The sequence below is a fragment of the Schauerella aestuarii genome (assembly GCF_009866805.1).
GTDB lineage: Bacteria > Pseudomonadota > Gammaproteobacteria > Burkholderiales > Burkholderiaceae_B > Schauerella > Schauerella aestuarii.
In genome coordinates, this window is record NZ_SIZW01000041.1 from 626,940 (window position 1) to 684,610 (window position 57,671).

At 64.1% G+C, this 57,671-nt stretch carries 51 protein-coding genes (2 of these 51 cut by a window edge); 34 read left to right on the top strand and 17 right to left on the bottom strand.

From position 1 onward, the window contains the following. From EYW45_RS13790 to EYW45_RS13825, 8 genes are all read left to right on the top strand, one after another. On the top strand, positions 1-742 hold the final stretch of the coding sequence (locus EYW45_RS13790; protein WP_235939034.1) for a type VI secretion system Vgr family protein. The gene continues 1,616 nt to the left of window position 1, outside the view; only the last 742 of its 2,358 coding nucleotides appear in the window; its start codon lies beyond the left edge, outside the window; it ends in the stop codon at positions 740-742. 2 nt (positions 743-744) lie between these two features. Next, the gene (locus EYW45_RS13795) at positions 745-1,194 is read left to right on the top strand and encodes a hypothetical protein (protein WP_161135963.1); all 450 of its coding nucleotides are present in this window, start codon (positions 745-747) and stop codon (positions 1,192-1,194) included. Between the two features lie 54 nt (positions 1,195-1,248). After that, a complete protein-coding gene (locus EYW45_RS13800) occupies positions 1,249-3,900 on the top strand; it encodes a DUF2169 family type VI secretion system accessory protein (protein WP_161135964.1) in 2,652 nt (883 codons plus the stop codon). Then, positions 3,897-4,958, top strand: coding sequence for a pentapeptide repeat-containing protein (locus EYW45_RS13805; protein ID WP_161135965.1), 1,062 nt, complete (start codon positions 3,897-3,899; stop codon positions 4,956-4,958). Before EYW45_RS13800 ends, EYW45_RS13805 begins: the two co-directional genes overlap by 4 nt. A gap of 8 nt (positions 4,959-4,966) precedes the next feature. Continuing rightward, complete coding sequence (locus tag EYW45_RS13810; protein ID WP_161135966.1) at positions 4,967-5,359, top strand: DUF4150 domain-containing protein; 393 nt, start codon at positions 4,967-4,969, stop codon at positions 5,357-5,359. A 110-nt stretch (positions 5,360-5,469) separates the two neighbouring features. After that, positions 5,470-6,873: a M20 family metallopeptidase gene (locus EYW45_RS13815; protein WP_161135967.1), complete on the top strand. Its 1,404-nt coding sequence runs from the start codon at positions 5,470-5,472 to the stop codon at positions 6,871-6,873. A gap of 11 nt (positions 6,874-6,884) precedes the next feature. After that, on the top strand, positions 6,885-7,847 hold the full coding sequence (locus tag EYW45_RS13820) for a Bug family tripartite tricarboxylate transporter substrate binding protein (RefSeq protein WP_235939035.1): 963 nt from the start codon (positions 6,885-6,887) through the stop codon (positions 7,845-7,847). 21 nt (positions 7,848-7,868) lie between these two features. Continuing rightward, entirely contained in the window at positions 7,869-8,783 is a 915-nt protein-coding gene (locus EYW45_RS13825) for a LysR family transcriptional regulator (protein ID WP_161135969.1), read from the top strand. A 133-nt stretch (positions 8,784-8,916) separates the two neighbouring features. On the opposite strand, the gene EYW45_RS13830 is transcribed toward EYW45_RS13825, so the two are convergent. Continuing rightward, positions 8,917-9,441 carry a chromate transporter gene (locus EYW45_RS13830; RefSeq protein ID WP_202444704.1) on the bottom strand — a complete coding sequence of 175 codons (525 nt, stop codon included), beginning with the start codon at positions 9,439-9,441 and terminating at the stop codon, positions 8,917-8,919. After that, positions 9,441-10,028, bottom strand: a complete 588-nt coding sequence (locus tag EYW45_RS13835; RefSeq protein ID WP_161135971.1) for a chromate transporter — start codon at positions 10,026-10,028, stop codon at positions 9,441-9,443. Before EYW45_RS13835 ends, EYW45_RS13830 begins: the two co-directional genes overlap by 1 nt. A gap of 147 nt (positions 10,029-10,175) precedes the next feature. On the opposite strand from EYW45_RS13835, the gene EYW45_RS13840 reads away from it, so the two are divergent. The 4 genes from EYW45_RS13840 (at position 10,176) to EYW45_RS13855 (ending at position 12,259) form a co-directional block, all read left to right on the top strand. Further along, positions 10,176-10,985 (top strand): haloacid dehalogenase type II, encoded by an 810-nt coding sequence (locus tag EYW45_RS13840; protein WP_161135972.1) that lies wholly within the window; start codon positions 10,176-10,178, stop codon positions 10,983-10,985. A 6-nt stretch (positions 10,986-10,991) separates the two neighbouring features. Next, entirely contained in the window at positions 10,992-11,504 is a 513-nt protein-coding gene (locus tag EYW45_RS13845; RefSeq protein ID WP_161135973.1) for a DNA-deoxyinosine glycosylase, read from the top strand. Between the two features lie 84 nt (positions 11,505-11,588). Next, the gene (locus EYW45_RS13850) at positions 11,589-11,882 is read left to right on the top strand and encodes a hypothetical protein (protein ID WP_161135974.1); all 294 of its coding nucleotides are present in this window, start codon (positions 11,589-11,591) and stop codon (positions 11,880-11,882) included. Further along, complete coding sequence (locus EYW45_RS13855; protein WP_161135975.1) at positions 11,879-12,259, top strand: DUF2784 domain-containing protein; 381 nt, start codon at positions 11,879-11,881, stop codon at positions 12,257-12,259. The genes EYW45_RS13850 and EYW45_RS13855 overlap by 4 nt, the downstream gene beginning before the upstream one ends. 23 nt (positions 12,260-12,282) lie before the next feature. Here EYW45_RS13855 and EYW45_RS13860 read toward each other — a convergent pair whose 3' ends face one another. From EYW45_RS13860 to EYW45_RS13875, 4 genes are read right to left on the bottom strand one after another with little or no spacing between them, the layout of a single operon-like run. Then, positions 12,283-13,272 carry a threonine/serine dehydratase gene (locus tag EYW45_RS13860; protein ID WP_161135976.1) on the bottom strand — a complete coding sequence of 330 codons (990 nt, stop codon included), beginning with the start codon at positions 13,270-13,272 and terminating at the stop codon, positions 12,283-12,285. Positions 13,273-13,291: 19 nt separating this feature from the next. Further along, positions 13,292-14,578 (bottom strand): MFS transporter, encoded by a 1,287-nt coding sequence (locus tag EYW45_RS13865; protein WP_161135977.1) that lies wholly within the window; start codon positions 14,576-14,578, stop codon positions 13,292-13,294. A 55-nt stretch (positions 14,579-14,633) separates the two neighbouring features. Further along, complete coding sequence (gene argE / locus EYW45_RS13870) at positions 14,634-15,824, bottom strand: acetylornithine deacetylase (protein WP_161135978.1); 1,191 nt, start codon at positions 15,822-15,824, stop codon at positions 14,634-14,636. Further along, a complete protein-coding gene (locus EYW45_RS13875) occupies positions 15,821-16,216 on the bottom strand; it encodes a RidA family protein (protein ID WP_161135979.1) in 396 nt (131 codons plus the stop codon). Before EYW45_RS13875 ends, argE begins: the two co-directional genes overlap by 4 nt. A gap of 229 nt (positions 16,217-16,445) precedes the next feature. Between EYW45_RS13875 and EYW45_RS24870 the strand changes: the two genes are divergently transcribed. Further along, the gene (locus EYW45_RS24870; protein ID WP_161135980.1) at positions 16,446-17,420 is read left to right on the top strand and encodes an AraC family transcriptional regulator; all 975 of its coding nucleotides are present in this window, start codon (positions 16,446-16,448) and stop codon (positions 17,418-17,420) included. A 15-nt stretch (positions 17,421-17,435) separates the two neighbouring features. On the opposite strand, the gene EYW45_RS13885 is transcribed toward EYW45_RS24870, so the two are convergent. Beyond that, on the bottom strand, positions 17,436-18,035 hold the full coding sequence (locus tag EYW45_RS13885) for a winged helix DNA-binding protein (protein ID WP_161135981.1): 600 nt from the start codon (positions 18,033-18,035) through the stop codon (positions 17,436-17,438). A 149-nt stretch (positions 18,036-18,184) separates the two neighbouring features. Between EYW45_RS13885 and EYW45_RS13890 the strand changes: the two genes are divergently transcribed. From EYW45_RS13890 to EYW45_RS13900, 3 genes are all read left to right on the top strand, one after another. Beyond that, positions 18,185-19,177 carry a TRAP transporter substrate-binding protein gene (locus EYW45_RS13890; RefSeq protein ID WP_161136258.1) on the top strand — a complete coding sequence of 331 codons (993 nt, stop codon included), beginning with the start codon at positions 18,185-18,187 and terminating at the stop codon, positions 19,175-19,177. Positions 19,178-19,389: 212 nt separating this feature from the next. Beyond that, on the top strand, positions 19,390-21,060 hold the full coding sequence (locus EYW45_RS13895) for a Bcr/CflA family efflux MFS transporter (RefSeq protein WP_161135982.1): 1,671 nt from the start codon (positions 19,390-19,392) through the stop codon (positions 21,058-21,060). A gap of 230 nt (positions 21,061-21,290) precedes the next feature. After that, positions 21,291-23,786, top strand: a complete 2,496-nt coding sequence (locus EYW45_RS13900) for a DUF3772 domain-containing protein (RefSeq protein ID WP_161136259.1) — start codon at positions 21,291-21,293, stop codon at positions 23,784-23,786. 21 nt (positions 23,787-23,807) lie between these two features. Here EYW45_RS13900 and prpF read toward each other — a convergent pair whose 3' ends face one another. The 3 genes from prpF to EYW45_RS13915 form a co-directional block, all read right to left on the bottom strand. Next, on the bottom strand, positions 23,808-24,977 hold the full coding sequence (gene prpF, locus EYW45_RS13905; protein WP_161135983.1) for a 2-methylaconitate cis-trans isomerase PrpF: 1,170 nt from the start codon (positions 24,975-24,977) through the stop codon (positions 23,808-23,810). Between the two features lie 63 nt (positions 24,978-25,040). After that, positions 25,041-25,757 carry a glutathione S-transferase family protein gene (locus EYW45_RS13910; protein ID WP_161135984.1) on the bottom strand — a complete coding sequence of 239 codons (717 nt, stop codon included), beginning with the start codon at positions 25,755-25,757 and terminating at the stop codon, positions 25,041-25,043. A gap of 155 nt (positions 25,758-25,912) precedes the next feature. Beyond that, positions 25,913-26,488: a TetR/AcrR family transcriptional regulator gene (locus EYW45_RS13915; protein ID WP_161135985.1), complete on the bottom strand. Its 576-nt coding sequence runs from the start codon at positions 26,486-26,488 to the stop codon at positions 25,913-25,915. Between the two features lie 257 nt (positions 26,489-26,745). Here EYW45_RS13915 and EYW45_RS13920 point away from each other — a divergent pair, with 257 nt between their 5' ends. Genes EYW45_RS13920 through EYW45_RS13945 form a run of 6 tightly spaced genes read left to right on the top strand, consistent with a single transcriptional unit; the run spans position 26,746 to position 33,603 of the window. Next, positions 26,746-28,866: a TonB-dependent receptor gene (locus EYW45_RS13920; RefSeq protein WP_328703629.1), complete on the top strand. Its 2,121-nt coding sequence runs from the start codon at positions 26,746-26,748 to the stop codon at positions 28,864-28,866. Positions 28,867-28,871: 5 nt separating this feature from the next. After that, positions 28,872-29,843, top strand: coding sequence for an ABC transporter substrate-binding protein (locus EYW45_RS13925; RefSeq protein ID WP_161135986.1), 972 nt, complete (start codon positions 28,872-28,874; stop codon positions 29,841-29,843). Next, positions 29,840-30,859 (top strand): FecCD family ABC transporter permease, encoded by a 1,020-nt coding sequence (locus tag EYW45_RS13930; RefSeq protein WP_202444706.1) that lies wholly within the window; start codon positions 29,840-29,842, stop codon positions 30,857-30,859. The genes EYW45_RS13925 and EYW45_RS13930 overlap by 4 nt, the downstream gene beginning before the upstream one ends. Further along, entirely contained in the window at positions 30,852-31,883 is a 1,032-nt protein-coding gene (locus EYW45_RS13935) for a FecCD family ABC transporter permease (protein ID WP_161135987.1), read from the top strand. The genes EYW45_RS13930 and EYW45_RS13935 overlap by 8 nt, the downstream gene beginning before the upstream one ends. 19 nt (positions 31,884-31,902) lie before the next feature. After that, complete coding sequence (locus EYW45_RS13940) at positions 31,903-32,754, top strand: ABC transporter ATP-binding protein (RefSeq protein ID WP_161135988.1); 852 nt, start codon at positions 31,903-31,905, stop codon at positions 32,752-32,754. 3 nt (positions 32,755-32,757) lie between these two features. Further along, entirely contained in the window at positions 32,758-33,603 is an 846-nt protein-coding gene (locus tag EYW45_RS13945) for an IucA/IucC family C-terminal-domain containing protein (protein WP_161136262.1), read from the top strand. 57 nt (positions 33,604-33,660) lie between these two features. Here the strand turns inward: EYW45_RS13945 and EYW45_RS13950 are convergent, their stop codons facing one another. From EYW45_RS13950 to atzF, 3 genes are read right to left on the bottom strand one after another with little or no spacing between them, the layout of a single operon-like run. Continuing rightward, positions 33,661-34,383, bottom strand: a complete 723-nt coding sequence (locus EYW45_RS13950; protein ID WP_161135989.1) for a GntR family transcriptional regulator — start codon at positions 34,381-34,383, stop codon at positions 33,661-33,663. 1 nt (position 34,384) lies between these two features. After that, entirely contained in the window at positions 34,385-38,080 is a 3,696-nt protein-coding gene (uca, locus tag EYW45_RS13955; RefSeq protein ID WP_161135990.1) for an urea carboxylase, read from the bottom strand. Between the two features lie 15 nt (positions 38,081-38,095). Continuing rightward, positions 38,096-40,021: an allophanate hydrolase gene (gene atzF, locus EYW45_RS13960; RefSeq protein WP_161135991.1), complete on the bottom strand. Its 1,926-nt coding sequence runs from the start codon at positions 40,019-40,021 to the stop codon at positions 38,096-38,098. 429 nt (positions 40,022-40,450) lie between these two features. On the opposite strand from atzF, the gene urtA reads away from it, so the two are divergent. From urtA to urtE, 5 genes are read left to right on the top strand one after another with little or no spacing between them, the layout of a single operon-like run. Beyond that, positions 40,451-41,704, top strand: a complete 1,254-nt coding sequence (gene urtA / locus EYW45_RS13965) for an urea ABC transporter substrate-binding protein (RefSeq protein ID WP_161135992.1) — start codon at positions 40,451-40,453, stop codon at positions 41,702-41,704. An 18-nt stretch (positions 41,705-41,722) separates the two neighbouring features. After that, positions 41,723-43,363: an urea ABC transporter permease subunit UrtB gene (gene urtB, locus EYW45_RS13970; RefSeq protein WP_407924919.1), complete on the top strand. Its 1,641-nt coding sequence runs from the start codon at positions 41,723-41,725 to the stop codon at positions 43,361-43,363. Beyond that, the gene (gene urtC / locus EYW45_RS13975) at positions 43,360-44,505 is read left to right on the top strand and encodes an urea ABC transporter permease subunit UrtC (protein ID WP_161135993.1); all 1,146 of its coding nucleotides are present in this window, start codon (positions 43,360-43,362) and stop codon (positions 44,503-44,505) included. Before urtB ends, urtC begins: the two co-directional genes overlap by 4 nt. Continuing rightward, positions 44,502-45,353: an urea ABC transporter ATP-binding protein UrtD gene (gene urtD / locus EYW45_RS13980; RefSeq protein ID WP_161135994.1), complete on the top strand. Its 852-nt coding sequence runs from the start codon at positions 44,502-44,504 to the stop codon at positions 45,351-45,353. Before urtC ends, urtD begins: the two co-directional genes overlap by 4 nt. A gap of 1 nt (position 45,354) precedes the next feature. Then, complete coding sequence (gene urtE / locus EYW45_RS13985) at positions 45,355-46,053, top strand: urea ABC transporter ATP-binding subunit UrtE (RefSeq protein ID WP_161135995.1); 699 nt, start codon at positions 45,355-45,357, stop codon at positions 46,051-46,053. Between the two features lie 84 nt (positions 46,054-46,137). Here the strand turns inward: urtE and EYW45_RS13990 are convergent, their stop codons facing one another. The 3 genes from EYW45_RS13990 to kynB form a co-directional block, all read right to left on the bottom strand. After that, positions 46,138-47,250, bottom strand: a complete 1,113-nt coding sequence (locus EYW45_RS13990; RefSeq protein ID WP_161135996.1) for a tartrate dehydrogenase — start codon at positions 47,248-47,250, stop codon at positions 46,138-46,140. A gap of 136 nt (positions 47,251-47,386) precedes the next feature. Further along, positions 47,387-47,809, bottom strand: coding sequence for an HIT family protein (locus EYW45_RS13995; RefSeq protein WP_161135997.1), 423 nt, complete (start codon positions 47,807-47,809; stop codon positions 47,387-47,389). A gap of 71 nt (positions 47,810-47,880) precedes the next feature. After that, a complete protein-coding gene (kynB, locus tag EYW45_RS14000) occupies positions 47,881-48,510 on the bottom strand; it encodes an arylformamidase (RefSeq protein WP_161135998.1) in 630 nt (209 codons plus the stop codon). Positions 48,511-48,650: 140 nt separating this feature from the next. On the opposite strand from kynB, the gene kynU reads away from it, so the two are divergent. The 5 genes from kynU to EYW45_RS14025 all read left to right on the top strand — a co-directional run bounded on the left by kynU (position 48,651) and on the right by EYW45_RS14025 (position 53,972). Further along, positions 48,651-49,910 carry a kynureninase gene (gene kynU / locus EYW45_RS14005; RefSeq protein ID WP_161135999.1) on the top strand — a complete coding sequence of 420 codons (1,260 nt, stop codon included), beginning with the start codon at positions 48,651-48,653 and terminating at the stop codon, positions 49,908-49,910. Between the two features lie 17 nt (positions 49,911-49,927). Continuing rightward, positions 49,928-50,776, top strand: a complete 849-nt coding sequence (kynA, locus tag EYW45_RS14010) for a tryptophan 2,3-dioxygenase (protein ID WP_161136000.1) — start codon at positions 49,928-49,930, stop codon at positions 50,774-50,776. A gap of 152 nt (positions 50,777-50,928) precedes the next feature. Beyond that, on the top strand, positions 50,929-51,138 hold the full coding sequence (locus tag EYW45_RS14015) for a hypothetical protein (protein ID WP_161136001.1): 210 nt from the start codon (positions 50,929-50,931) through the stop codon (positions 51,136-51,138). A 50-nt stretch (positions 51,139-51,188) separates the two neighbouring features. Next, positions 51,189-52,112, top strand: a complete 924-nt coding sequence (locus EYW45_RS14020) for a D-hexose-6-phosphate mutarotase (protein WP_161136002.1) — start codon at positions 51,189-51,191, stop codon at positions 52,110-52,112. Positions 52,113-52,118: 6 nt separating this feature from the next. Next, entirely contained in the window at positions 52,119-53,972 is a 1,854-nt protein-coding gene (locus tag EYW45_RS14025; RefSeq protein ID WP_161136003.1) for an ABC transporter ATP-binding protein, read from the top strand. Positions 53,973-53,999: 27 nt separating this feature from the next. Here EYW45_RS14025 and EYW45_RS14030 read toward each other — a convergent pair whose 3' ends face one another. Continuing rightward, positions 54,000-54,512 carry a DUF4142 domain-containing protein gene (locus tag EYW45_RS14030; protein WP_161136004.1) on the bottom strand — a complete coding sequence of 171 codons (513 nt, stop codon included), beginning with the start codon at positions 54,510-54,512 and terminating at the stop codon, positions 54,000-54,002. A 203-nt stretch (positions 54,513-54,715) separates the two neighbouring features. On the opposite strand from EYW45_RS14030, the gene EYW45_RS14035 reads away from it, so the two are divergent. Beyond that, positions 54,716-55,849: a metallophosphoesterase family protein gene (locus tag EYW45_RS14035; protein WP_328703630.1), complete on the top strand. Its 1,134-nt coding sequence runs from the start codon at positions 54,716-54,718 to the stop codon at positions 55,847-55,849. Next, positions 55,846-57,671, top strand: the 5' portion of a protein-coding gene (locus tag EYW45_RS14040; protein WP_161136006.1) for an AAA family ATPase. It continues 901 nt past the right edge of the window; only the first 1,826 of its 2,727 coding nucleotides appear in the window; its start codon is at positions 55,846-55,848; its stop codon lies off the right edge, out of view. Before EYW45_RS14035 ends, EYW45_RS14040 begins: the two co-directional genes overlap by 4 nt.

The following is a 57,671-nucleotide window of genomic DNA, read 5'->3' on the forward strand; positions in this document are numbered from 1 at the left end:
CACGGTGATCACCGGTGCCGAGAGTGCGACCTATCAGTCCGGCGAGACGCGCACGATCAGCCAGGGCGCGACCGAAGAGATCACGGGTGGCCAGACGCGCACCGTCACCGGTCCGGTGGGCGTGACGATTACCGGCGACGTCACGCGCGAGACTACCGGTAATCTCACCCGTACGCTGAAGGGCGACACGACCGACACCATCACGGGCGCCATCGATCGCACGCATACCGGCGCGACGCTGAATCATACGGTTGGCGCGACGACCAGCACCGTCGAGGGCGACATCACCAAGACCATCACCGGAGCGGTGTCGCGCACCATTACGGGTGATGTCAGCGATACCATTACGGGTGCGACGACGGATACGATCGATGGCGTTTATGCGCAAACGGTCACACAGGACCTGTCGATGCACTCCGACACCAAGATTATGATGTCCGCGCCTGAGATCGTGGTGTCCACGCCGAAGTTCACGCAGGTGGATCCGACGAAGAAAGAGACGTTTGCACAGACCGTCGTCGATACGTTGATCGACTGGACGCAGTTTTCTGCGGTCAAGCGTTCGACGTCGATTGCCAACGTTTCGGCAACGGCCATCAAGGGCGGTGTCACAGGCGTCAATTTCGATTACACGGGAATGCAGATGAAGAACGTCCCAAATGACTTTCGTACGACGATGCTGTCGCTGACCTTGGCGACTGCGATTCGAATTTCAGTGGCCACGGCCCACCTGAAAACCTGACCATGAAAACTGTACTTGCATGGGTGGTCATTTCGCTGGCCTGGGTGTACGTGGGACATTTCGTGCTCGGTCTTTCCGCCAATGTGGGCGGCAGTATCCTCGCAGTGGCGCTGTTGCTCTTCATGGCCTACAAATTCATGGCGCCGGTTCTCAAGGATGCGGGGCAAGCCGGTGCGTTGCAGCAGCATGGCGTGCAGGCGACCGCCAAGATTCTTTCCGTCGAACAGACCGGCATCTGGATGAACGAGAATCCGCAGGTGGAGCTGACGGTGAGCGTGCAGCCAATCGATGGCACGCCGTATACGGCGAAGATTCGCGATGTGATCAAGATTGTCGAGTTGCCGCGCTATCAGCCCGGACAACAGATCGGTGTGCGCGTGCATCCGCAGCAGCGCGACAAGGTCTCGCTCGATCGTGTCGTGTTTGGCGCGCCCGCGAGCGGACAACCCTAACCGACACCAGAGCGAAGCCTCGTGCTTCGCTCGCTGCACGAGCACGGCGCACCCATGAAAACGATCAAACCGTTCCGCCTGAGCGTCATGCCGCGGCCTTTCAGATGGCTGGGTGGCAATCGCCTGGGTATTGCCGTGATCGCGCTGGTCGATTTGTCGGGACCGCGCCCGATGCTGCGGCCTGATATCGAACTGTGGCAATGCGTGAACGAAGACCTGGCGGCGCAAGGTGTGCTGGATCTGGCGGTGCCCAAACCCGAGGCCGAGTTTCTGGTGGCCGGCCGGGCGTATACCCGCCATCAGGACGATAAAACCCAGTGTGCCGTGCGCGTGCGCGTGGGCGATCTCGAGAAGCAGTTGCTGGTGTTTGGCGACCGGTTCTGGCTGGACGGCAAAATGACCGCGCCCAGCGCGTTTGACGACATGCCACTGGATTGGGGTCGTAGCTATGGCGGGCCGGGCTGGGCCGAAAATCCGCAGGGCATCGGCCACGTGGACGAGATCGTCAATGGCGTGAAAACGCGGCGCGTGCCGAACATCGAGCATCCGCTGCAGCGTATCCATCGCGCCGGCCAGCCGGTGGCGCCGGCGGGCCTGGGACCGGTCGATTTCACCTGGCCGCGACGATTCGCTCTGGCGGGCACCTACAGCGATCGCTGGCTGCAGACCGATTTCCCCGGGTTCTTTCCGGACATGGATGCCCGCATCTTCAATGCGGCCGAGCCGGATCAGCGCTGGGCCGGCCGCGAGTCGTTGCCGCCCGGCGCGCCTTTCGAGGCGTGGAACCTGCATCCTGAGAAGGTGTGCTGGCGTGGGCATCTGCCTGACTGGCAGGCGCGCTGCTTCGTCAATCTCGATCGCGGCGATCGCACTGATCTGGTGAGCGTGCCATTGCGTGCCACCACCGCCTGGCTGATACCGCATCGCGAATCGGTCATCATGATCTACCACGGTGCGATCGATGTGATCGAAGACGACGGCGCCGATGTGCTGCATATCATGCCCGCGCTCGAAGCCCCCGGCGCCACGCACTCGCTGGATCATTACGTGACGACGTTCGAGCAACGTGCAAACGTCGAAACCGCTGCCGCCTATATTTTTCGCGACAGGGATCTCGTGCCCGCGGAGGCGATCGGCGCCTGGGTGGACGGCGCGCAGGCCGAAACCGGTCCGATGCAGCGCAACCTCGAAGCATGGCGCCTCAAGTGCGAGAGCGACGCGCGCGCGATGATCGAGCGTCAGGGGTTGGACAGCAACGATTATCTGCCGCAGCGCATGGGGCCGGACAAACCATTCGATCTCGATCAATTGCCCGCGATCATGGCGCAATCTGAGCAGATGAAAGTGGACGCCGAAGCCGAGCTCAATGAAGCGCGCGAGGGCATGCAGGCGCGGGCGCGTGAGATGAAGGCGCAAGGCGTGGACTTTGGCGCGATGGACGTCGATAAGTTGTCCGATATCGCCGCGTCGGGCGTTTCCGGCCCACCAACCTTCAATGCCGAGCGCGCGCAGCAGGCGTTGGTCGCCGCCATTGCGGCGAGCGGGCGCGCAGGCGATCCGGTGCACGATGCCGCTGTGGCCCGCGCGGGCGGTGCAGAACAACGCCGCTCGTTCGTGCAGGCCGAACAATCGCTGCGCAAGGTGTACCTGTACTCGGTACAGTTTCAGGCTGGGGTCGCGCGCCTGGCGCAGCCCGCCGCGCTGGCGGTGCGTGAGCGCGTGGCCGCCATTTACGCCGATACGCGCGATTTTGGCGGCATGGATCTCACGGGCGCGGATCTGAGCGGCATGACCCTGTCCGGCGCTCGCTTCGTGGGCGCGCAGTTGGAAGGCGCCGATCTGTCCGATGCGGATTTTCAGGGAGCCGACTTCACCGAGGCGGTGCTGGCGCGTGCCGTGATGCGCGGCACCCGATGGGATGGCGTCGATTTTTCTCGCGCCAATCTGTCGTTGTCTCAGGCGCAGGGCGCAAGCTTCGTCGGCGCGATTTTCGATGCCGCCCTCTGCGACGAGTCGGTGTGGACGCAGTGCATCTTTGACGGTGCACGCTTCAAGCAGAATATCTTGCGTGGGCTGCGTTGGTCGGCTTCTCGTTTTCATGGCGCGCAGTTCGACATGGTGTTCTGGTTCGAGCATGCCCTGACCCAACTTGATTTTGCCGCAGCACGCTGGAGCAAGAGCGGATTTTATCGATGCACATTGACCGGATGCGGATTCGAGGGCGCGCAGTTGACCGACTGCTCGTTCATGGCCAGTGAACTCGCGCACACCGATTTTTCGCGCGCCCGCATGACGACCACCGCGTTCGTGGTGAACACGGCACTGGATGGTTGCCGTTTCGATGGCGCCCACTTGACGCAGTGCACGCTGCGCGATCTTTCCATCAAGCGCGCCTCGTTCCACGACGCTGTTTTGGACACCTGCGATTTCTCGAACGCCGATATGACGGGTGCCTCGCTGCAACAGGCGCGTGCGCCGCAGTCGATGTTCGTGCGCACCACGCTGCGTGACACGGACTGTCTGGATGCCAGTTTGATCGGCACGTCGTTTCAAAAAGCGGACATCCGTGGCGCCAATTTTTCGCGCGCGAACCTGTTTCGTGCCGATCTGTCGCAGACCCAGGTGAATGCGGCCACATTGACGCAGGGTGCCTACATGACGGAGCTCAAGACGTTGCCGCAACGCACGCAAGAGGGGCAAGCATGACGCCTTCGATGTGGCAGCAACGGGTAAAGGAAGGTGAGATCTTCCAGGATGTTGAAGGGCGGGGGCTGGTCTTTGCCGGGCTCGATCTGTCGGGCGGCGTTTTCAGCCGCGTCGATTTTTCCGGCGCCGATTTTCGCGGTGCGCAGTTGGACGAGGCCGTGTTTGCCGAATGCAATCTGCAGGGCGCTTCGTTTGCGGGTGCGAGCATGGTGCGCGCGATGACGCATGACAGCAATCTTTCCGATGCAGACTACGGTGGCACGGATTTGCGCACGGCGTCGTTCGTGACCTGCAACGCGGTACGGACGAACTTCTCTGGCGCCTCCGTCGAGCACACGGTGTTCACGCAAAGCGAGCTGAATGGCAGTTGCCTGCGTTTCGCGCGCGCGGATCACCCTTATTTTGTGGATTGCCGCTTGGCCGATGCCGATTTCGCACAGACCGTGATGACGGGAGCGCTCTTTCAGGGGCTCGACCTGCGACGCGTCAATTTCGAGGGTGCGCGCTTCGATAATGGCATCTTCAACGATGCCAATCTGGCAGATCAGAATCTTGCGGGGCAGTCGTTCACGATGTCGCAGTTCTCCGGCGCCGATCTCAGCCGGTGCCGATTCACGCACGCTGTGCTCACGCAATGCAATTTTGCCGGCGCGGTCATGCACGGGGCGAATCTGGACGGGGCCTGCGCGCAGCAGGCGTTGTTCAACAAGGCGGATCTGTCGGGCGCCAGTGCGCGTGGCCTGACCGCCCTGCAGAGCATTTGGGTGGACGCGATCGCCGAGAATCTCGATCTCAGCGATGCCGTTCTGCAGCAGTCGATCTGGCATCGCGTGCGCGGCCGCGGCATGGTGCTGGCGCGCGCCGAGCTGACCTATGCCGATTTCTCTTATGCCGATTTGAGCCAGGCACTTTTCGATGGTGCCCATTTTTCGCGCACCAAGTTTCATCGTGCCGTAAGCGACCGCCCGGCTTGGGTCCACCAGCCTGGTGTATTGGAGAACGACCCCGCGTTGTTCGAAGCCGAACTTTGGGATGCCGCCAAGCGCGCTGCCCGCTAGGAGAGAACATGTTTGCAAATACACAAATGATGGGCCTGGACCTGGCCTTTCCGGATGTGTGCCTGACGCCGATGCCGGCGCCGGTGCCGATCCCTTATCCCGATATTGCACTTGGCCCCACGGCAATTCCCAACGCCATCAATATTCTTTACGTGGGACTTCCCGTTCACAATATGGCCACCATCACGCCATTGACCAACGGCGATAACCCGGGCGTGGCGACCGGTGTCGTGTCGCATACGGTGATGGGCTCGTCGCGCCACATTACCGGCGCATTCACCGTCTTGCTCAAGGGCACGCCGGCCACGCGTCTCACGAGCGTCACGGTACAGAACACGTTCAATACGGTTGGCATGCGTATCGTACCGAGCCAGCTCAAAGTGCTGATTCTCGCACCCTAGCTCCTGCACTAGCGGCCTTGCTTTTTCGGCAACGCAGCCGTGATAAAAATCTAATTGTGGCATTGTAAGGCGCGCACTACAGTAATCCCGATTTGGACAGGGAGCAGGCTGTGTCGCGAGTGGATGCCGTTTCGGCGGCAGTGAAAGAATGGGACAGCGGGCGTTTCGCTGCCCTGCTGGGCGCGGCCGTTTCCGTGCGCAGCACAAGCGAAGACCCAACGGCTGCACCGGCGCAGCACGCATATCTGAACGAGCACATCGCGCCGTTGCTGGCCGATCTGGGCTTCGACATCGTCGTGCATGCCAACCCAACCGGGATGGATCTGCCGCTCCTGACGGCCACTCGAATCGAAGACCCGGCCTTTCCCACCGTGCTCGTGTATGGCCATGGCGACGTCGTGCAGGGTCAGGACGCCCACTGGCGGGAAGGACTGTCGCCTTGGTCGCTGACGCAGGACGGCCCGCGTTGGTATGGTCGCGGCGCGGCCGACAACAAGGGTCAGCATCTCATCGTGCTCACGGCGCTTGAGCAGGTATGTGCGGCACGTGACGGCAAACTGGGTTTCAACATCAAGGTGCTGATCGAAACCGGTGAGGAAGCAGGATCGCCGGGATTGAACGATTTCTGCGCGGCGAACCGCGACCTGCTGGCTGCGGACGTGCTGATCGCCAGCGATGGTCCCCGTCTGCATGCCGAGACGCCGACGCTCTTCCTGGGCTCGCGCGGCGCGTTGAACTTCACGCTCGACGTGGACCTGCGCGCTGGCGCCTACCACTCGGGCAACTGGGGTGGGCTGCTCGCGAATCCCGCCACCGTACTCGTCAATGCGCTGGCCACGATGGTGGACGGCCGGGGCCGGATTCTGATCGATGGACTGCGGCCGCCGGCGATACCCGCGTCCGTGGACCGCGCGCTCGCCGATCTGGACGTGCGCAGCGGTGAGGGCGAACCGGCGATCGATGCCGATTGGGGCGAACCGGGCATGACGCCCGCACAACGCGTGTTCGGCTGGAACAGCCTGGAGATTCTGGCGCTGGGCGCCGGCCGTGTCGATCGCCCGGTCAACGCCATTGCGGGGCGCGCGCAGGCGGTGTGTCAGTTGCGCTTCGTGGTGGGTACCGATTGGGAAAATCTGCAAATGCATGTGCAGTCGCACCTGGATGCTGGCGGCTTCGGCGTGATCAAGGTGGCCACTGGAGCGAGCGCGGCCGCCACGCGGCTGGATCCGGACAACGCCTGGGTGCAGTGGGCCAGCGCTTCGATTGCCGCCACCACCGGTACCGCGCCGTCGATTCTGCCGAACCTGGGCGGCTCGCTGCCCAACGACGTGTTTGCCAGCACATTGGGATTGCCCACCTTGTGGGTGCCGCATTCCTATGCGGGGTGCGCGCAGCATGCGCCCAACGAGCATGCGCTCGAACCAATCATTCGCGAAGGTCTGGCCATGATGGCGGGGCTCTTCTGGGACATGGGCTGCCGCGAGACGCGGCCGTCGATTCAACGGGGAAAATAATGAAACGCACGATGTTGTTGTCTTGGGTGGCGATGAGCCTGCTGGCCGTGGCCGGTAGCGCGCACGCGGCCTATCCCGATCGGCCGATCAAGATGATCGTGCCTTTCCCGCCGGGCGGCGGCACCGACGTGGTGGCGCGTGTGGTGAGCAAGCGGTTGGCCGAAGTGCTGGGTCAGGCGGTCGTTGTGGAAAATCGCCCGGGCGCCTCGACGGTGATCGGTGCAGATGCCGTGGCGCGCGCCGAGCCGGATGGCTACACCTTGCTGATGACCGGCTCGACGACCTATTCGATCCTGCCGGCCTTGAAGAAAAACCTGAGCTACGACCCGCAAAAGAGCTTCGCGCCGGTCGCCGTGCTGGCGCTGGCGCCAGTGGTGCTGGTCACCCGCAGCGATCTGGGCATTGCGGATCTGCCGGCGCTGGCCAAGTACGCACGCGAGCGCGCCGATAAGGGCAAGGTGTCGTACGGCACGTTCGGCGCCGGCTCGGCGCCGCATCTGGCAGGATTGATGATGTCGCAGGCGTTGAAGGCCGACATGCTCGACGTGCCGTACAAAGGCAGCGCGCAAATGGTGACGGCCTTGATCGGCGGAGAGATCGATATGGGCGTCGACACGGCGGCTTCGGCTGCGCCGCAAGTGGCGGCGGGCAAGATCAAGGCGCTGGCGGTAACGGGTGCGAAGCGCGTGCCCTCGCTGCCGGGCGTGCCCACGTTTGCCGAAGGCGGTTATCCCAGCGTCGATTTCCTTGGGTGGTACGGCATGGCTGCGCCCGCGGGCACGCCGCAAGCCATCATCGATACGTTGGGACGGGCCGTCGAAAAGACGATGGCCGACGATGCCGTCAGACGCACCATCGAGGCGAATGCGCTCGAACCGGTCAACCTGGGTCCGGACGTGTTTCGTGAACGCATGGCTGGCGAGATCGAGCGGTTTTCCGCCATCGGACAACAGGCCAATGTGTCGATAGAATGACGCAGCTTTAAGGAGCCCGTCATGTCCGCACGTTATCTGCAGGATACGGCCTTGCGCTACTTCCTGGAGGTCGTACGCTGCGGGTCGATCAACGCTGCTTCGGTGAAATTGAATGTGGTGAGCTCGGCGATCAGCCGGCAGATCTCGGCGCTCGAGACCGAACTCGATACGGTGTTGTTCGAACGCCGCGCGCGCGGCATGGTGCCCAGCGCGGCGGGCGAGGTGCTCGCCGCCTATGCCTACAAGTCCACGCTGGACGCCGATCGCGCGGTCAACGAAATTCGCGCGCTCAATGGCTTGCGCAGCGGGCGCGTGCGCCTGTGCAGCACGACAGGGTTCGCCACTGAGTTTCTGCCGCTCGCCATCGCGGCGTTCCAGGTGTCGTATCCGGATATCCAGTTCGATCTGGCGGTTGGCGATTCGCGCGAAGTATCGCGGATGCTGCGCGAGGGCGAGGCGGATATCGGCTTGAGTTTCAGCCGGGCGCCCGAGCGCGACATCAAGGTCGAAAGCCGCCTGAAGGCGCCGGTGATGGTGGTGATGCGTCGAGGCCATCCTCTGGAGCGTTTCGACCGCATCGCGTTGGCGCAATTGCAAGCGTATCCCTTGGCGCTGCCCGACCCCTCGCTCACGCTGCGGCAGTTGTTCGACGTGGCCTGCGCCGAGCAGAACCTGTCGATGAAATCGGTCTTCACCAGCAACTACGCACCCGCGATCTACAACTTCGTGGCGCAATCCGATGCCGTTTCCTTATCGGGTGAGGTGTCGGTGCGTCACCGTGTGGCCGACGGCATTTTGACGGCTGTGCCATTGCGCGACCGTGCGATGGGCCGGCGGGATGTCGAGATTCAAACCTTCAACGGCCGCATGCTGCCGCGTGCCGTGCAGACATTTCTGGCGTTCATCATCGAGCGGCTCAAGCAGCACGTGGCGTGATCGTCGCGGTGCCGTGAGCGCTGCACGAGGCGCCATCGCCGCGTCGTCGCCGCATAGCCGCAAGGACTGCGCAGGGCAACGACGGCGCGAGGCATCGCCTCGATGCGCCGTGTCCAACCGGCCTGCCGAAACATCACTGCCCGATTCCGGTGAGCCCCGCCAGGCTGCCGCCCAACAATAACCACAGCGGATGGATGCGCGTTTTGACGGCGAGTATCGCGCAGATCAGCGTGATGGTGCCCAGCCACCACGTATGCACCGAGGCTTCCGTGATGATGAAGCCGCTGGCCAGGAACAAGCCGGCCGTCACCGGCGCCAACGCGACCTGCACCAGGCGCCGCCACGGCTTGTGGCGAAACCGGTCCCAGGCGCTCAACGCCAGAATGGTCACGATGGTGGACGGCCCGAACTTGGCGATCGACGTAACGATGGCACCTTGCCAGCCCGCCACATGCCAGCCCACGAGCGTCACGATCATCATGTTCGGCCCCGGCGCGGCTTGCCCCAGCGCGAACAACGCACTGAAGGTTTCGGCCGACATCCAGTGATGCACATCCACCACCTGCCGCTGCATTTCGGGCAGGATGGTGTTGCCCCCGCCGAAGGCCAGCAGCGAGAGTTGCGTGAAGATCAATGCCAGTGAGATCAGCACACTCATCACAACCCCGACTTCCAGGTGACCAGTACGCTGAGCGGCGTGAGCACGAGCATGGTGGGCAACAGCGGCCACCGCAGGATGGCAATGGCCACGAAGCCCGCCACGACGATGCCCATCAGCGGCAGCTTGCGGCGCAGCGGCAGGGTAATCTTGATGGCCATGGATATCAGGAGTCCCGCTGCCGCGGCCGCCAGGCCTGCGAAGAAATGCTGGATGTGCGGATCGTGCTGGAAGCGGTCGTACACCGCGCCCAGGCTGATGACGATCAGCGACGGCGCCAGAATCAGGCCCATCAACGCGGCCAGCGCGCCGCTCACCCCGCGAAAGCGCATGCCGATCGCCACCGACATATTGATGATGTTGCCGCCCGGCAAAAATTGGCACAGGCCCAGCAGATCGGTGAACTCGGCATTGCTGAGCCAACGGCGCTTCTCGACCAGCGCGCGATGCGCCAGGGGCAGTGCGCCGCCGAAGGCCGTCACGCCAAGCATGAAAAAGCCGGCGAAGAGTTGCTTGCGGGTAGGTGGGTCGGCCAGCGGCGCGTCAGTGTCGTCGAGGGGAGAAGGTGCTGGAGCGGCGTGTCGCATGCGATAAATCCGGCCGGAGTCTGAGGCGCCGCGGTGTCCGCAGCGCATGCAGATTACGCCTTAACCCGAAGGCTGTCTAACGGCCGGCTTGCAGGGCGTGCGCTGCGCTAAGATGATGCGCGGGTCAGCCCGATTCGCGGGGCCGGCATGCTCGAGCGGCTCAGCCTGTTACGTGCTGCGCGAGCGGGCGACGGGTCTGCGTCAACTGGGGCCTGCCCCATACACCAGGGAGAAGATGCGATGGATGAGGTGCGCGCGTTGGTATTCGACGTATTCGGCACGGTGGTCGATTGGCGCCGCGGCGTCACGCGCGACGCGACGGCCTTTCTGGCCCGCCACGGACGCGAGGACATCGATCCGGCCGCCTTCGCCGATGCCTGGCGGCAACGGTATCAGCCGGCGATGCAGGCGGTGCGCGACGGCGCGCGCCCGTTCGTGCGGCTGGACGTTCTGCACCGGGAAAATCTCGATGCCACGTTGCAGGATGTGGGCATCGACCCTCGCGCGATTCCCGAAAGCGACCTCATCGCGTTCAACCGCACGTGGCATCGCCTCGATCCCTGGCCTGATAGTGTGGAGGGGCTCACCCGCCTCAAGAAGCGCTATGTGATCGCGCCGCTATCCAACGGCAATATTTCTTTGATGCTCAATATGGCCAAACGCGGCGGGCTGCCGTGGGACGCCATTCTCGGCGCCGAAGTGGCGCAAGCCTACAAGCCGTCGCCCGAAGCCTATCTGCGCACGGCCGACGTCCTCGATCTTGCGCCTGAGCAACTGATGATGGTGGCTGCGCACAACAACGATCTCGCGGCTGCGCGCCGCCAGGGCTTGCGCACCGCGTTCGTATTGCGGCCCGCCGAACACGGCCTTCAGCAAACGCGCGACCTCGCCCCGGAGCAGGACTGGGACGTGATCGCCTCCGACATGAACGATCTCGCCCGCCGGCTCGGGCTCTGACGCGCGATGTACGTCGTCGGTTTTCCGCCCGTCGTCGACGATCGCGCACGCGTGCTGGTGTTGGGCTCGATGCCGGGCGTGCGCTCGCTGGACGCCGATCAGTACTACGCCCATCCACGCAACGCATTCTGGCCGATCATGGGTGAAATTTTCGGCTTTGACGCCCAAACGGCCTACGCCGTCCGGATCAAGGCGCTGCAGGCGGCCGGTGTGGCACTATGGGATGTGGTGGCGCGCTGCGATCGCCCCGGCAGCCTGGATGCGGCCATCGTGCGCGCAAGCATCGTCGCCAACGACATCGGCGGGTTGCTGACGCAATACCCGTCGATCGATCATGTGGTATTCAATGGGGGCGCAGCCGCCAGCCTTTATGCGCGTCATCTGCGGCCTGCGTTGTCGGCCGAATCCGGCGTACGCTACACCGCTTTGCCATCCACAAGTCCGGCGCACGCCGCCATGACACCGGCGGCCAAGGCGGTGGTATGGCAAGCCGCATTGACGGCGACTGGCTCGCCCTGATGATTTTCGCAGTATCTTTCGGGTCGCGCGCACGGTGCACGCCGCTTGCGGGATGCCGCTAATGTCTTTCTTACGAACAGAGTCATGAACAACGGTTTTTTCGAGTGGCTGGGCAGTGCGTTTGGCGAGGCGATACGCGCGGTCGTCGACACCTTGCGGTTTTTGTTGGGCGGCGTGGGCGAAGCGATCGGCGACTTTACGGGTGGCCTTGCGCGCGCGATGGGCATGAGCCCGTCCGTGTTCAACATTGCCTGGCTCATCCTGGGATTGATCCTGCTGTACGCCGCATTCAAGGCGTTCATCCAGCGCAGCATCATCGGCGGCATTTTCTGGCTCGTGTTGGCCGTGCTCGTTCTGGGTGGATTGATCGGCGGATGAGTGCCTGGGCCGCCGATGGCGTGATGGTGATTCACGCCGCGTTCGTGCTGTTCGTGGCGGTGGGCGCGGCGCTCGTGGCCTGGCGCCCGGGCTGGGCGTGGTTGCATGTGCCGGCAGTCGCGTGGGGCGCCTGGATCACCCTGAGCGGCGGCATCTGCCCGCTCACGCCGTTGGAAAATGCGCTGCGACTGGCGGCAGGGCAGGCGGGTTACGAAGAAGGGTTCATCGCCCACTATGCGCGCGTGCTGATCTATCCGCCCGGCCTGACGCGCCCGGTGCAGATCGGCATCGGCGTGGCCGCGATCGTGTTCAACGTGGGGCTTTACGCGTTGGCATGGCGCCGGCGGCAACGCCGCCGCGTGCCGGTCGCGCCCTGAAGGCGCACGCCCCGATACGTGCTTTACCCCAGGTGCCGAGCCAGCGTGGCCGGATCGGTATTGGTGCCGCAGAGCAATACGCCTACCCGTTTGCCCGCCAGCGTATCGCGTAGCGGCCCCACGAGCGCGGCTGTAGCCGCTGCGCAGGCGGGTTCCACCGCGAGCTTGAGCTGATCGAACAGCAGCCGCATCGACGCACGAATGGCATCGTCCGATACCTGCGTCAAGGCATCCACATGGCGGCGGCAGAGATCGTAGCTGTACTGCTCGGTATGAGGCGCCATCAGGCTATCGGCGATGCTCTGCATGGGTCCCATCTTGATGGGCCCATTCGCATCGAAGCTCTGTTGCATGGCGTTGGCGCCCACCGGCTCCACACCGTACACCTTGCAGGCCGGGTCGATCATCTTGACCGCAGTGGCGATGCCCGCCATGAGGCCGCCACCGCCGATCGGCACGATGACCGCATCGAGTTGGCCCGCTTGGGCAAGCCATTCATGACCCAGGGTGGCGGTGCCGAGCACTGTGCGGTAGCCATTGAACGGGTGCACGAAGAAGCGGCCCTCTTCACTTTCGATGCGACGCACTTCGGCAAACGCCGATGCGCCGTCGTCGGCCAGAACGACCTCGGCGCCGTATTGATGGCAGAGCGCCACTCGCGCCGGACTGGCCGTCTTGATCATGACGACCTTGGCGGATACGCCCAGGCGCATTGCCGCGTACGCTACCGCCACCGCATGGTTCCCGGCCGACACGCACGTCACGCCGGCCGATTTTTGCGCCGGATTCAGCGCCAGGATGTTCGAGAAGGCGCCACGCGCCTTGAAGGTGCCGCTGGCTTGCAGCAGTTCGAACTTGAAGTTGATCCGCGTGCCGGCGACCGGCAGGAAGTCGTCGCGGTCCACCACAGGCGTTTCGCGTATCCATTGGCGCAGCACCTCGTGCTGTGCGGCGATCGCGGCGCGGTCGGCAATGGCGGGTTCGGCAGGAGGGGATCGGTGGGTTGTGGTCATGGCGGAAATCCGTGTCGTGTCATCGCATGCCCAGGCGCTTGCGCACCCCGAAGATGGCCGCGATGCTGATGAGTGAGGCGAAGATCAGATAGAAGCTCGGCGCAAGTTTGCTGCCCGTCGCATCGATCAGGCCCGTGATGATGAAAGGCGCAAACCCGCCGAAGATCGTGACGGCGATGTTGTAGGCGAGTGACATGCCGGTGGTGCGATTCTGCACCGGGAAGATTTCGGTGAGCAACGCGGGCAGGGCGCCGAAATAGCCCGACAGCAACACGCCAATCACGATCTGCACGCCGATCATGGTGCCGAAGGTGGGATGCGCGGCCACAATGGCGAACATGGGATAGATCAGGACGAGAAAAAGCAGCGCGGCCAGCAGCATCACGCCCGTGCGGCCGTGGCGGTCCGACCAGTGGCCGACGATGGGTGCGCAAATGAACTGCACCACCCCCGTGAGCAGGGTGGCGGTGAAGGCGGCCGACTGCGGGATGCCGAGTTGCCTGACCGCGTACGTCGGCATGTAAAGCACGAGGTAAGTGGCCACCGTACCGAGCACTACGGTGCCGATGGCAAGAATGAGACGCGCGCGATGATGCGAGAAGGTGTCGGCAAGAGGCGTCTTCGACGGTTCCGCAGCGAGAAACTCCGGCGTTTCGTCGATACGCGTACGGATGTAGTAGGCGACCGGGCCGATCAACAAGCCGAAGAAGAATGGCACCCGCCAGCCCCACGACAGCATCTGCTCCGGCGTGAGCCAATTGGTGAGCCCGGCGCCGAAGCCCGCTGCCAGCAACGTGGTCAGCCCTTGGCTGGCAACCTGCCAACTGGCGTAGAAGCCCCGCCGCTTGGGTGCATGCTCGGCGAGGAACGCCGTGGCACTGCCGAATTCCCCGCCGGCCGAGAACCCCTGGATCATCCGCGCCAGGACGATCCCGATCGGCGCCCATACCCCGATCGCCGCATACGTGGGCATCACGGCGATGAGCAGGGTGCCCACCATCATCAGCAGGATCGATACGGTGAGCGCGGCACGCCGTCCCACACGATCGGCATAGATGCCGAGCACCAGGGCGCCCAGCGGTCGCATGAAGAACGACACACCGAACGTGCCGAGCGTGAGCAGCAGCGAGATCGAGTCGCTGCCGCTGGGGAAAAACAGTTTGGCGATGGTGACGGCGAAAAAGCCGTAGACCACGAGGTCGAACCACTCGAGCGCATTGCCGATCGAGGCGGCAATGATGATGCGCCAGGCGGCAGGGGGCGTCTCGTCGCGCGCGGATGCATGCGGGGTGGTGAAGGTAGACATGGTCGAAGATCCAGGATGGGCGAACACGACCGTGCGGCAGTACGCCGCAAGGGGACTATTGAGAGATGCTGCGAATCATTTTGCCGAGGAACGCCTCGCACTGCGCGATCTGCGCCGTGGTCACGAACTCGTTGGGCTTGTGTGCCTGTTCGATATCGCCCGGGCCGCAAATGACGGAGGCGATGCCGGCGCGCTGGAATTGTCCGGCCTCCGTGCCGTACGCCACCTTGCGACGCGCGTTATCGGCGCTCAATGCCCGCACGAGCTGTGTGATCGCGGCCTGCTCGGATGCGTCCAGCGCCGGCGCGATCGACATCTTCGTCAGATCGATCGCGGCCCCCGGATGCACGGCGCGCATGCGCGGCAGCAGCGTCTCGTTGGCGTAGGCGTGTATGCGATCGAAGAAACGTGCCGGGTCGGTGCCCGGCAGATTGCGGTGCTCGAAATCGAAGCGGCAATCCTCGGGAATCGTATTCAATGCAATGCCGCCCTGGATCGTGCCGGTTTGCGCGGTGCTGAACGGCACATCGAACGCCTCATCGAAAGGGCCACGTGCACGCATTTCTTCGGCGAGATCCTGGATGAAGCAAATGAGCCTGGCCGCATATTCGATGGCGTTGACACCTTTGGGTGTGAGCGAAGAGTGGGCGGCATGCCCTTTCACACAGCAGCGGAACGTATTGATGCCCTTGTGCGCCACGATGACGCGCATGGACGTGGGTTCACCCACGATGCAGCTGTCGGGGCGAATGCCGCGCGCCTGCAGGTCGGCCAGCATGACCGGTGCGCCGACGCAGCCCAGTTCCTCGTCGTACGACAGGGCGAAGTGGATGGGCTGCGTGAGGCGTGCCTGTTGCATTTGCGGCAAAAGCGCGAGGGCCGTGCCGACGAACCCCTTCATATCGCACGTGCCTCGGCCGAACAATTTGCCGTCGCGCACTTCCGGCGTAAACGGATCGGCATCCCACGGCTGCCCGTCGACCGGCACCACATCCGTGTGGCCGGACAGCACGATGCCGCCCTGGGTCGTGCCGTCCGCAGCAGGAACCGTTGCGAACAGATTCGCCTTCGTGCCGGTGGCATCGTGGCTGAGCAAGGCGTCGATGCCGGCGCGTTTGAGGTCGTCGCGCACCATCTCGATCAAACCGAGGTTCGAGTGCCGGCTGGTCGTGTCGATCGCGACCAGCCGTTTGATCCACGCAATGGCCGGCGTATCGGCGAGGGCAGGTGACGCAGCGGTGCTCATGGTGCGATGTCCTTGCACAGTGCAATGGCTTCGATTTCGACGAGGGCGCCGGGAATCATCAGGTCTGCGCGCACGGTGGACCGTGCGGGCAGGGGCCCGCCGTCGAAAAAGGCCTTATAGGCGTCGTTGAACGCGGGAAAATCCTCGACGCGCGTCAGCCAGACGGTGGTCTTGGCCACGTCGCTCAAACTCAGCCCCACCGTCCTGAGATGATCGCCGATATAGGTCAGGCACGTGCGCGTCTGCTCGCCGACGTCCTTGCCGACGATATCGAACGCAGGTCCCAATGCCATCTGACCTGAGACAAACATCAGGTCGCCGGCGCGTCGGCATACCGAAAAATGCGGCCGCAGGCCGGTGCGCGGATTGACCGAGGGGGGAACGCCTTGCATCGCACAGCTCCTGAGTGGGTTAGCGCAGAGCTTATGCCTGGCGGCTGCGGCACACTTATGCGCGCCGGTACGATTTGTTTGCGCATCCGGCAGCGCGCCCAGGGTGGTGGCGGAGCTTAGGGGTTAACCCGCGAGGCGTTGATGCCACGCGGGTTCGTCTTGACGAAATCGGCACCCGGCCTTTAACGTGGCCGTCGTTATCAGCGGCGACGCAAGAATGGAGGCGGCCGTGCAACGTATTCCGGGTCAGGGCCTGCATGCCTATGTGCCCCATTCGTTCGAGGTGGTGGACATCGCGCCTGTGGGCGCCGCGTGCTTCATTGCCACCCGGCCTACTGCGCCCGGCATTCAAGGCTTTCGCGATACGTTGATTCTGGCCGATGGTCTGTCGGCCAGCTGGGCCGACGTCACGCGCGATCACGCGCTGGAAGAACACTACGACTGCAGCGGCGCGCTCAAGATCCACCTGCGGGTGGCCGGCCGCTCGGGCGTCACGGATGGCGGCCAACCGGCGCACGATGTGGCAGCGCTGTCGTGCAGTGCGCTGGCGCAACCGCGTGGCGCGCGCAAGATCGAGATCTTCCGCGGGGGCGAACGCGAGCGTTCGGTCACCGTATCGTGTTCGCGTGATTACCTGATCGATGAACTGGGTATCGATGCGCAGCGATACGACGGTGCCCTGCGTCATTTTCTCGATGGAGAGCCCTTGGGGTTCACGCTGTTTCGAACCACGTTGGGCGATGCGTTGTTGCAGGCCGCACAAACGTACTTCGAGCCGTGCAGCAATGTCTTCAGCCGCAGACTGCGATTGCAGTCCTGCACGCACGATATCGTGCGCGTTTTCTTCGAGCGGATGGGTGGTCAGGTGTCGGCGCCGTCTACGGTCTCGTTGCGTGACCGCGAAACGGTCGCGCGCGTGATCGCCCGTCTGGCACAAGGTGAGGGGAGCCGCCCGCGCAGTGTGAAGCAGCTTGCCGCACAAGCCGGGATGAGCGAGTCGAAATTCACCCGCACCTTCAAGGCAGTGCAGGGCTCGACGACCACGGCATATCTACAGCAGTTGCGTATGGAACGGGCGATGGTCTTGATTCGAAGCGGCCGATTGCCGATCACGCAGATTGCGCTTGAGGTGGGCTACGATCATCCCGCCAATTTCTCGACTGCCTTTCGGCGTCACTTCGGCGTCGCGCCGCGCGATGTGTAATGGCGCGCCGCGGCCTTACAGGGAAGTCGCGGCACGAGCCGCTTGATCGTACGCGCCTGACAGCGTACGCAGCAGTTTGGCCATCTGGCCGATCTCGGTATTCATTTCGCTGCCCAGATTGTTGAGCAAACAGGCCTCGCGCACTTCACGATATTGCGCGACGAGTTCTTCGCCTTTTCTGGACGGGCTGTAGAACACTTCCTTGCCTACCTTCTCGGTTTGCACGAGCTTTGACGCGACCAATTTTTTCAACGAATAGGCCACCACGTGCGCGTCTTCGTAGTTGAGTACGAAGCAGATATCGGCGAGTTTTTTATTGCGTGCGCGATGGTTCACATGGTGCAGCATCAACACATCGGTGATTGTAAGTTCGACGTTGCCGGCGGCCGCCATGCAGCGCACGCACCAGCGCGAAAACGCGTTCCATGCCACGATCAACGCGAACTCAAATTCCGACGATTCGCGGCTGCGGGGCGACACCAAATGCGACGACGACACGATCCCCAAACTGCGTGTGGGCCGCTTGCGCGCGACCGGTGCGCGCGCCGGTTTGGTGCGCGACGGCACGGCTCTGGTGCGGGCGGGTTTGAGAGGATCTGTGGTGTGTCTCGTCATAGTAGTAACCCGCATTACGTTGATAATTTATTGACAATTTATATCAACGGTTTCTAGACTTCAACGCACTTGACGAGGTTCTTCAGCCTCGAGTCAGCGGCCCTTTTCAGTCTTTCAACGCTTCCATCCGATCCTTGGAGTGCTTCATGATGTCGACCCGTCGCTTGCTCACCGCCGCCATTGCGCTGCTGCCCCTTGCAGCCGCATCCGGCATCGCCCACGCGCAGACCAAGTGGGACATGCCGACCGCTTATCCGGCAACCAATTTCCACACTGAAAACATCATGCAATTTGCATCCGACGTCGACAAGGCATCGGGGGGCAAGTTGAAGATTCAAGTGCACGCCAACGCGTCGCTGTTCAAGGCACCCGAGATCAAACGCGCCGTGCAAGGCGGCCAGGCTCAGGCGGGTGAAATCCTGTTGGCCAATTACCAGAACGAATGGCAGATCTTCGGTACCGACAGCATTCCGTTCCTGGCCGATAGTTATCCCAAGGCCTACAAGCTCTACCAGGCGCAAAAGCCGGCACTGCAGAAGCGCTTCAACGATCAGAACATGGTGCTGCTGTACAGCGTCGTGTGGCCCACGCAGGGCTTGTATGTGAAGAACAAGATCAACTCGCTGGCCGATCTGAAGGGCGCGAAGTGGCGCGCTTACAGCCCCGCCACGGGCCGCATTGCCGAACTGCTGCAAGCGCAACCGGTGACGATTCAGGCGGCGGAATTGTCGGCCGCCATGGCGACCGGCGTGATCGATTCGTTCATGACCTCGGGTGCCACCGGCTACGACACCAAGACCTACGAACATATCAAGAACTACTACAACTTCCAGGCCTGGCTGCCGAAGAATGCCGTGTTCGTGAACAAGAAGGCGTTCGATGCGCTGGACAAGCCGACGCAGGATGCGGTGATGAAAGCCGCTGCCGACGCCGAGACGCGCGGGTGGAAAATCTCCGAGCAGAAGGACGGCGAGTACCTGGCACTGCTGCAGAAAAACGGCATGGAGATCATCCAGCCGCAAGACAGCCTGAAGGCGGATATGCGCAAAGTCGTCGGCGACCCGATGCTCAAGGAATGGCTCGAGAAAGCCGGCCCCGAAGGCGCTGCGATCGTGGACGCTTACCGCAAGTCGATGCCTTGAATCTCGTCTTGCTGAATCGCGCGATGGATCAAGCGCTCATATAGCGCTGACACAACCGTAATGTGGGGGGTGTCTATAATTCCCCTCACCGGCCCGCTGTCGCGGGCCTTTTTCATTGGGGCGGCGCGCACGTGCCGCTTTGGGCTCGCCGCATGCCGCGCGGGCCCGGCCGGCAATCTCCGCCGGCACTGCCCCAAACGGTTTCAAGAGCTATGTCTGCATCACCTTCGTCTTTCTCCCGTCTCGCCCACGTGCCGCCTTATCGCACGATGATCGCCATTCTCGGCGTGCTGGCGTGTATCGGCCCGCTGTCCATCGACGCCTATCTGCCGGCTTTCGGCGCCATCGGGCAAGAGTTCGGCCTGCCGCAGGAGGCCGTGCAGCGCACGCTCGGCTATTACATGGTGGCGTATGCCGTCATGACCTTGCTGCACGGCACCTTGTCCGACTCGTTCGGCCGCCGACCAGTGGTGATCGTGTCGCTGCTGGTGTACATCGCCGGCTCGGTGCTCGCCACCTTTGCGCCCAGCTTCGATTGGCTCCTTGTGGGGCGCGTGCTGCAAGGCCTGTCGGCGGGCGCCGGCATGGTCGTGGGACAGGCGGTGGTGAACGACTGCTATGAGGGTCCGGTGGCGCGTCGCACGCTGTCCTACATCATCATGGTGTTCAGTGTGTCGCCCGCCATCGCGCCGATTCTGGGCGGTTATCTGTCGACGTCGCTGGGGTGGCGCTCGGTGTTCGTGCTGCTCGCCGCCCTGGCACTGGCCGCTTGCGTGCTGTGCTATCGCCGTCTGCCCGAAACACTCGCGCCGCCGCGTCGGCAACCCTTCTCGGTACGGGCGTTGGCCACCAATTACATGACGATCGCGCGCGACGGCGTGTTCATGGCGTTCGCGCTGGCCTTCGGCGTATTATTCGCCGGCTTCGCGTTTTTGATCGGCGCGGCACACGATTTCGTCACGCATGTGCTGGGCTTGCCCGATACCGCATTCGGCTGGCTGTTCATCCCGTTGGTGGTGGGCCTGACCACGGGGTCGTTCGCGGCCGCGCGGCTCTCTTCGCGCTGGTCGCCAGGCCGCATGATCGGCATGGCCTATCTGGTGATGGTGCTCAGTTGCGTGGCCAACATGACGTACGCCGCGGTGGCTGAACCGGTGCAGTTGCCCTGGGCGGTGCTGCCGTTGGCTTTCTTCAATTTCGGGCTTGCCATCGCGATTCCCAATATGACGCTGCAGGTGTTGACGCGCCAGCCTAAGCTCTCGGGCATGGCCGCCTCGGTGCTGGGGTTCGTGCAGATGGTGTTCTTCTCGGCCGTGAGCGGCTGGATGGCGCCTTGGGTGTACGGCAGTGCCTTCCGCCTGGCGCTGGCCCTGGGTCTTGGCGTGGCGGCCAGCGGACTGCTGTGGTTTTTCATCAGCCAGCTGGCATCGCGCCGCGACTGCGCGCCCAGGGAGGCGCTTGAGGCAGTGCCGCCGGTGCCGGTCACGCATGTTTTCATCTACGGCACGCTGCGCCGGGGCGAAATCAACGATCTCGCTTTGGTGGCCAAGGGGCGGTCGCTGCCTGAGCCGGTGTGGGTAGGGGCGAGCGATGTGGCCGGCGCGTTGATCGATTTCGGCGACTGGCCGGGACTGCTCGCCGATGTGCCCGATCGGCGCGTGCGTGGCGAGGTGTATCGCATCGATCCCCGGCTGTTGCCGGTGCTCGACGAGATCGAGGAATACGATGCTGCCCGCCGAACCGTGTTCGTGCGGCAGGAGGTGGATGTGCTTGTCGCCGGCCAGCCGGTGCGCTGCTGGTATTACCCGGTGGATCCGGAACTGGCGGCCGCTGCGCGGCCGGTGGCCGGGGACGACTGGATCGACCACCGCAAGGCGCGCTGATGTCGTTTTCCTGACAGCGGCCTGATACCCGCCGCCATGCTTTGTTGCAGTTAAGGAGAGGTCGCCTTGCTATGCTGGGCGACCTCGACTTTACCGTGGGCGTCGCCCGCGGCTTTCCCGCCATGTCAGTTTCTCTCCCCCTGCAGTCTGTGCGAGCCGGTGCCGTGCCCGCGCGCGCGTCCAAGTCTGTGGGTCGCAGGGGGCAGCGCCGGGTTTGGCAGATCGTGGTCATGTGCCTGCTGGCATTTTTCACGGCGCTGGCGGCCGCTCAGGACAAGGCGCCCGAAATCAATCTGGATCAGGCGCGCAAGGATCTGGACGCCATCCAGAAACAGTTGAAGGAACAACCCGACGACACCGCGCTGGTCGACATGCGCGAATCGCTCGTGGAGATGCAGGGGCAGGCGGGATCGAAGGCGGATGCCTTGACGCCGCAGCTCACGAGTGTGAACGCCCGATTGGGAGAGTTGGGCGAAGTTGCCGAAGGCGTGAAAGAAGCGCCGGACGTGGCGGCGCAGCGGTCCGATCTGAACAAGCAACGCACGGCGCTCGATTCGCAGATCAAGCTCGCGCGCTTGCTGGCGGTGGAGAGCGGGCAGGCGATCGAAACGATCTCGTCTCTGCGGCGCTCGCAGTTTTCGGCCGCGCTGGGTGAGCGTCGGCCCTCGGTGCTGACGCCTTCGTTCTGGTCCGAGTTTCAGGGCGATTGGCCACGCGATCGGGATCGCCTGAAAGCGCTGTGGGACGAAGCACTCGCCGCTGCCATCGCCACGCCGTTGTGGGTGTGGGCCGGCGTGCTGCTGCTCATCGGCGCCATCTTCGGCGTGCGTATCTGGGCGAGCAAGCGGCTGACGGGCATCACCGCGGCACGGGTGCCGTCGGGCCGTTTGCGGCGGTCGTTCTATGCGGTGGCAGTCGTGCTGCTGGGCGTGGCTGCGCCGGGGTTGATCGCCGAGTTGTTTTATCTGGGGATGAGTTGGGGCTCCGTGCTCACGGGTGACCTGGCCACCTTCGCCACCGGTCTGGTTGGCGTGATGTTCTTCGGCGGCTACGTGGCCGGGCTGGGCCGGGCATTGCTCTCGCCCAACCGCCCCTCATGGCGCCTGCCATCGATTCCCGATCTGATCGCGCTGCGCATGCGCTGGCTGCCGATCGCCCTGGGCATCGTGGTGGTGCTCGTGTGGTCGCTGGATCGCTTCGTCACCTTGCTCAACTTTCGCCTCACCACCACGATTGCATTGAACAGCGTGGTGGCGTTCGGCCTGGCCGTCGTGTTGGGCTACGCGCTGCGGCGCGGCGAACGGCTGCGCCGGCGGGTGATTCGCGAGGCTCAGGCCAAGCAGGCCTCTGCAGCGGAAGCACAGGATGACGACGCGGCGACCCAGGTCGAGCCGCCACCGCCCCGTCCGCTGTGGTTGGGCGTGCTTGCCGGCGTGCTGTGGTGCGTGATCGTGGGCGCGGTGGGCAGCGTGCTGGTGGGCTACGTCGCCTTCGGCAACTTCCTGCTCAAGCAGATGGTCTGGCTCATCATCATTCTCGCCAGCACCTATCTGCTCAGCGTGCTGATCGAGGATTTCTTCTCCACCTTGCGCAGCGCCACGCAGGTCGACGCATCGGGCAAGAATCAACCTTACGAGCCGCGCGCCCGCGATCAGGCGGCCGTGCTGCTATCGGGTGTTGGCCGGGTGTTGATCGCGTTGTTTGCGTTGTTGCTGGTGCTGGCGCCGTTCGGCGCCGGGCCCATGGAGTTGTTCCAGCGCATGGGGCAATTGCAAAGCGGGCTGGCGATCGGCGAAGTGCTGATCAAGCCGGGCACCGTGATGCAGGCGCTGATCGTGCTGGTGGTGGGACTGATCGCGGTCAAGATGCTCAAGCGCTGGCTGCGTGATCGTTATCTGCCGACCACCACGCTGGACCCTGGCATGCAACTGTCGGCCGCGGCGCTCTTTGGCTATGCGGGTTTTGTGATCGCTGTGGCGTTGGCCATGTCTGCCGTCGGCATCGGCCTCGAACGCGTGGCGTGGGTCGCCAGCGCACTGTCGGTGGGGATCGGTTTCGGCTTGCAGGCGGTGGTGCAGAACTTCGTCTCCGGCATCATTCTGCTGGCGGAGCGTCCGGTGAAGGTCGGCGACTGGGTCTCGTTGAGTGCGGGCGTGGAGGGCGATATCCGACGCATCAACGTACGCGCGACGGAAATTCAGATGTCGGATCGATCGACGTTGATCGTGCCCAATTCCGAGTTCATCACCAAGCATGTGCGCAACGTCACACACGCCAATCCGCAGGGTGTGGTCACGGTGAAAATGCCGTTGCCGTTGGGCACCGATGCGCAGCGCGTGCGTGAAATCATGTTGTCCGTATTTCAGGACAACCCGGATGTGCTTGAAACGCCGGCGCCCAATGTGTTCCTCGATGGGATCGACGGCACGCATCTGATGTTCAATGCGTCGGGATCGGTATCGTCGCCCCGGCAGTCGTACACGGTACGCAGTGCCTTGCTGTTCGAAATACTCAACCGCTTGTCGGCCGCCAAGATCGAGATGTCGCAGCAGCCTACGATGTTGCTGGGCAGCCTGGAGGGCCGGCGCGACGGCAGGCAGGCGGACGCGAGCGTGGTGCCGCCCATGTCGGCCGCGATGCCGCCGGCCGATGCGCCGACGGCAACCGCTGCCGGTCCTGAGGCATCCACGCCGCCACCACCCTTGCCAGGACCGGCAAAGAACTGATCGTCAAGCCTGAGAGCCGCGCTATTCGATGTCGGGAACGAACACTTGCCCGACCATCAGCCGGCGGGCGCTGCGGCTCATCAGCGCTTGCGTCACCTGCCACACACCGTCGCGCTGCTCGGCGCGCGCGCCAACCTGCAGGACGCCGGCAGGATGGCCGAAACGCAGGCCCTCGCGTGCGCCACCGAGCGCCTGCGCGACGATGGTGCCCGGCACGGCCGCAGCGGCCGCGATCGCCACCGCGCCGGTGCCCGTCATGGCGTGATGCAGCTTGCCCATCGAGAAAATGCGCGCCACCAGATCGATATCGGCGGCGGTAACGGCGGCCCCGCTCGTGGCGGCATATGCGGCGGGCGGCGCCACGAACGCAATCTTCGGTGTGCTTTGGCGTTTGGTGCTGGCGTATTCCACACTCTCGGCCAGGCCCATCGCGACCGCGCCGTGGGCGCGAATGGCCTCGCAGCGTGCGAGCAGATCGGGTTGGATATCGATGGCACGCGGCAATTCGATGCCAGTCAGGCCAAGCGCTGCCGCATGCACGAAGACGGTGGGATTACCGGCGTTGATCAAGGTGACATCGATCTCGCCCACACCGGGGATCGTCAGCCGGTCCGCGGCATTGCCGGTTGGCAGCATCGCGCCACCGCCTTCGGCATCGTCCGCACCGGGATCGAGGAACGCCAGCGCGATCTCGGCTGCTGGAAAGGGTACGCCGTCGAGCACGAAATCGCCCATTTCTTGCACGGCGCCATCGCGCATCGGCACTTTCGCGATGATGCGCTTGCCGATGTTGGCCTGCCAGATGCGCACCGTGGCCAAGCCATCGTGCGGTGCATCGATGAGGCCGCGATGGATGGCGAACGGTCCCACGGCGGCCGTCAAATTGCCGCAATTGCCGGTCCAGTCGACCAGCGGCGTGGCGATCGCGACCTGGCCGAACCAGTAATCGACGTCGCAATCCGCGCGCGCGCTTTTGCCTACGATGACGACCTTGCTGGTGCTTGAGGTGGCCCCGCCCATGCCGTCGATATGCTTCTCGTACGGATCGGGACTGCCCACGATACGCAGCAGCGTCGCGTCGCGGCGTGCCGGGTCGGTCGGCAGATCTTCAGGCAGGAAGAACACGCCCTTGCTGGTTCCGCCGCGCATGTAATAGGCGGGGATGGCGGCTTGCGGTGGTGAGTTCGGCATGGTGGTGTCGATGCAGGGAAGAGGCGCCGATGCGTGAGGCGATACCCACGCATCGGCAGACGGTCAGCTCGCCTGGTGCGCGTAGCGGCCGCGGCCGAACATGCGATCCAGGTCGTCGGCGGTGGCGGCGGCGCGCGAGGCATCGCCGGCTTGCTGAATCTCGATGGTGCGCAACGCGGTGCGCGTCGCTGCGGGGCGGTTGGCCACCGTGTCGCGCCAGCGCAGCAGGGCATCGCGGCCGTCGACCGGCAACTTGAGCGCTTCGAGGCGCGCGATCCACGGATACGTGGCCACGTCCGCAATCGAATACGCATCACCACCCAGGTAGGGCACATGGGTGAGCCGCTCGTTCAGCACATCGATCAGCCGCACGGCTTCGGTCGTGTAGCGCGAGCGCGCGTAGTCGGACGCGTTGGGTTCGAAGCGGGTGAAGTGCACATACTGGCCGAACATCGGCCCGAGCCCCGTGAGTTGCAGCGTGAGCCATTGCAGCACGTCGTAGCGTGCGCGGCCGGCAGCCGGCAGCAACTGGCCCGTTTTTTCAGCCAGGTAGGTCAGGATCGCGCCCGATTCGAACACCGTATAGGGCTCGCCGCCGGGGCCGTCCTGATCGACGATCACCGGGACCTTGCTGTTGGGATTGAGGGCGCGAAACGCCTCGCCGAACTGTTCTTTGCGCCAGACTTCGATGGGATGAAAACGATAGGGCGTGCCGATTTCCTCAAGCATCAAGATAATCTTGACGACGTTGGGGCTGCTCATGCCATACAGGTCGATCATGGAAGCGATCCTTCGGGGGTGGGGTGCCGGCGGGCATCATGCCATGCCGGCGTGCCGCATCGCAACCGCGGTCCTGCCGGCTCGATCGTCGGGGAGCGCGGCCAACCCGCGCCGTCGTCGACGATGCCCGACACGGGACACCCGCTGGTTCCGGCCTACCCTTGGCCGCCGGGTAGATGTGCCCGCGAGGCGGCGAGAATTTCGTCCGACAATTCGGGATCGTCCACCATCCGCGCCAGCATCATGGCGCCGACCATGGTCGAATACGCAGCGAGCGCACGGCGCCGCTTGGCGGCTTGCGAACGCCCCGGAATCCACGACTCGATCAGCCCGATCATGCTGGTGAAGCGCTCGGTAACGGTGCGTCGCACATCCACCCCCTGGCGTGCCACATCGCTCCCCAACGAGGTCAACAGGCAGCCATGTTGCGGCCGATCGCGGTGGGCGCTCGATAGATAGTGATCCAGCACCGCATCCAACGGGCGATCGGGGTGTTCGCTCGCCAGGTCGCGCCACAGGTCGCGCGATCCATCGAGGGCGCGGGCCGACGCTTGCGCCATGAGGTCTTCCTTGGACTCGAAGTGGCCATAGAAGCCGCCATGGGTGAGGCCGGCAGACTGCATCAGATCGGCAACACCCACACCATTGAAACCCCGCTCTCGGAACAATCCCGAAGCGACGGCGATGATGCGCTCCCGGTTCTCGGCGGCTTGCTCGCGACTGACTCTCATGCATGTCTCCTCGAGGATGGCGTACGTTCGCTCGCCGTTCGTTACGCGACGGCCTTTATTATAAATGATGGTCGAAATATAAAGGATGCGGCCCGGGCAGAGCGGCAAGCGCAGTGCCTGCGTACAACGAAATCACGGCGGCGTTACCTCATCGGCATTTACGCCGGCGACTCGGTCGACTACCATTGAAAAAGGTAAAGAGAACAATAGTTATTCCCATTAATGATATGGCGTGATGGTGCGTCGCTGAAGTGAAGGTGGAACGCGTTTTGACGAAGGGCAGTTTGATCGTGGCGATTGCGCCGTTGCTGGTGTCGCAATCGATGTATGCGCAGGGTGCCGAGCGCACAAGCACCACCTTGGAACCCGTCGTGGTGTCCGCTTCGAGATCGGACATCGAGGCCGACAAAGCGCCCCAAACGGTCGTCATCATCGAAAAGGAAGAGATTGAACGGCAGTTGACGATCTCCAGCAATTCGTCGGACGTGTTGGCCAACCTGTTGCCGTCGTATACCCCGAGCCGAGGCAAGATGAACGGCAGTGGCGAGACGCTGCGGGGGCGCACGCCGCTCATCATGATCGATGGCGTGCCGCAGTCGAATCCGCTCCGTCCCACGGGGCGTGAGGTGCATACGATCGATTTCGCCATGGTCGAGCGGATCGAAGTGGTGCAGGGCGCCAATGCCCTCAACGGATTGGGCGCGACAGGCGGCACGATCAACATCATTACGCGACGCCCCGAAAACGGCGCGTTCAATCAGCATATCGATGTGCAAGCCACGGTACCGACGCACAAACTCAATGCCGACACCCTGAGCTACAAAACCACCTATCGCGCGGATGGCCGCTCGGACAAGCTCGATTATCTGTTCTCGGTCGGCTACGACGATCAAGGCTTGTATCGCGACGGCCGCGGGCGCGCCATCGGCGCCGACGTGACGCAGGGCGATCTCATGGATTCGCGCACGTACGATGTGCTGGCCAAGGTAGGCTACTGGTTCGACGACAATCAACGCCTGCAGTTTTCGCTCAATCGCTACAAGATCAAATCCAAAGGCAATTACGTCGGTGTGCCGGGCGATCGCGCCACCGGCCTGCCCACCACCTCGATCGAGGGCGACATCAACGGGCTGCCGGCCTGGAACGATGTGTGGACCTCCAGCATGGCCTACACCCATCACGATCTGGCCGGGATGGAATTGAACGCGATGGTGTTCAATCAGGAATTCGAAGGACTTTTCGGCGCCGATAATTCGTCCACGTTCCAGGACCCGCGCATCGCCCCTGTGGGTACGCTCTACGATCAATCGCGCTCGGTCGCGTCGAAATACGGCAGCAAGGTCAGCCTGATGAAGGACGGCATGTTCGACGGCCGCTTCAAGCTCACGGGCGGGTTCGACACGTTGTTCGACAAGGGCAAACAGGATCTCTACGGTACGGGTCGCACCTACGTGCCCGAATCCGAGTACCGCAACCTGTCGCTGTTTGCGCAGGGCGAATACAAGGTGCTGGATAACGTGACGCTGCACGGCGGTGTGCGCCACGAGATGGCCGATCTGAAGATCGACAGCTACCAAACGCTGGCCCGGTACAACCGTGTGAACGTCGATGGCGGCAAGCTGAAGTTCAACGAAACCTTGTTCAACGCCGGCGTGGTCTACACGCCGATCGAAGCCGTGACGTTGTTCTCGAGTTATTCCGAAGGCTTCGGCATGCCCGACGTAGGGCGCGTGCTGCGCGCGATCAACACGCCCGGCACGACGGTCGACAGCTTGAGCAGCCTCGAGCCCATCCTCACGAAAAGCGTGGAGGTGGGCACGCGCATCAAGCAAGGCGCTTGGGATTACGACCTGAGTTATTTCCAGTCGAACTCGGATTTCGGCAGCCGTATCGTTCCCGTCAACGGCGCGTTCATGATGGCGCGCGAGAAGACGCGTATCCAGGGCTTTGAAACCAGCGTGGGTTATCGCTTCAACCAGGCGCATCGCGCCAAGTTGTCGTATGCCTATACGCGTGGCCGCTACGATAGCGATGGCGACGGCCGTGTAGACGCGGCGCTCGACGGCCTGAACGTGGCGCCCAACCGCCTGATCGGCACGTGGTCGGCCGACTGGAACGACAAGCTCTCGTCGTTCGTGCAAGTGCAGCACGCATTCAATCAATCGTTCGACGATCCTGCCAAGCGCTTCGATGGCTACACGCTGGTCGATGCCGCCATGAGCTACAAACTGCCGAAGGGCACGATGCGCCTGGCGATGGCCAATGTGTTCGACAAGCAATACATCACGTATTACTCGCAGAGCGCTCTCGTCGAACCCAACCGCTATTTCGCCGGCCGTGGCCGCACGGTGACCTTGGGCTACTCGCTCAAGTTTTGACCGCCATGCGCCACGTCGTTTCACCGCCTTCCCCCGCTCTGCACGCGCGCAGGCGCGTCCTGCAGGCGTTGGCCTGTAGCCTGGCGGGGCCCGGACTGATCTCCTGGGCGCGTGCCGCAGCATCGCGTGAGATCGTGCACGCCCTGGGACGCACGCAAGTGCCGCTGGGTGCCTCGCGCGTGATCACGCTCTTCCAGGGCGCTACCGATGCCGCAGTGAGCCTGGGTGTGACGCCCATCGGCGTGGTCGAATCGTGGACGCAGAAGCCGGTGTATGCGTACCTGCGGCCGGCGCTCGAAGGCGTGGCACAGGTCGGGTTGGAAACCCAGCCGAGCCTTGAGGACGTGATTTCGCTGGAGCCCGATCTGATCGTCGCGTCGCGCTTCAGAAACGAACGCATCTACAACCTGCTGTCGCGCATTGCGCCCACGATCGCGGTGGAAGACGTGTTCTCGTTTCGCGACACCCTTGCCTTGATGGGGCAGGCGCTGGGGAAAACAGCCGAGGCTGAACGTGTACTGGCCACGTGGGACACGCGCGTTGCGGCACTGCGCGATCGCTTGCGCGCGCACTTCGACGCCGCGTGGCCGATGACGGTTTCGGTACTGGATTTCCGCGAAGATCACGTGCGCGCGTACTTGCCGAACAGTTTCTCCGGCAGCGTGTTGGCCCAACTCGGCTTTACACGTACCGCCGCCCAAGCGGACGCCACGCAAACGCTGCAGAAAATCACATCGCGCGAAGCGATTCCGTTTCTCGACGCGCAGGTTTTCTTCGTGCTCATGCGCTCGGATCGGCCAGCCGTGCGGCAGAACTATCTGGCCTGGCGTGCGCATCCGCTGTGGACGCGGCTGGATGCGCCGCGCCATGGCCGCGTGTACGAGGTCGACAACGTGACGTGGAGTTTGTCGGGCGGCATCCTGGGGGCGCAATTGATGCTCGACGATATTGCCGCCAAGCTGGTGCCGCCGACATGATCGCCGCCGATCGACGAATGCCGCCCGATCGGCGCGGCTGGCGGCTTGCGGCGGGTGCCGCGGCATTGCTGGCATTGGCCGTCATCAGCCTGGTCACCGGCCCCGCGAGCATTTCGCTGCGAACGGCAGTCGATGCGATCGTCCATCACGATCCCGGCAACGTCGATCACATTATCGTGACCACGACGCGCCTGGCACGCACCGCGATCGCGATCGCCGTGGGCGCAAGCCTGGCGGTGGCCGGCGCGCTCATGCAGGCGTTGACGCGCAATCCGCTGGCTTCGCCCAGTCTGTTCGGCGTCAATGCGGGCGCCATGTTTTTCCTGGTGGCGTTGGCGGCCTTCGCGCCGCCCACGTCGTTCCAGGTCATGATGGCGGTGGCGTTTGCAGGATCGGCGACGGCCGGCGCCTTGGTCTACGCGTTGGGTACGACGCAACGCGCGCGCGTGTTTTCGCTGCGCATCGTGCTGGCGGGTGCCGCCGTGACGGCGCTTTTCGCTTCGTTTACCCAGGCGATCCTGGTCGTCAACCAGGATGGGCTGGACAGCATCCTGTTCTGGCTGGCCGGGTCGACGGCGGAACGCAGTTTGCACGCGGTGGCACCCATCATGCCGTACGCGGCCGGCGCGATCGTGGCGGCCATCGTGCTCGCCCGGCACGTGGATGTGCTCGCGGCCGGGGATGACATCGCCGTGAGCCTGGGGCAGCGCACGGTGTGGGTAAAAGCGCTGGTGGCGTTAGCGATCGTGTGCCTGGCAGGCGGCGCCGTGGCGATGGCCGGCAGCATCGGTTTCGTAGGCCTGATCGTGCCGCATATGGTGCGTCGTGTATTGAGCGCCGACCACCGCTGGCTGTTGCCGGGCTGTGCCGTATTCGGCGCACTGCTGTTGCTGGGTGCGGATATCCTGTCGCGCATCGTGATCGCACCCGGCGAGTTGCCGATCGGCGCCATCACCGCGATGATCGGCGCGCCCGTTTTCGTGGTCATGGTGCGGCGGGGGCTGCGTCATGCGTAATGCGCTCATCCTGAGAACGCGCCGCTTCTCACGGCAGATCAACATCAGGACGGGGGCGGTGGCGGTGCTGCTGGCGCTGGTGTGCCTGGCCGTTGCCGTCGCCTCGCTCGCCATCGGCAAGCATGTCATCGGGCCGATCGATGTGGCCAACGCCTTGATCGGCGAGGGGCCCCGGCGCGACACCTTCATCATCGAGATCCTGCGGATGCCGCGTCTCCTGATGGCGTGCATGGTGGGCATGGCCTTGGCCTTGTCGGGTCTGATCCTGCAATCGGTCGTGCGCAATCCGCTGGCCTCGCCCGATATTCTCGGCATCACCGGGGGCGCGTCCGCTGCGGCGGTGGCTTTTCTCTCCTTCCTCGCGCCGGTGATGAGCCTGCGCTGGCTGCCCGTGGCCGCCATCGTGGGCGCGAGCACCACCGCCGCGATGGTGTACCTGCTCGCCTGGAAGCAGGGCGTGTCGCCCTTGCGGCTGGTGCTGACGGGCGTCGGCATCTCGGCCTTGATGGCGTCGGTCACGACACTGTTGATGGTGCTGAGCCCGCTGGCCTCCACCCTCTCGGCCTACGTGTGGTTGACCGGCAGCGTCTTCGGCGCCTCATGGCCCGAGGTGCAGTCGATGTTCTTATGGCTGTGCGCGCTCTTGCCTGCGTTGGTGTGGGTGGCACGGCGGGTGAATGTGCTCGAGCTCGACGATCTGCTCGCGGTCGGTCTGGGTCTGCGCATGCAGACGACCCGGCTGGCACTGGTGGCGCTGAGCGTGGCGTTGGCCGGCAGTGCCGTGGCGCATGCGGGGGCGATCGCCTTCGTTGGGTTGATTGCGCCACACATCGCGCGTGCGCTCGTGGCGCATACCTTCGGCGGCCTGGCGGTCGTGACGGCGCTCGTGGGCGCCATTCTCGTGGCGGCTGCCGATCTTGCCGGGCGCACGTTGTTCCTGCCAATGGACTTGCCGGCCGGCATGTTCGTGTCGCTGTTGGGTGCCGTGTTCTTCGTCTACCTGTTGCTGCGGCAAGTCCGCTGACCCCCTACCGATCTTACGCATGCCGAACCGTTCACCGCTCCCGCCGAATGCCGAGACGTCATCTGCCATCCCCCCACTGCAGGGCTGCGGGCTCACGCTGGAATACGGTCGCCACGTCGTGATCGACGGGCTTGATGTCGCGATCCCCGCCGCACAGATCACCGTTCTCGTGGGCAGCAACGGCTGCGGCAAAAGCACGCTCCTGAAGGCGCTGGCGCGGCTGCTGAAACCGGCGCAGGGCAGTGTGCTGCTCCATGGCGCGGACATTCAGCGCACACCCACCGTGCAAGTGGCGCGCGAGTTGGCCGTACTGCCGCAAACGCCGGTGGCGCCGGAAGGCCTGACGGTGGATCAACTGGTGCGCATGGGCCGCTATCCCCATCAGACGTGGTTGCAGCAATGGTCCCGCGCCGATCAGGATGCGGTAACGGCGATCCTGCATGCCACCGATCTCTACGCATTGAAGGACCGGGGCGTCGATTCGTTATCTGGGGGGCAACGCCAGCGCGCATGGATTGCCATGACGCTCGCGCAGGATACCGATATCCTGCTGCTCGACGAACCCACGACCTATCTCGATCTGGCGCATCAGATCGAAGTGCTCGATCTGCTCGAGGCCTTGAATGCGGATCATTGCAAGACGATCGTCATGGTGCTGCACGACCTGAATCTGGCCGCGCGCTACGCGCATCACATGATTGCGGTGCACGATCGCGGGATTTTCGCCCAGGGACCGCCGGCGCGCATTCTCGATGAGCGTATGGTCAAGGCGGTGTTCGATCTCGATTGCCGCGTGATCCCCGATCCGCTGTACGGCACGCCGCTGTGCATTCCGATCGGCCGCCGCCGGCGCGGCCTGCCGGACGCCTGAACCATGGGGCCTTTCGATCGTGCGCAATGGCAGGTGCTGTCGCAAAATCTGCAGCTCGCGCGTGCTGCCGATCGCGATGTCGATTACGCCATCGATACCGCAGCCTTGCTCGATATCGACCGCTGCCGCCAGTTGTTCGATACCGTGGGCCCAATGATCGGCTCGCCGTCGCACGTGGTGACGGCGTCGCTGCTGGCCAAGCGGATTGCGTTTCTGGTGACGGGCCCCAGTCTCTATGCGTTGTCGGCCTTCGATCTCGGGCTGAACATGGCGCGCGACAACTGCATCACCGAATACGCGCATCGCGATGGCTCGTGGCAGTCGCGCATGGTGCTGAAGGATCTCGGCGTGGACCGGCCCGTGGACTGCCGGCGCGCCGAATGGCGTGAGCGGGTGGTGCAGCGCGTGTTTGCCGATCATCTGACGCCGTTATGGGCGGTGTTTCACGAGGCCTGCGGCATTGCGCCCCGCATCCTGTGGGAAAACACGGCCGTGCGCGTCTTCAGCCTGTATGAGCGCCGGCTCGCGAAGCTCGATGGCGAACGCGCGCGGCGTCAGGTGCAGGACGATTTCGACTATCTGATGCACCACGCGTCCGCGTCCGTGTTCGGGTTGCCCGATCATCCGCTCAGGCGATTTCTCGGCACGGCGGCCACGCGCAGGGGCGGTGGGCCCCCGTCCGGCCAGGCACGCGCGCCGCAGCGATCGGGATCGGCGCTCGGCGTGCCGCAGCCCGGCACCGGGGTGCGGTACCGCAAGACGTGCTGCCTCTACTTCAAGGCCACCGATCCTGCCGAATATTGCTCGACGTGTCCGTTGATACGCCCAGGTGTGAAGAAGCCGGTGTGAATCGATACCGGGCGTGCGCCGCGATTCAGACGCGGCGTGTCGTGCAGGAGCAGGGCATCAGTACCGGTCGCGCGCGGCATGCAGCATGTGCAGCGTGATCTTGCGTACTTCCGCCTTGCTCATCTCGATGTGCGACTTGAGCATGCGGCGGGCTTCGTCGCCACGCCGCGCGAGTACGGCACGCAGGATGGCGGCGTGTTCCATGTACGTGGCGTCGATCCGGAAGTCCTTGGTGAAGTCCAACTGCCGGATGATGCGAATCTTCTCGGTCACGTCGCGGTGGATGGCCGTCATCTCGGCGTTGCCGGCCGCGGCCACCAGATTGCAGTGAAACGCTTCGTCCAATCGGGCCACGAGATCACCGTCGCGTATCCGCTCGGCCGGCGGCACCAGCCATACGCTCTTCAATGCCTCGATCAACCCCGTGGGGTCCATGTCGGCATGCGCGATCAGACGGTCGACCGCCGCCTGTTCGAGCACGATACGCACGTCGTACAGTGCTTCGAAACGCTCGAAATCGAACGGCCGCACCTGCCAGCCGCTGCGCAGATGCACGATGACGAAACCTTCGCGCTCCAGGCGGTAGAGCGCCTGGCGCACCGGCGTGCGGCTCACCCCATGACGCCCCACCACATCCGCTTCAGTGAAGTGATCGCCCGGCAGCAGGCGGAACGAAAACAGATCGTCCTTGACCTGCTCATAGACCTGATCGGCCAACGTGGTCGCAGGGCCTGCGGCGGCTTTCGGAGACGATCCGGTTTGGAGGGCGGCAAGGCGCATATCAGCTCACAGCGGCTTCGGCGTCCACCGACAGCACCAGCAACGGATCGCCCGTGTTGACCGGACGTCCGGGTGCACACTGGATCGCACTGATGGTGCCGCTGACGGGGGCCGTCACAGAGAGTTCCATTTTCATGGCTTCGACGATGACGAGTGTATCGCCGGCGTTCACGCGTTGCCCGACCGACACCGGAATCTTCCACACGCTACCGGACATATCGGCCGACACCCACTGTTCGCCGGGCGCCAGTTCGATGGCATTGTCTACCGGCGCGGCGATATCGATATCGGTGCTCTCTTCGTTCTTCCACAGCGTGACTTCGGCATCGAACGCCGCTTTCTGCGCGGTCTGGAAGGCGGTGATGCTGTCGGCCTCGCGCTCGAGAAACTGCGTGTAGGCGGCAAAGTCGAACACCTCTTCTTCGATGCGCACCGAAGCGCGGCCTTCGCGGAACGCATCGCGCAAGTCATCCAGCTCGGCTTCGCTCACCGGATAGAAACGCACCTGATCGAAAAAGCGCAGCAGCCACGGCTTGTCGTCCTTGAAGTCCGGGTTTTTGAGGAACTTGTTCCAGATGGGCAGCGTGCGCCCGACGAGCTGATAGCCGCCCGGCGAATCCATGCCGTAGATGCACATGTAGACGCCACCGATGCCCACCGTGCCTTCTGCCGTGAAGGTGCGCGCCGGGTTGTACTTGGACGTGAGCAGGCGATGCCGGGGATCGATGGGGACGGCGCACGGCGCGCCCAGATAGACGTCGCCCAGACCCATGATCAGATAGCTGGCGTCGAACACGATCCGTTCGACCTCGGCCCGATCCGCCAGGCCATTGATGCGTTGAATGAAATCGACGTTGTTGGGCAGCCAGGGGGCGCCGGCGCGCACCGTTTCCTGATAGCGTTGCACGGCACCCAACGTGGCGGAATCCTCGAAGGCCATGGGCAGGTACACCACGCGGGTGGGCAGGGTGAGCGTGGCCACATCGGCCAGACCGGTCTCCAGCGCCAGCAGCCGTTCGACCAAGGCGCCTTGCGCGATCACCTGGCTGTTGTAGCGAATCTGCACCGAACGCACGCCGGGCGACAGCTCGAGCACGCCATCGATGGCCGCAGCATCCACGGCGGTCATGAGCAGATGGATGCGCATCCGCAATGCCAGATCAAGAATGTTCTCGCCGTATTCGACCAGCAGATAGCCGTCGCCGGCTTGTCGGTACGACACGGACGGCACGCCATCGCGCGCCGGTCGCCCAGCGACGATCGTGTCGGAGGCGGGCAGGTCGGCGCCGAACGTCGGCGCGGCGGCTTTTGCCGGCGCGGTGGCCTCAAGCGCCGCCGCGGCCGTGGCAAGCACGTCGGCTGCGGCGTCGTCGGCGAGCGCCAGCGCCGCGATGCTGGCATCCTGTTCGGCTTCGAGCGCTACCGCCGCCGCATACGCGACGCGTTTGAAGCGGATGCGGTCGCCGGGCTTCACCTGGCCCACTTTCCACAATTCGGCGCGCACGATCGTGGCCGGGCACACGAAGCCGCCCAGGCTGGGACCGTCGCGCGTGAGGATCACGGGGCTGTCGCCAGTGAAGTTGATGCTGCCGATGGCGTATTCGCAATCGTGGATGTTCGAGGGATGCAGGCCGGCCTCGCCGCCGTCCTCGCGCGCCCACGTGGGCTTGGGGCCAAGCAGTCGCACGCCCAGGCGGTTGGAGTTGTAGTGCACTTCGTAATCGGTATCGAAGAAGTCGTCGATGGCCGCTTCGGTAAAGAAGTCGGGTGCGCCGTGTGGGCCGTACAGCACGCCGATCTCCCAACGATGGCCGTAGGTGGGCACGAGCGCCGCCGGCGCCGCGGCCGGCTCGGCAATGGGGGCGGTCATCTGCGACGCGGGGCGGGTGGGGTCCGCCACGGCCAGCATGTCGCCCACCCGCAGTGTGCGGCCTGCGTGGCCACCGAACTGGCCGAGGGCAAACGTGGCGCGGCTGCCGAGATAGATCGGCACGTCCAGGCCGTTGCGTACAGCCAGATAGCTGCGGCAACCGGTGGTTGCGCGGCCGAATGTGAGCACCTGCCCGGCCCGCACGGTAACGGGTGTCCACATCGCAACGGCCGCGTCGTCCAGGCGCGCGTCACTCATGGCGCCCGTCAGCGCAATCACGGCGTCGCAGTGAAACTTGAGCGTGGGGCCGATCAGCGTGGTCTCCAGGCCGGCCGCGTCGACCGGATTGCCGACGATGCGGTTGGCCAGGCGGAAGGCGTAGTCGTCCATCGGGCCCGAGGGCGGCACGCCGATATGCCAGTAGCCCAGCCGGCCCGGATAGTCCTGCACGCTCGTATATGTGCCGGCTTCGAGCACTTCGATCGCCGAGGGGGCGTACGTGAACGATTCCAGAAATCGCGTCGACAGCTCGGCGGCGCGAAAGCGCGGACTGCCGACGATCTGGCGCAGGTAATCGAGGTTGGTGGCGATGCCGGCCAGACGCGTTTCGTCCAGCGCGCGCGCCAACCGGTCGAGCGCCTCGTCGCGCGTGGCGCCGTGCACGATGAGTTTGGCCAGCATGGGATCGTAAAACGCTGGCACATCGGTGCCGGTGGCGATCCAGCCATCCACGCGCACATCGTCCGGAAAGGACACATCCGTGAGCACGCCGGGCGACGGTTGAAACTGTTTGATGGGATCCTCCGCGTACAGGCGCACTTCGATCGCCGCGCCTTGGGGCGCCGCGGAGAGTGCTTGCCAGTCGAGAGGATCGCCCGCCGCCACGCGCAACATGCACTCGATCAGATCGAGACCCGTAACGGCTTCGGTCACAGGGTGTTCGACCTGCAGACGGGTATTCACTTCCAGAAAATAGAAGGCATCGCGCGCGGCGTCGTAGATGAACTCCACCGTGCCCGCCGACCGGTACGACACCGACTCGCCCAGTTGCACCGCCGCACGATGCAGTGCGGCGCGCGTGGCCGCCGGCAGGTTGGGGGCCGGCGTCTCTTCGATCACCTTCTGATTGCGCCGCTGCACCGAGCAGTCGCGTTCGCCCAGCGCCACCACGCGGCCGTTGCCGTCACCGAAAATCTGCACTTCAACGTGGCGTGCGTGATCGACGTAGCGCTCGAGAAATGCGCCGCTATCGCGAAAGAACGTGGCACCCATGCGCTGCACGCCGTCGAACGCAGCGCTCAAGGACGCAGCATTGTCGCAGCGCGACAGCCCGATCCCGCCGCCGCCCGCCGTGCTTTTGAGCATGACGGGATAGCCGATGACGTCGGCCTGGGCGAGGGCATCGTCGATACCGGTGAGCAATCCCGTGCCGGGCGTCATCGGCACCTCGGCCGCCGCCGCCAACTCACGCGCGCGGTGCTTCAACCCGAACTCGCGGATCTGATGCGGCGTGGGTCCCATGAAGGCAATGCCGGCCGCTTCGCACGCTTCGGCGAATTCCGCGCTTTCCGATAGAAACCCGTAGCCCGGATAGATCGCCTGCGCGCCGCTGTCGCGCGCCGCCTGCAGAATCAGATCGATGCGCAGGTAGCTGTCGGCCGCCTTCTCACCGCCGAGCGCAATGGCGTGATCGGCCTCGCGAACATGGGCGGCGTTGCGGTCGGGATCGGCGTAGACCGCGACGCTGCGAATACCCAGGCGCTTCAGGGTGCGGATGGTGCGAACGGCGATTTCGCCGCGATTGGCAATGAGGACGGTATCGAACACGTTATCGGCTCCGGGTTATTGAACGGCGGTCTGCAGGCTGGCGATGTAGGCGCGCCAACCGCCGAACGACGTGATCTCGCGTGCGTCGTCGAGCGCGCACGGTTCGCAAATGAATCCCTTCACAGTGCGGCCGTCGGCAAGCGTCAAGGTGCCGATGCCCAACGGCGCCGGAATCTCGGCGACGAATTCGCCGAAGCGCGCAGCCGGCACGTCCCACAGCTCGACCGCGATCGCGGCACCCTGCGCGGCGCGCACCAGGCCCGGCTTGGGCGGGGTCGTGTTGGCCAGCGCATAAAGGCGATAGGTATCGGCGGTGGTGGTCGCTTCCACGAATACGCCGTCGCGCGAGGTGAGCTGATGGTTGAGTGGCATGCCGCGCAGGTGCGCGCCGACGACCGCCACGCGGATGACGGTGGCAGCCGGCACAGCGCGCTCGGGCGACGATGGCTGCGGCGCGCCAGACGCCGGCGACGGCGTTGCGGGGTCAGATGCCGTCGAGCCTGAGGCGCCTTCGTCCACGTGAGTCGCAGGGGCCTGCGCCTGCGTGAATGGGCGTTGCGTGGCGCCCAGGGGCAACTGTTGCTTCGCCAGCCATTGCTTGCCGAACGCCGCGAGCGCCTGATCGCCCCACGCCGGGCCGATCAACGTGATGCCTGCAGGCAGACCATCGGTGCGCATGCCGGCCGGCACGGCCAGGGCCGACAGATCCGCCAGATTGACGAAGTTCGTATAAACGCCAAGACGCGAGTTGAGCGTGATGGGATCGGCGTCGAGTTCGGCAATGGTGTAGATCGACGGCGACGTGGGCACGACCATGCCGTCCACTTCGGCGAGCGCGTCCTGAATGCGCCGGGTGAGGGCTGCCCGCTTGTACTCGGCGTTGAACGTGGCGGTGGCGTCGTACCGTGCAGCCTGCTCGACGATGCTGCGCACCACGGGGTTGATGCTGTCGGGGTCGCGGCGCCAGAGCGATTCGACGGCGGCAAACCGCTCGGCAACCCATGGGCCTTGATAGAGCAGTTCAGCCAGTTCGCGAAACGGCGCGAAGTCGATGCGACGCAGTGTCACGCCCATGGCGCGCAACTGATCGAGCGCGTGGTCGAACGCGGCTCGCGCCACGTCGTCGCCGAAAAATTCCAATGCATCCGGCACGGCCAATACGGGCTGTTGCGGCCATGCACGCGGGGCGGACGCCGGTGTCCGGCGCGAGTAGGGATCCGCCCCATCGTAGCCGCCGGCAATGGCGGCCACGAGGCTGGCGTCGTCCACGGTGAGGCTGAAGATCGACACCACATCCTGCGTGCGGCAGGCGGGCACCACCCCTTGCGTGCTCAGCCAGCCTTTGGTGGGCTTGAGGCCCACGATGTTGTTGAACCCCGCCGGTACGCGGCCGGAACCGGCGGTATCCGTCCCGAACGAAAAGGGCACCAGGCCGCGCGCGACCACCGATGCCGATCCGGAGCTCGAGCCGCCGCTGATGTAGCGCGGATCGAAGCTGTTGGCCACCGCGCCGTGCGGTGAACGCGTGCCGACCAGACCGGTCGCGAACTGATCGAGATTGGTCTTGCCCACGAGGATGGCGCCGGCGGCAATCAAGCGGGCGACGGCGGTCGCGTCTGCTTGCGGAGCGTAGGCGAATGCCGGGCAACCCGCCGTCGTGGGCCAGCCCTCGGCATCGATGTTGTCCTTGATCGCGAAGGGCACGCCGTAAAGCGGCAGCGCGGCAAGGCTGCCCGCAGCCGTTCGGCGCGCGGCGAGATCATCGAGTTGACGCGTCAGGTGTATCTCATCGAGTGGCGTGATCCAGGCGTTGTCGCCCGCGCTCGCCCCGATCAGCGGCGAGAGCAGTGCGCGCGGATCGGCAGCATGCTCGCGGTAGGCGCGCTGCCAATCGGCAATCGTCCAGCCAAGGGTCGGCAACGGAGAAACAGAGACGGGCATGAGAGAAATCCTCGTTGGTATACATGTCCGCGTACTCAAGCAATACGTATGCCAACTTTTGAGTGCCCTGCGCTGCAAGCCGCATGTATCAACGCTTTCCAGGGAGCAGGTGCCGAAACGTATGGCGCTTCAGGGTTAACGCGTACGGCACGATTTCGGACATCCGCACCGAAATCGTTCGTTTATCGCACCGTGATGGTGCCGTCATCGATCGCGCGCCATTCGCCTCATGGCCGTATGTCGCACGGGCGGCCGCGCCCGCCCTTAAGTACGCGCGCGCGAGGTCGGCGACGCCGAAAAGTTGGCATTCATTTTGCTTTGACTCCCTTCACGCGATGAGGCCGAGCCGCAAGCCGTCTCACTCGCAGGCGTACAGGTTGTTCAGACCATCATGCCGGCCGCGCCGGCCCTTTCTTCGAAGGATTCACCATGAAGCGCAGACTTGTTCTCAAACAACTGACCGCCGCGAGCCTCTTGGCCATGTCGGGTTGGATGCCGCAATTGATGGCGGCCGAAGACACCATCAAGGTCGGCATTCTGCATTCGCTGTCGGGCACCATGGCCATCTCCGAAACGTCGCTCAAGGACGTGGCGCTCATGACGATCGATGAGATCAACGCCAACGGCGGCGTGATGGGCAAGAAGCTTGAAGCCGTCATCGTCGACCCGGCGTCGAACTGGCCGCTGTTCGCCGAGAAGGCCCGCCAATTGATCGCGCAGGACAAGGTCTCGGTGGTATTTGGCTGCTGGACCTCGGTATCGCGCAAATCGGTGCTGCCGGTGTTCAAGGAACTCAACAGTCTCTTGTTCTATCCCGTGCAATATGAGGGTGAAGAACTTGAGAAGAACGTGTTCTACACGGGTGCCGCGCCCAACCAGCAGGCGATTCCGGCGGTCGAGTATCTGATGAGCGAAGACGGCGGTGGCGCCAAGCGTTTTGTGCTGCTGGGCACCGACTACGTCTATCCGCGCACCACCAATAAAATCCTGCGCGCGTTTCTCCACTCGAAGGGCGTGAAGGACAGCGACATCGACGAGGTGTATACCCCGTTCGGTCACGCCGATTATCAAACCATCGTCGCCAACATCAAGCGCTTTTCCACGGGCGGGCGCACGGCGGTGATCTCGACGATCAACGGCGACTCGAACGTGCCGTTCTACAAGGAACTTGGCAATGCCGGGCTGAAGGCCACCGATGTGCCGGTGGTCGCGTTCTCGGTGGGTGAAGAAGAACTGCGCGGTGTGGATACGAAGCCGCTGGTGGGCCACCTCGCCGCCTGGAACTACTTCCAGTCGATCAACAATCCCGTCAACACGGCGTTCATCGACAAGTGGAAGGCCTACGCGAAGGCCAAGAATCTGCCCAACGCGAACACGGTCGTAACCAACGATCCGATGGAAGCCACCTACGTGGGCATGCATATGTGGAAGCAGGCGGTCGAGAAAGCGAAGTCGACGGATGTGGACAAGGTGATTGCGGCCATGGGCGGTCAAACGTTTGCCGCGCCCGATGGCTTCACCATCGAAATGGACAAGACCAATCACCACCTGCACAAGCCCGTGTTCATCGGCGAAATCAACGCCAATGGCCAGTTCGACGTGGTGTGGAAGAGCAAAGGTCCGATCCGCGCTCAGCCCTGGAGCCCGTACATCGCGGGTAACGAAGGCAAGCAAGGTCTCTGACGCGACAGGAGCGCTAACGTGCATTCGGCAATCACCCGGGTTTGGTATCGATGGCTGGCGATCGGGTTGCTTGCCGTGTGTGCGCACACCGCAGGCGCAGCGGCGCCAGGCGGTGTAGACGCGGCCATGCTCGCGCCGCTTGCGGCGAGCGATACCGATGCCAAACTCGCGGCGATTGCAGCGTTGGGTCAGTTGCCCGATCCTGCGGCCGCACGGGTGCTCGAAGCGCTCAACACCGGTGCGCTCTTTGCCACGCCGGCCGGTCGCGTGCTGATCGGCCCCGGCAGTGCGGGTGGCGCAGCCAGGGACCCAATCGATGGCAGTACCCTGGCCCTGCCAGCGGATGCCAGCGCCATCACCATCAACAACCGGCTGCGGCGCGCCATTGCGGGCGCACTGGCCGCTTCCCGGCTTTTCGCCGACGACGTGCAAGTGCGTTTGCAGGCGGCTCAACGCTTGCAGAGCGGCAGTGATGTGGCGCTCTTGCCCACGCTCGATGCCGCGCGCGAGAAAGAACAGAATCCGGCAGTGCGCGATGCGCTCGACATCGCGCGTGCCAACCTGGCGTTGCAGAGCGACGATCCGGCGCGCCGCCGCTCGGCTGCGGAACTTCTCGGCAACACTGAGAGCGCGGCGTTCAGGCCCGTGCTCGCCGCGCTGGCGACGCCGCGTGCCGACGGCAGCTTTTCTGAGCCCGATGCATCGGTGCGCGAAGCGGCCGTCAATGCCTTGAAGCAGATCGACCGGCACCAGGCGCTGATCGAATGGACCGGCAATCTGTTCTACGGCATCAGCCTGGGCAGCGTGCTGCTGCTGGCCGCCATCGGCCTGGCCATCACGTTCGGCCTGATCGGCGTCATCAACATGGCGCACGGCGAACTGCTGATGATCGGCGCGTACACCACGTATATGACCCAGACCTTTTTCCGGCAATGGCTGCCCGCCTGGATCGATTGGTATGTGATTGCCGCGCTGCCGCTGGCCTTTGCGATCACCGCGCTGGTGGGCATGGCGCTGGAGCGCACAGTGATCCGCTGGCTTTACGGTCGGCCGCTCGAAACCTTGCTGGCCACCTGGGGCATCAGCCTGATTTTGATGCAGGCCGTGCGCACGCTCTTTGGCGCGCAAAACGTCGAAGTCAGCAATCCGTCGTGGATGTCGGGCGGCGTGACGGTGCTCGGCGGTCTCGTGCTCACCTACAACCGCATCGCCATCATCGTCTTCGCCGCGCTTGTGGTGTTTCTTGTGTGGCTGCTGCTGAATCACACGCGCCTGGGGCTCTTCGTGCGCGCCATCACGCAAAATCGCCGCATGGCCGATTGCGTCGGCGTGCCCACCGGCCGCATCGATATGCTGGCGTTCGGCTTGGGCTCGGGCATCGCCGGCCTGGCGGGCGTGGCGCTCTCGCAATTGAGCAATGTGGGCCCCGACCTCGGCCGCGGCTATATCGTCGATTCGTTCATGGTGGTGGTGCTGGGCGGGGTGGGGCAACTCGCCGGCACCGTGATCGCCGCCATGGGCCTGGGCACCGTCAACAAGTTTCTGGAACCCTATGCCGGCGCCGTGCTCGCCAAGATCATCATCCTCGTGTTGATTGTCTTGATCGTGCAAAAGCGCCCGCAGGGCCTCTTCGCGCCACGTGGCAGGAGTGTCGAATGAACCAAGCCGCCACGCTGGCCGCACCCCCCAGCCTGCATCCCGCCCTGATGACGCGGCGCAGCTTATTTTCTCCGCAAGCCTGGCTCGGGCTGCTCGTGGCTGTCGCCTTCCTCGCCGTGCTGCCGATGGCCAACCTGGTCTTCGCGCCCGATCATCCCTTGCACATCTCCAGCTACGCCGTCGCGTTGCTGGGCAAGTTCATGTGCTACGCGCTTGCGGCCCTGGCCCTGGACCTGGTGTGGGGCTACGCCGGCATTCTCTCGCTGGGCCACGGCCTGTTCTTTGCATTGGGCGGCTACGCGCACGGTATGTATCTGATGCGGTCGATCGGGCGGGATGGCGTGTATCAAAGCGATCTGCCCGATTTCATGGTCTTCCTGAACTGGAAAACGTATCCCTGGTACTGGTGGGGCACCGAGCATTTCGCCTACGCCTGGTTTCTGGTGCTGTTCGTCCCCGGGCTGCTGGCCTTTCTGTTCGGCTATTTCGCGTTTCGCTCGCGTATCAAAGGCGTCTACTTTTCCATCATCACGCAAGCGCTCACCTACGCCGCGATGTTGCTCTTCTTTCGCAACGATACCGGTTTCGGCGGCAATAACGGGTTCACCGATTTCAAGCGCATCCTCGGGTTCGATATCACTGCAGCGAGCACGCGTGCAGGGCTGTACTGGATCACACTGGCGGTATTGTTCGGCGCGCTGGTTCTGGCGCGCGTGATCACGCAATCCAAGCTGGGGCGGGTCCTGACGGCGGTACGTGATTCGGAGAGCCGGCTGCGCTTCATCGGTTACGACCCGCTGGGCTTCAAGCTGTTCGTGTGGACGCTATCGGCCGTGCTGTGCGGCATTGCGGGTGCCTTGTATGTGCCGCAGGTCGGCATCATCAACCCCGGCGAGATGTCGACCGAGAATTCGATCGAGATGGTGATCTGGGTGGCCACGGGCGGCCGCGGCACGCTGATCGGCCCCATCATCGGCGCGGGCGCGGTCAATGGATTGAAAACCTGGTTCACGAGTGTGTTGCCCGAGTACTGGCTGTATTGCCTGGGACTGATTTTCGTACTGGTGACGCTGTTTCTGCCGCAGGGCATCGTCGGTCTGGTTCGCCGCATCATGCGGCATCGTGAGGAGCGCCGCGTATGACATTGCATCCTGCCGCCGAGCGCGATGCGCAATCGCTCACCGAGGGTGGCCCCAGCGGCGAAGCCGGCTACGGCCGCGTACGCCCCGCCGGCGTGGATACGTCCCACGGCGCCATTCTGTATCTGGAAGACATCACTGTCAGTTTCGATGGATTCAAGGCGCTCAACAATTTGAGCCTGGATATCGGCGTCGGTGAATTGCGTTGCGTGATCGGCCCCAACGGCGCCGGCAAGACCACGATGATGGACGTGATCACCGGCAAGACGCGGCCGACGGGCGGCACGGTGTTCTTTGGCCAGAATATCGATCTCACCACCCTGAACGAAGCGCAGATCGCCGATGCCGGCATCGGGCGCAAATTTCAGCGCCCCACGGTGTTCGAAAACCATACCGTGTTCGAGAATCTCGAACTTGCCATGAAGATGAACAAAGGCGTGCGCTCGACGCTCTTCGCCAGGCTCTCGAGCGAGCAACAGGATCGCATCTCGGACACGCTCGCGCTCATTCGTCTGACGCCAGAAATCTGGCGTCTGGCCGGCTTGCTCTCGCACGGGCAGAAGCAGTGGCTGGAGATCGGCATGCTGTTGATGCAGGAGCCGCAACTGTTATTGCTCGATGAGCCGGTGGCCGGCATGACCGATGCCGAAACCGAACGCACCGGCGAATTGCTCAACGAGCTGCGCGGCAAGCATTCGCTGATGGTGGTCGAACACGATATGGATTTCGTCACGCAGATCGCCGGCCCCGGCAAAGTGACGGTGCTGCACGAAGGATCGGTACTGGCCGAAGGCACGATGGCGCATGTGCAGGCCGATCCGCGTGTGATTGAAGTTTATCTGGGACGCTGAGATGCTCGAGGTCAATCATATCGACCAGTATTACGGCGGCAGCCACACGCTGCGCGACGTGTCGCTTACCGTTCGCTCAGGCGAAGTGATGGCCCTGTTGGGGCGCAACGGCGTGGGCAAGACCACGCTTTTGAAGTGTCTGATGGGCGTGCTCCCGGTCGCGGCCGGCGACGTGCGTTTCGAAGGCACCGACATCACCCGTCTCGCACCGCACCGGCGCGCCGCGCGCGGCATGGCCTACGTGCCGCAGGGGCGCGACATCTTCGCGCGGCTGACCGTCGAGGAAAACATTCTGATGGGGATGGCCACGCGCAGCGGGCGTGATGCGCGCCGCATCAAAGGCGAGGTTTTCGAACTCTTTCCGGTGCTGCGCACGATGCTGGCACGCCGGGGCGGCGATCTATCGGGCGGACAGCAGCAGCAACTGGCCATCGCGCGGGCGCTCGTGGCCGAGCCCAAGCTCATCATCCTGGACGAACCCACCGAAGGCATCCAGCCGTCGATCATCAAGGATATCGCCAACGTGATCCGCCTGTTGCGGCAACGCGGCGACATCGCGATCCTGCTGTGCGAACAGTATTTCGATTTCGCGCGCGAACTGGCGGATCAATTCGTGGTGCTGTCGCGGGGCGAAGTGGTCGCCAGCGGCGATCGCACGCATATCGACGGCGACGACGTGCGTCGCCATTTGTCGGTATGAACGATTGATAGTGCTGCTCGGTCCTGCAGGGCCGAGCAGCACCTGGGGCCTGCCGCTAGACGCAGCAAGGCCCCTGCAAGCGCCTCAGGCCGTCACGAGCTTGGCGATGGCCGCACCCACTTCCGACGTTTTCGCGCTGCCCTTCAAATCAGGAGTGATCGGGCCGTCGCGCAGGACGGTTTCGATGGCTTGCATAATGGCCGCGAAGGCCGCATCGGTGCGTTGCTGCACGTCGCCGCCGGCGCCCTGACCGAGAAACTCCAGCATCATGGCACCCGACCAGATCATCGCGATCGGGTTGGCGATGCCCTTGCCGTAGATATCCGGCGCTGACCCATGCACCGGCTCGAAGAGCGACGGAAAATTGCGATCGGGATTCAGATTGGACGAGGGCGCGATGCCGATCGTTCCGGCGCAGGCGGGGCCCAGATCGGAAAGAATGTCGCCAAACAAATTCGACGCCACCACCACATCGAAGCGATCCGGTTGCAGCACGAAGCGCGCGCTCAGAATATCGATGTGCTGTTTATCGGTGGTGATTTCGGGATATTGCGCCGCCATCAATTCGGCGCGCTCGTCCCAATAGGGCATGCTGATGGCGATGCCGTTCGACTTGGTGGCCACGGTCACGTGTTTGCGGGCACGGCGCTGGGCCTGCTCGAACGCGAAGCGCAGCACGCGGTCGGTGCCGATGCGCGTGAAGATCGATTCCTGCAGCACGATCTCGCGATCGGTGCCTTCGAACATGCGGCCGCCTACCGAGCTGTACTCGCCTTCGGTGTTTTCGCGCACGACCAGAAAGTCGATGTCGCCGGGCTTGCGGTTGGCCAGCGGGCACGGCACGCCATCGAACAAACGCACGGGGCGCAGGTTGATGTACTGGTCGAATTCGCGGCGAAACTTCAGAAGGGAGCCCCACAACGAGATGTGATCGGGCAGCATCTCGGGCCAACCCACCGCACCGAAATAAATGGCGTCGCAGTCGCCGATCTGATCTTTCCAGTCATCGGGCATCATCTGCCCATGCACCTTGTGATAGTCGCAACTGGCCCATTCGATGTGTTGAAAATCGAACGTCAGGCCGAAACGTTTGCCGGCGGCTTCGAGCACGCGCAGGCCTTCGGGCATGACTTCCTTGCCAATCCCGTCGCCAGGGATCACTGCAATGCGAAATGGTTTTGCTGCGGGGGTGGCCACGATTGTCTACTCCTTGAGAGGTCGGGGGGATGGCGATGCCGCGACTGGGGGCGTCGCGGTGGCCGGTGGGGGGCATCGATCGCTTCTGCGGCGACGTAGCGCTGCGCGGCGGCTGCCGCGTCGTCAAAATCGAACGTTACTCGGCAAGCGCGGCGCGGATCTTCTGCGCGTTGGCCTCGAGCACGGCGCTGTCGGCCATGGTCGTGGCGTGATCGCGATAGCTGCGGCCGGGGTGGCGCGGGATGACGTGAAAGTGGCAGTGCGGCACCGTCTGGCCTGCGGCTTCGCCATTCATCTGCGCGACGTAGATGCCGGGCGCCTGCATGGCGGTTTTCACCGCGCGGGCCAGCCTTTGCGTGGTCAGGATGGTGGCCTGCAAGGCGTCGGCCGGCACATCCATCAACGTGGCGCCGGCGGCCTTCGGGATGATCAGCACGTGGCCATCCGTTTGCGGCATGATGTCCATGAAGGCGAGCGTGACGTCGTCCTCATACACCTTGACGCAGGGCGCTTCGCCGCGCAGGATCTTTGCAAAGATATTGTTGGGGTCGTAACTCATCGGCCGTTGTCCTCAATACTGGCAGGTCCATCAGCGGCGACTATACCTTAGTCGCGAATGCGCATCGCGCCCTAGCGCAGGGCGCGCAGCACGGCGCGCACGGGGCTGGCATCGGCGTCGGCCAGGGCCAGGGGCAGGGCAATCAGCTCGTAGTCGCCCTCCGGCACGGCGTCGAGCACCAGGTTTTCCAGCACCCGCATATCGTGCCGGCGAAGACGGTGATGGCTATCCAGCGTTTTGCTTGTGCCCGGGTCGACGCTGGGGGTGTCGATGCCCACCAGCCGCACGCCGCGCTCCGCCAGCCAATCGAGCGTTTCCGGTGCAAAGGCGGCAAAGCGGTCGCGCCAGGCATCGACGGCGGCGCGCTGCTCGGTGCGTACCAGTACGCGGGGCGGCAGCGCGGCTGCAGCATGTTGCAAATGGGCGATCTCGATAAGGGGATGCACGCCGATCGCGTGAATGACGCGGCAAACGCCCAGGAACGGCTCCAGCGCCACGGCGCCGATGGGCGCCCCGTCGGCGTCGTAGTGCAGCGGCGCATCCGCATGCGCGCCCACGTGGGGCGAGAGACGGATTTCGCTGACATTGACCGGACACTCCGGGCCGATGGTCCATTTCCACTGCTGGGAAAACGGCGTGTCGCCCGGGAACACGGGCGATGCCGCACGCACGGGGGGGGAGATATCCCAGAGCCTTGTCATATCCAATTCCTGCGCGAAATGATTTAAGCTTAAAGTATGCCTGCGGCTGCCTTTGACGCCAAGCGTCGAGCACCGCGCACCGCTCATCAATTGAGGGCGTCGTCGCGGCATCGACCGCCCTGTTTTACCGGAAAAACGTCATGACGATCGACGAGTCAACGTGTGCGGCGCGCGACGCGGCAGACCCGCTGCGCAGCCTGCGCGACAACTTCGTGCTCAATCCCGATGAAGTGTACTTGGATGGCAATTCGCTGGGCGTGCTGCCCAGGGCCACCGCGGCGCGCATGCAGGACGTCATCGCCCAGGAGTGGGGTGATGGCCTGATCCGCAGCTGGAACACCGCGGGCTGGATCGATCTGCCGCAGCGCGTGGGCAACAAGATTGCACGATTGGTCGGCGCTGCGGACGGCGAACTGATCGTCGCCGACTCCACCTCGGTCAATCTCTATAAAGCACTGTCGGCCGCATGTGCGCTGGCCAAGCAGGCGGGGCGCGGCGGCAAGCGCATCGTGAGCGAGCGCAGCAACTTTCCAACCGATTTGTACATCGCCGAATCGCTGGCGCGCGAACAAGGTTTCACGCTCGATCTGATCGAGCCGGACGACATCCTGGGCACGCTCGACGATTCCGTGGCCGTGCTGCTGCTCACGCACGTCAACTATCGTACCGGCCGGATGCACGATATGGCGGGCATCACGGCGGCCGCCCATCGCGCCGGCGCGCTCACTATCTGGGACCTGGCCCACTCGGCCGGTGCCGTGCCGGTGGATTTGAATGGCGCCGACGCCGATTTCGCCATTGGGTGCGGCTACAAGTATCTGAATGGCGGCCCGGGCGCGCCCGCGTTCGTGTGGGTGCATCGTCGTCACGCCGAGGCCGCCACGCAGCCGCTGTCGGGATGGATGGGACACGCTGCGCCGTTTGCCTTCACCACCGGCTATGCGCCGGCGCCGGGCATCAATCGCTTTCTGTGCGGCACGCCACCGCTGTTGTCGCTCTCGGCGCTTGAGTGCGGGGTGGACAGCGTGCTGGCGGCCGAGCCTTTGGGCGGCATGCCGGCGCTGCGCGAGAAATCGTTGGCGCTGACGCAACTGTTCATCGAGCTGGTCGAATCGCGCTGCGCGGGTCACAACCTCGAGCTGGCCAGTCCGCGCGAGGGCGATCAGCGGGGCAGTCAGGTGTGCTTCAGTCTGCCGGACGGCGCCTACGCCATCGTGCAGGCACTGATCGCGCGGGGGGTGATCGGCGACTTCCGGGCGCCCGATATCTTGCGTTTCGGCTTTACGCCGCTGTATACGAGCTATGTGGATGTGTGGCGAGCGGTGGAACAACTGCGCCAGGTGCTTGAGGGTGGAGAATGGCGCGAAGCGCGCTTTGCGCAACGCGCGGCAGTAACGTGAGCAACCCGGAGAGCGCAATGACCGAACCCCAAACGCCTGCGGATATCGTCCGCGAAGAACGCGCGCAGCTCGATTTCTCGCGCGACATGACCTACGGCGACTATCTGCATCTGGATGCGCTGCTTACCGCGCAGCATCCGTTGTCGCCCGAGCACAATGAAATGCTCTTCATCGTGCAGCATCAGACCAGCGAATTGTGGATGAAGCTGATGTTGCACGAGCTGCGCGCCGCAATCGACAACGTCGCGAACGACCGTCTGGCACCGGCATTCAAGATGCTCGCGCGCGTGAGCCGCATCATGGATCAACTGGTGCATGCGTGGGATGTACTGGCCACCATGACGCCGCCCGAGTATTCGGCGCTGCGGCCCTATCTGGCACGATCCAGCGGATTCCAGAGTTTCCAGTATCGCCAGATCGAATTTTTGCTGGGCAACAAAAATGCGGCCATGCTCAAGCCCCATGCGCACCGGCCGGATCTGCAGGCGCAGGTGCAGGCGGCTTTCGAGGCGCCGTCGTTGTATGACGAATCGCTGCGGCTGTTGGCGCGTCACGGCATCCCGGTGCCGGCCACCGCCACGCAGCGGGATTGGACGCAACCGTATCGGGCGGATCCCGGCGTCGAATTGGCGTGGCTGACCGTGTATCGCGATTCGGAGCGTTATTGGGATCTGTACCAACTGGGCGAAAAGCTCACCGATCTGGAAGACGCCTTTCGTCAATGGCGGTTCCGTCACGTCACCACCGTGGAGCGGGTGATCGGATTCAAGCGCGGCACCGGCGGCACGGGCGGTGTAAGCTACCTGCGCAAGATGCTCGACGTGGTGCTGTTTCCCGAAATCTGGACGCTGCGCACCTCGCTTTGACATCGCTTCGGCGGGAGGCGCCGGCGGCGCCTGGCTACCGCAGAAACGGGTGCATGGCGGCATGCGTCTTGCTGGATCGGCGGGTGCGATAGTCTCGTCATCGGCGGCGCGAGGCCGCCGATCGTCATTGTCTGCCGCCTCTGGAGCATGCCATGAGTCTGCCGCGCAATCAGCAACCGAACGATGCGTCTCGCACCGATCCCCCACCGCCCAAGACACCGAAGCCGCCGCCCGAAAGCACCGACACCGATCGGGATTCGGGGTTTAATATTCCGCCAGGGGTCGACCCCGATACCGCGCGCGATCCAGGCAACCAGACGCCTGCTGCACCGAAGACCGATAACCGGTCTGGGCGCGGCTGACGGGCCAGCGCGTCCACCGTACGTCACGCTTTTCCTACGTCCAAGACACGATGACCGACACTTCCCTTTGCACGATCGACCGCATCATGCTCGACGAACTCGTGTGCTGGCGTGTGCGCACGCCGCACGGCGAAGCGTGCGTTTCTGAGCAGGGCGCGCATTTGTTGCGTTACCGCCCCACCGATCAGCCGCCTCTGGTGTGGCTGAGCGAGCAGGCCGAATTCCGGCTGGGAGAGAGCCCGCGCGGGGGCGTGCCGGTGTGCTGGCCCTGGTTTGGCGATCTGGCGCGCAATCCGCACGCCGTACGCGCCGAGGCCGCCGATATGGACGATCCTCCGAAGCACGGGGTTGCCCGAACCTTGCTGTGGACGCTGACCTCGCAAAGCACCGATGCCGAGGGTGCCACGTTGGTATTTACGCTCGACTTGCCCGAAGGTCTGGACGGCTGGCGGCACAGTGCGCGTGCCGCACTCACGATGCGTTTCGACACGGCGGTCACGCTGTCGCTCACGACGTTGAATCGTGGCACGGCGCCGTTATCCATGACGCAGGCGCTGCATACGTACTTCGCGGCGAGCGATGTGCATGCGGTGTCGGTCGATGGGTTCGACGGTACGCACTACATCGACACGCTTGACGACTGGCGCGAGAAGCCGCAAGCCGGCGCGATCCGCTTTACCGGTGAGACCGATCGAATCTATCAGGGCTTCGCGGGGCATGCCGTGATTCACGATCCCGGCTGGCAGCGGACGATTCACATTCATACGCAGGGTTCGGCGTCCGCCATCGTCTGGAATCCCTGGATCGACAAGGCGCGGCGCCTGACGCAGTTCGATGACGACGAGTGGCGCGGCATGCTGTGCATCGAAACCGCGCGTGCCGCTGCCGACCTGCTCACGCTTCAGCCGGGCGAAGCGCACACCTTGTCCGTAAGGTTGACCGTCGAGCCTGCCCACGTATCGAGTCCGGTTTAAGGCGTCATGTCCCAAAAATCGACTCGGGGTATTTTTGCGCGGTTCGAGCGGCTGATCGATCCGTTTCAACCTGCCAGCGACGCCACGCCTCCGGCGCGCGTCGCCAAGTTTTATATCTATTATCTGGTTCAGGTGTGGCCGGTATTGTTCGTCTTGCTCGCCGTAGGCTTGGTGGCCGCACTGATCGAAGTGGCGCTGTTTCGCTACGTGGGCAATATCGTCGACTTGGCCCAGTCCACGCCGCCTGGTGAGTTCTTTTCGACGCACGGCACCACGTTGCTGCTGATGGCGGCGGTGGCATTGATCGTGCGGCCGCTATTCATCGGGCTGCACGATTTGCTGGTGCACCAGACGGTCAATCCCAATCTGACCACTTTGATTCGCTGGCAAACGCATCGCTACGTGCTCAAGCAAAGCATCGGATTTTTTCACAACGATTTTGCGGGCCGCATTGCGCAGCGCATTCTGCAGACCGGCAATGCATTGCGCGATTCCGCCGTTCAAGCGGTCGATGCGTTGTGGCATGTGTTCATCTATGCCGGTAGTGCCTTGATTCTGTTTGCGCAGGCCGACTGGCGCCTCACCGTGCCGCTGATCATCTGGATCGTCGGCTATGCGGTCGTGTTGCGGGTATTCATTCCGCGCGTGAAGGCGCGTTCGGCAGTGGCTGCGGAAGCGCGTGCCAAACTGATGGGGCGCATCGTCGACGGCTACACCAACATCACCACACTGAAATTGTTCGGGCACAACGCGGGCGAAGAACGCTATGCGCGCGAGGCCCTGGCAGAAGAAACCGGCAGCGCCCAATATGCTGCGCGCGTGATCACGGCCATGGACTTCTGCATCATGTTGCTCAACGGCGTGCTGATCGTGGGCACCGCCGGACTGGCATTGTGGCTGTGGTCGATCGGGCGCATCTCGGTGGGGGCAATCACGCTGGCCGTGGGTCTCGCAATCCAGATCAACAATATGTCGGGCTGGATCATGTGGGTGGTCAACGGCATTTTCGAGAACGTCGGCAATGTGCAGGACGGGATCAACACGATCTCGCGTCCGCGCACCATCGTCGATGTGCCCGACGCGCCGCCATTGCGCGTGACGGCCGGCGCATTGGACTTTGACGGCGTCGATTTTCACTACGGCAAAGGTGCCGGCCTGATCGACAAGCTCGATCTGCACATCGCGGCGGGCGAAAAAATCGGTTTGATCGGACTCTCCGGCGCCGGCAAATCCACTCTGGTCAATCTGCTGCTGCGCCTGTACGACGTCGAGGGCGGGCGTATCACCATCGACGGTCAGGATATTTCACAGGTGACGCAAGAAAGCTTGCGTGCGCAGATCGGCGTGGTGTCGCAGGACACCTCGCTGCTGCATCGCTCGATTCGCGAAAACTTGCGGTATGGCCGGCCCGAGGCGACCGAAGAAGAGATCGTGCAGGCCGTGGCGCAGGCCAAGGCCGACTCGTTCATCAATGCGCTCGGCGATCGCGAAGGCCGGATCGGGCTGGATGCGCATGTGGGGGAGCGCGGCGTGAAGCTCTCCGGCGGACAACGGCAGCGCGTGGCGATTGCCCGAATGCTTTTGAAGGATTCGCCGATTCTCGTGCTCGACGAGGCGACGTCGGCGCTCGATTCCGAAGTGGAAGCGGCCATCCAGGAGAGCCTGGATGTGTTGATGCGCGGCAAGACGGTGATTGCGATCGCTCACCGGTTATCGACGATTGCGCGGATGGATCGGCTGGTCGTCATGGAGCGTGGCAGGATCGTCGAGTCGGGCACACATGCCGAGTTGATTGCGGCCGGCGGCCTGTATTCGCGCCTGTGGCGTCATCAAACCGGCGGTTTCATGGGGATGGATTGAGCCCGACCTGCGCGTCCGCCTCTGCGGCTACTTCTTGAGTGCGGCGGCGGTTTCCACCGCACGCGTGTGGTGGTCAGTGAGCACCGGCACCATCTCTTGTGCGAAGGCGCGTACGTCTTTGTCTTTGGCGTTTGCTGCAGCCTGTTGAAACTGCTTCAGCGAAGCCGCCTGGCGTTTTGGACCAGCCTGCTCCATATAGGCGCGATCGAAGGCATCGCCTTTCTGAGCCGAAAGTTTTTTCAATGCGGCATGGTGTGCATCGCCCGGACCCACGGGGAGATCGACTTTCTTGTCCATCGCCAGCTTTTTCAAGGCGTTCTCGATCCGCCGATTGTCATCCACCATCTGCGCGGCGTACTTTTTGACGACCTCATTTTGGCCCAACCGTTCTGCCAACCGGCTCGATTGAATGTCGAACTGACCGTCCAGGGCCGCTTCTTTCAGAAAGGCCGCGTCGGCCGCGGCAGGCGCTGCCGCGTGAACGGTGGCCGTCAGGCAGATGGCCGCGCCCAGGCTCAGGGCAATACAGCGAGCGTTCATAAGCGTGATCAAGGCAGTCTCTCGGTAGGGCAAGCGAGTGAAGGGGCAACTGGCGTGCCCGGTGTAATCGGCCGTGTGCCGAAATCGGACAGGTAGGCACTTTGCCACACCGCCATGAGTCAGCGATAGACGTAGATCTACGGCTTGCACGGTCATCGCAAAAACGTATGATCGTGTCCATACGAACGATAGGCAGGACGCACGTGGCAACCTTTATTCATACGGCCGATTGGCAGATCGGCCGCCAGTACGGTCAATTCGATGTCGAGTCCGGCGCGCTATTGGCCGAGGCGCGATTCGATACCGTTGCGGGCATTGCCCGTCTGGCCCAGGCGCGCGGCGTCGATGCGGTGCTGGTTGCCGGCGATGTGTTCGATACGCAAGCGGTGTCGGACCGCACCATCCGCCGTCTGTTCGCGGCGCTTGCCGCTTACGCCGGCCCGTGGGTGATGATTCCGGGTAACCACGACGCGGCACTGGCCGAAAGCGTCTGGACGCGGGCCCAGGCGCTCGGATGCGTGCCGGCCAACGTGCATCTCGCGCTTGAGCCGGGCGTGGTGCGCGTCAGCGACACGATGGCAGTACTCGCGGCACCGCTCACGCAACGCCACACCTACGACGATGTGACCGCTACGTTCGATCGGCTCGATACGCCGGCCGGCGTGCTGCGCATCGGTCTGGCGCATGGCAGTGTGACCGGCAAGCTGGATGAGGGCATCGACTCGGCCAATCCCATTGCCGCGGATCGCGCAGTCACCGCCCGGTTGGATTACCTGGCGCTCGGCGACTGGCACGGCTGTCTGCGTCTGGACGGCCGCACCTGGTATAGCGGCACGCCCGAGCCCGAGCGGTTTCGCGGCAACGATCCTGGCGATGTACTGATTGTCGGCATCGATGCGGCAGGCGCCGAGCCGGTTGTCGATCGTCTGCGCGTGGCGCGATATCGGTGGCTATCCTGGCAGGCGCCCTTGCTGGTCGATGCCGATATCGACGCGCTGGCGCAACGGCTTGCCCCACTGGGCAGCGACGATGTGTTGCGGTTGGAGGTGTCCGGATCGTTGACGCTCGCGGCATGGGAACGCCTGCAGGGCGTGCTGGGCGAGGCCGATGCGCGTGTGCGTGCGTTGCGCGCCGATACCACGCAAGTGGTGTTGGCGCCGGATGCGCATGATCTTTCCACGCTCGGTCTGGATGGCTATGTGGCAGACGTGGCCAATGCCTTGCAGGCGATGCAGGCCGAGGGCGACCCTGCAAAGGGCGAGACCGCGCGCGATGCCTTGCGCCTGTTGGTGCAGTTCCAGCAGGAAGCCACGCGCGCAGCCGGGAGCCCGGCATGAAGATCACGCGCCTGGCATTGGAAGAATTCCGGCAGTTTCGCACGCCCCTGGTGCTCGACGGGCTTACCGATGGCCTCAATATTTTTGTGGGCCCGAATGAGGCCGGCAAGAGCACGGTTGCAGCAGCGTTGCGCGCCGCGTTTCTCGAACGCTTCAAAACCAAGATGGTGTCCGATTTGGCACCTTGGGGCATGGCGCAACCGCGGCCGTCCATCGATGTCGATTTCGAGCAGGCGGGCTCGACCTATCGCTTGCGCAAAACGTTTCTCAATCGCGCGCGTTGCGAATTGACGATCGATGGCGAACGCCGTCTCGAGGGGGAGGCGGCCGAAGATGCATTGGCGCAGTTGCTGGGATACGAACTGCCGCTCAAGGGTCAAAGCAAATCCGAGCACGGTGGCATCCCGGGATTACTGTGGATACAGCAAGGCAGCAGCCAGTCGATTACCGATGTGGCGGCCTATGCGGGTCAGCATTTGCGGGATGCGCTTACGCGCATCTCAGGCGAATTGACGGCCAGCGATGGCGATCGGTTGTTCGACGCCGTCGCGGCCGCGCGCGGTGCCCTGCGCGACGCGCGCACTGGCCGACCCAAGGGGCTCTATCGCGAAGCCGAGGAGCAATGGGAGCAGGCGGGCTTGCGCGTGACGCAACTGCAGCAGGATCGCGCCGCGCTGGATCGCGATGTCGATCAGTTGGCGCAATTGCGGCAGAGCCAGGCCCGCCGGGCCGCCGCGCAACCCTGGGGGCAATTCGAACAGCAGGCGGCCGCCGCGCGCGAGCAACTGGCGCAAACCGAAACACTGAAGCAGCACGTCGAGGCGCTGGTGCGCGATACCGAAACCCTCCGGCAGCGGCAGGCGCTGGTGCAGGAACGCATGCAACGCGATCGTCGCGACCACGCCGAGCGCGACGCGTTGCGAGTGCAAAGCGACGACGCCGCTGCGGCTATCGAAGGCGTGCGTCAAGCCGCGGCGCAGGCCGATGCGGCCCAGAGACAAGCCGCGGAGGCCGCATCGCTTGCGCGTGCCGAGCGTGATGCCGTGCACCAGCGTGCGGCGAGGCGTGAGTTGCTCGCGCGACGCGAGCGTGCAAGCGCATTGACGGCGCAGGTAACGGCGCAGCATCGTCAAGCCGCCGTGTTGCATGCGCAACTGACGGCATTGCAAGCCGAAACGGCTGGCGCCGCGATCACGCAAGCCGATATCGACGCGGTGCAAACGATCGAGCAATCCCTCTCGACGTGGGCGGCGCAGATGGGCGCGCTTGCGCCCAAAGTCACCTACCGTTTGCAGGATGGCGCGCCGGTCACGATCGGGGGCGCAGGCGTCTCGGGCGAGGGTGAGTATGCCGTCGCATCGGCAACCGATATCGCCGTCGACGGCGTGGGCGTTTTTCATATCGTGCCCGGGGGCGCCGATCTTGACGCCTTGCGCGGCAAGGTCAGCGATGCGCAGCGCCGCCGTCAAGCGCTGTTCGATCGCATGGGCGTCGATAGTGCCGCAGCGGCCCAGGCGGCCTGGCTGCGGCAATCGAGCCGCACGCAGGATATCGCGCTTGCGCGACGCGCGCTCGCCATTCATGCGCCCAATGGGATCGACGCGTTGGCACACGATCTGGCTGTGGCAAAAGCGGCGCAAGCCGAGCACGACCGGCAATGGTCGGCGATCGGCGCCGATCGCACGGCGGCAATCCCGGCGAGTGCATCTAATGGGGCGCTGGCGTTTGGAGACGCGGTGTCGCCGGCGTCGACCGGTGTGCATGATTCCGCCGCCGCCGCCGCCGCCGACGCCGATGACGCCACCTTGCTGGCGCGCAGCGA

What these genes read in the sequence shown, in the direction of transcription:
- EYW45_RS13900 (WP_161136259.1), top strand. Translation starts at nt 21,291, where the DNA reads ATGTGCCTGCTGGCATTTTTCACGGCGCTGGCGGCCGCTCAGGACAAG.
- EYW45_RS13895 (WP_161135982.1), top strand. Translation starts at nt 19,390, where the DNA reads ATGTCTGCATCACCTTCGTCTTTCTCCCGTCTCGCCCACGTGCCGCCT.
- EYW45_RS13795 (WP_161135963.1), top strand. Translation starts at nt 745, where the DNA reads ATGAAAACTGTACTTGCATGGGTGGTCATTTCGCTGGCCTGGGTGTAC.
- EYW45_RS13910 (WP_161135984.1), bottom strand. Translation starts at nt 25,757, where the DNA reads ATGATCGACCTGTATGGCATGAGCAGCCCCAACGTCGTCAAGATTATC.
- EYW45_RS14015 (WP_161136001.1), top strand. Translation starts at nt 50,929, where the DNA reads ATGAGTCTGCCGCGCAATCAGCAACCGAACGATGCGTCTCGCACCGAT.
- EYW45_RS13915 (WP_161135985.1), bottom strand. Translation starts at nt 26,488, where the DNA reads ATGAGAGTCAGTCGCGAGCAAGCCGCCGAGAACCGGGAGCGCATCATC.
- EYW45_RS13945 (WP_161136262.1), top strand. Translation starts at nt 32,758, where the DNA reads ATGGGGCCTTTCGATCGTGCGCAATGGCAGGTGCTGTCGCAAAATCTG.
- urtE (WP_161135995.1), top strand. Translation starts at nt 45,355, where the DNA reads ATGCTCGAGGTCAATCATATCGACCAGTATTACGGCGGCAGCCACACG.
- kynB (WP_161135998.1), bottom strand. Translation starts at nt 48,510, where the DNA reads ATGACAAGGCTCTGGGATATCTCCCCCCCCGTGCGTGCGGCATCGCCC.
- prpF (WP_161135983.1), bottom strand. Translation starts at nt 24,977, where the DNA reads ATGCCGAACTCACCACCGCAAGCCGCCATCCCCGCCTATTACATGCGC.
- EYW45_RS13855 (WP_161135975.1), top strand. Translation starts at nt 11,879, where the DNA reads ATGAGTGCCTGGGCCGCCGATGGCGTGATGGTGATTCACGCCGCGTTC.
- EYW45_RS13835 (WP_161135971.1), bottom strand. Translation starts at nt 10,028, where the DNA reads ATGCGACACGCCGCTCCAGCACCTTCTCCCCTCGACGACACTGACGCG.
- EYW45_RS13930 (WP_202444706.1), top strand. Translation starts at nt 29,840, where the DNA reads ATGATCGCCGCCGATCGACGAATGCCGCCCGATCGGCGCGGCTGGCGG.
- EYW45_RS13860 (WP_161135976.1), bottom strand. Translation starts at nt 13,272, where the DNA reads ATGACCACAACCCACCGATCCCCTCCTGCCGAACCCGCCATTGCCGAC.
- EYW45_RS13885 (WP_161135981.1), bottom strand. Translation starts at nt 18,035, where the DNA reads ATGACGAGACACACCACAGATCCTCTCAAACCCGCCCGCACCAGAGCC.
- EYW45_RS13875 (WP_161135979.1), bottom strand. Translation starts at nt 16,216, where the DNA reads ATGCAAGGCGTTCCCCCCTCGGTCAATCCGCGCACCGGCCTGCGGCCG.
- EYW45_RS13925 (WP_161135986.1), top strand. Translation starts at nt 28,872, where the DNA reads ATGCGCCACGTCGTTTCACCGCCTTCCCCCGCTCTGCACGCGCGCAGG.
- EYW45_RS14025 (WP_161136003.1), top strand. Translation starts at nt 52,119, where the DNA reads ATGTCCCAAAAATCGACTCGGGGTATTTTTGCGCGGTTCGAGCGGCTG.
- EYW45_RS13825 (WP_161135969.1), top strand. Translation starts at nt 7,869, where the DNA reads ATGTCCGCACGTTATCTGCAGGATACGGCCTTGCGCTACTTCCTGGAG.
- argE (WP_161135978.1), bottom strand. Translation starts at nt 15,824, where the DNA reads ATGAGCACCGCTGCGTCACCTGCCCTCGCCGATACGCCGGCCATTGCG.
- EYW45_RS13850 (WP_161135974.1), top strand. Translation starts at nt 11,589, where the DNA reads ATGAACAACGGTTTTTTCGAGTGGCTGGGCAGTGCGTTTGGCGAGGCG.
- EYW45_RS13950 (WP_161135989.1), bottom strand. Translation starts at nt 34,383, where the DNA reads ATGCGCCTTGCCGCCCTCCAAACCGGATCGTCTCCGAAAGCCGCCGCA.
- urtC (WP_161135993.1), top strand. Translation starts at nt 43,360, where the DNA reads ATGAACCAAGCCGCCACGCTGGCCGCACCCCCCAGCCTGCATCCCGCC.
- EYW45_RS13935 (WP_161135987.1), top strand. Translation starts at nt 30,852, where the DNA reads ATGCGTAATGCGCTCATCCTGAGAACGCGCCGCTTCTCACGGCAGATC.
- EYW45_RS13940 (WP_161135988.1), top strand. Translation starts at nt 31,903, where the DNA reads ATGCCGAACCGTTCACCGCTCCCGCCGAATGCCGAGACGTCATCTGCC.
- EYW45_RS13995 (WP_161135997.1), bottom strand. Translation starts at nt 47,809, where the DNA reads ATGAGTTACGACCCCAACAATATCTTTGCAAAGATCCTGCGCGGCGAA.
- EYW45_RS14030 (WP_161136004.1), bottom strand. Translation starts at nt 54,512, where the DNA reads ATGAACGCTCGCTGTATTGCCCTGAGCCTGGGCGCGGCCATCTGCCTG.
- EYW45_RS13890 (WP_161136258.1), top strand. Translation starts at nt 18,185, where the DNA reads ATGTCGACCCGTCGCTTGCTCACCGCCGCCATTGCGCTGCTGCCCCTT.
- urtA (WP_161135992.1), top strand. Translation starts at nt 40,451, where the DNA reads ATGAAGCGCAGACTTGTTCTCAAACAACTGACCGCCGCGAGCCTCTTG.
- EYW45_RS13805 (WP_161135965.1), top strand. Translation starts at nt 3,897, where the DNA reads ATGACGCCTTCGATGTGGCAGCAACGGGTAAAGGAAGGTGAGATCTTC.
- EYW45_RS13800 (WP_161135964.1), top strand. Translation starts at nt 1,249, where the DNA reads ATGAAAACGATCAAACCGTTCCGCCTGAGCGTCATGCCGCGGCCTTTC.
- EYW45_RS13840 (WP_161135972.1), top strand. Translation starts at nt 10,176, where the DNA reads ATGCTCGAGCGGCTCAGCCTGTTACGTGCTGCGCGAGCGGGCGACGGG.
- atzF (WP_161135991.1), bottom strand. Translation starts at nt 40,021, where the DNA reads ATGCCCGTCTCTGTTTCTCCGTTGCCGACCCTTGGCTGGACGATTGCC.
- kynU (WP_161135999.1), top strand. Translation starts at nt 48,651, where the DNA reads ATGACGATCGACGAGTCAACGTGTGCGGCGCGCGACGCGGCAGACCCG.
- EYW45_RS13830 (WP_202444704.1), bottom strand. Translation starts at nt 9,441, where the DNA reads ATGAGTGTGCTGATCTCACTGGCATTGATCTTCACGCAACTCTCGCTG.
- EYW45_RS13865 (WP_161135977.1), bottom strand. Translation starts at nt 14,578, where the DNA reads ATGTCTACCTTCACCACCCCGCATGCATCCGCGCGCGACGAGACGCCC.
- EYW45_RS13845 (WP_161135973.1), top strand. Translation starts at nt 10,992, where the DNA reads ATGTACGTCGTCGGTTTTCCGCCCGTCGTCGACGATCGCGCACGCGTG.
- kynA (WP_161136000.1), top strand. Translation starts at nt 49,928, where the DNA reads ATGACCGAACCCCAAACGCCTGCGGATATCGTCCGCGAAGAACGCGCG.
- urtD (WP_161135994.1), top strand. Translation starts at nt 44,502, where the DNA reads ATGACATTGCATCCTGCCGCCGAGCGCGATGCGCAATCGCTCACCGAG.
- EYW45_RS13810 (WP_161135966.1), top strand. Translation starts at nt 4,967, where the DNA reads ATGTTTGCAAATACACAAATGATGGGCCTGGACCTGGCCTTTCCGGAT.
- EYW45_RS14020 (WP_161136002.1), top strand. Translation starts at nt 51,189, where the DNA reads ATGACCGACACTTCCCTTTGCACGATCGACCGCATCATGCTCGACGAA.
- EYW45_RS13820 (WP_235939035.1), top strand. Translation starts at nt 6,885, where the DNA reads ATGTTGTTGTCTTGGGTGGCGATGAGCCTGCTGGCCGTGGCCGGTAGC.